Source organism: Staphylococcus sp. FSL W8-0056 (assembly GCF_037963075.1).
In the GTDB taxonomy this organism is placed as follows: domain Bacteria; phylum Bacillota; class Bacilli; order Staphylococcales; family Staphylococcaceae; genus Staphylococcus; species Staphylococcus aureus.
Map to the genome: position 1 here is coordinate 576,713 of NZ_CP150142.1, position 57,671 is coordinate 634,383.

At 34.0% G+C, this 57,671-nt stretch carries 61 protein-coding genes and 1 pseudogene (1 of these 62 cut by a window edge); 48 read left to right on the top strand and 14 right to left on the bottom strand.

The genetic code is table 11. The features are described 5' to 3' along the window. The 19 genes and pseudogenes from NSS86_RS03040 to NSS86_RS03130 form a co-directional block, all read left to right on the top strand. Positions 1-69, top strand: partial view of an HK97-gp10 family putative phage morphogenesis protein gene (locus NSS86_RS03040; RefSeq protein WP_001604159.1) — the end only. The gene continues 345 nt to the left of window position 1, outside the view; the window shows 69 of its 414 coding nt (coding positions 346-414); its start codon lies beyond the left edge, outside the window; its stop codon occupies positions 67-69. A gap of 12 nt (positions 70-81) precedes the next feature. After that, positions 82-507 carry a DUF3168 domain-containing protein gene (locus NSS86_RS03045; protein WP_001604158.1) on the top strand — a complete coding sequence of 142 codons (426 nt, stop codon included), beginning with the start codon at positions 82-84 and terminating at the stop codon, positions 505-507. Then, complete coding sequence (locus NSS86_RS03050) at positions 508-1,065, top strand: hypothetical protein (protein WP_001604157.1); 558 nt, start codon at positions 508-510, stop codon at positions 1,063-1,065. A gap of 66 nt (positions 1,066-1,131) precedes the next feature. Further along, a complete protein-coding gene (locus NSS86_RS03055) occupies positions 1,132-1,638 on the top strand; it encodes a tail assembly chaperone (RefSeq protein ID WP_000134337.1) in 507 nt (168 codons plus the stop codon). A gap of 44 nt (positions 1,639-1,682) precedes the next feature. Next, a complete protein-coding gene (locus tag NSS86_RS03060; RefSeq protein ID WP_000880587.1) occupies positions 1,683-1,967 on the top strand; it encodes a hypothetical protein in 285 nt (94 codons plus the stop codon). A 3-nt stretch (positions 1,968-1,970) separates the two neighbouring features. Continuing rightward, positions 1,971-4,856 (top strand): hypothetical protein, encoded by a 2,886-nt coding sequence (locus NSS86_RS03065; protein WP_001604156.1) that lies wholly within the window; start codon positions 1,971-1,973, stop codon positions 4,854-4,856. Positions 4,857-4,870: 14 nt separating this feature from the next. After that, the gene (locus tag NSS86_RS03070; RefSeq protein WP_001604155.1) at positions 4,871-5,812 is read left to right on the top strand and encodes a phage tail domain-containing protein; all 942 of its coding nucleotides are present in this window, start codon (positions 4,871-4,873) and stop codon (positions 5,810-5,812) included. Between the two features lie 10 nt (positions 5,813-5,822). Then, complete coding sequence (locus NSS86_RS03075; protein ID WP_001604154.1) at positions 5,823-7,709, top strand: SGNH/GDSL hydrolase family protein; 1,887 nt, start codon at positions 5,823-5,825, stop codon at positions 7,707-7,709. A gap of 12 nt (positions 7,710-7,721) precedes the next feature. Continuing rightward, a complete protein-coding gene (locus NSS86_RS03080) occupies positions 7,722-9,620 on the top strand; it encodes a hypothetical protein (RefSeq protein ID WP_033858296.1) in 1,899 nt (632 codons plus the stop codon). Next, the gene (locus NSS86_RS03085) at positions 9,620-11,443 is read left to right on the top strand and encodes a BppU family phage baseplate upper protein (protein ID WP_001604152.1); all 1,824 of its coding nucleotides are present in this window, start codon (positions 9,620-9,622) and stop codon (positions 11,441-11,443) included. The genes NSS86_RS03080 and NSS86_RS03085 overlap by 1 nt, the downstream gene beginning before the upstream one ends. Next, entirely contained in the window at positions 11,443-11,820 is a 378-nt protein-coding gene (locus NSS86_RS03090; RefSeq protein ID WP_000705919.1) for a DUF2977 domain-containing protein, read from the top strand. The genes NSS86_RS03085 and NSS86_RS03090 overlap by 1 nt, the downstream gene beginning before the upstream one ends. Before the next feature lie 9 nt (positions 11,821-11,829). After that, the gene (locus NSS86_RS03095; RefSeq protein WP_015990323.1) at positions 11,830-12,003 is read left to right on the top strand and encodes an XkdX family protein; all 174 of its coding nucleotides are present in this window, start codon (positions 11,830-11,832) and stop codon (positions 12,001-12,003) included. Positions 12,004-12,043: 40 nt separating this feature from the next. Continuing rightward, positions 12,044-12,343, top strand: a complete 300-nt coding sequence (locus NSS86_RS03100; protein WP_000466784.1) for a DUF2951 domain-containing protein — start codon at positions 12,044-12,046, stop codon at positions 12,341-12,343. A 136-nt stretch (positions 12,344-12,479) separates the two neighbouring features. Then, positions 12,480-14,354, top strand: coding sequence for a glucosaminidase domain-containing protein (locus NSS86_RS03105; RefSeq protein WP_001604150.1), 1,875 nt, complete (start codon positions 12,480-12,482; stop codon positions 14,352-14,354). Positions 14,355-14,366: 12 nt separating this feature from the next. After that, positions 14,367-15,605, top strand: a complete 1,239-nt coding sequence (locus NSS86_RS03110; protein ID WP_023487053.1) for a BppU family phage baseplate upper protein — start codon at positions 14,367-14,369, stop codon at positions 15,603-15,605. A 4-nt stretch (positions 15,606-15,609) separates the two neighbouring features. Then, positions 15,610-16,005, top strand: coding sequence for a hypothetical protein (locus tag NSS86_RS03115; RefSeq protein WP_001604146.1), 396 nt, complete (start codon positions 15,610-15,612; stop codon positions 16,003-16,005). A 55-nt stretch (positions 16,006-16,060) separates the two neighbouring features. Beyond that, on the top strand, positions 16,061-16,498 hold the full coding sequence (locus tag NSS86_RS03120; RefSeq protein WP_000354132.1) for a phage holin: 438 nt from the start codon (positions 16,061-16,063) through the stop codon (positions 16,496-16,498). After that, the gene (locus tag NSS86_RS03125; RefSeq protein WP_001148112.1) at positions 16,479-17,924 is read left to right on the top strand and encodes an SH3 domain-containing protein; all 1,446 of its coding nucleotides are present in this window, start codon (positions 16,479-16,481) and stop codon (positions 17,922-17,924) included. The genes NSS86_RS03120 and NSS86_RS03125 overlap by 20 nt, the downstream gene beginning before the upstream one ends. A 1,005-nt stretch (positions 17,925-18,929) precedes the next feature. Next, positions 18,930-19,069, top strand: a pseudogene (locus NSS86_RS03130) (hypothetical protein). A gap of 5 nt (positions 19,070-19,074) precedes the next feature. On the opposite strand, the gene NSS86_RS03135 reads toward NSS86_RS03130, so the two are convergent. After that, the gene (locus tag NSS86_RS03135; RefSeq protein WP_000274029.1) at positions 19,075-19,389 is read right to left on the bottom strand and encodes a hypothetical protein; all 315 of its coding nucleotides are present in this window, start codon (positions 19,387-19,389) and stop codon (positions 19,075-19,077) included. Positions 19,390-19,753: 364 nt separating this feature from the next. Between NSS86_RS03135 and NSS86_RS03140 the strand changes: the two genes are divergently transcribed. The 8 genes from NSS86_RS03140 (at position 19,754) to NSS86_RS03175 (ending at position 26,808) form a co-directional block, all read left to right on the top strand. Beyond that, the gene (locus NSS86_RS03140) at positions 19,754-20,794 is read left to right on the top strand and encodes a CNNM domain-containing protein (protein ID WP_000582326.1); all 1,041 of its coding nucleotides are present in this window, start codon (positions 19,754-19,756) and stop codon (positions 20,792-20,794) included. 13 nt (positions 20,795-20,807) lie between these two features. Beyond that, positions 20,808-21,875 (top strand): nitronate monooxygenase family protein, encoded by a 1,068-nt coding sequence (locus NSS86_RS03145; protein WP_000267236.1) that lies wholly within the window; start codon positions 20,808-20,810, stop codon positions 21,873-21,875. A gap of 253 nt (positions 21,876-22,128) precedes the next feature. Beyond that, positions 22,129-22,212: a hypothetical protein gene (locus NSS86_RS03150; protein ID WP_016170465.1), complete on the top strand. Its 84-nt coding sequence runs from the start codon at positions 22,129-22,131 to the stop codon at positions 22,210-22,212. A gap of 47 nt (positions 22,213-22,259) precedes the next feature. Then, positions 22,260-23,108 carry a DUF72 domain-containing protein gene (locus NSS86_RS03155; RefSeq protein ID WP_000608129.1) on the top strand — a complete coding sequence of 283 codons (849 nt, stop codon included), beginning with the start codon at positions 22,260-22,262 and terminating at the stop codon, positions 23,106-23,108. Positions 23,109-23,120: 12 nt separating this feature from the next. Continuing rightward, positions 23,121-23,948 carry a sulfite exporter TauE/SafE family protein gene (locus NSS86_RS03160; protein WP_000924457.1) on the top strand — a complete coding sequence of 276 codons (828 nt, stop codon included), beginning with the start codon at positions 23,121-23,123 and terminating at the stop codon, positions 23,946-23,948. A 26-nt stretch (positions 23,949-23,974) separates the two neighbouring features. Continuing rightward, on the top strand, positions 23,975-25,294 hold the full coding sequence (locus NSS86_RS03165) for a bifunctional UDP-sugar hydrolase/5'-nucleotidase (RefSeq protein WP_001241245.1): 1,320 nt from the start codon (positions 23,975-23,977) through the stop codon (positions 25,292-25,294). A gap of 83 nt (positions 25,295-25,377) precedes the next feature. After that, positions 25,378-26,295 carry a lipoyl synthase gene (gene lipA / locus NSS86_RS03170; RefSeq protein WP_000201875.1) on the top strand — a complete coding sequence of 306 codons (918 nt, stop codon included), beginning with the start codon at positions 25,378-25,380 and terminating at the stop codon, positions 26,293-26,295. A 129-nt stretch (positions 26,296-26,424) separates the two neighbouring features. After that, on the top strand, positions 26,425-26,808 hold the full coding sequence (locus NSS86_RS03175; protein WP_000598444.1) for a YutD family protein: 384 nt from the start codon (positions 26,425-26,427) through the stop codon (positions 26,806-26,808). Positions 26,809-26,886: 78 nt separating this feature from the next. Here NSS86_RS03175 and NSS86_RS03180 read toward each other — a convergent pair whose 3' ends face one another. After that, positions 26,887-27,153 (bottom strand): DUF3055 domain-containing protein, encoded by a 267-nt coding sequence (locus tag NSS86_RS03180; protein ID WP_000566649.1) that lies wholly within the window; start codon positions 27,151-27,153, stop codon positions 26,887-26,889. Positions 27,154-27,250: 97 nt separating this feature from the next. Between NSS86_RS03180 and NSS86_RS03185 the strand changes: the two genes are divergently transcribed. The 9 genes from NSS86_RS03185 (at position 27,251) to dltD (ending at position 34,130) form a co-directional block, all read left to right on the top strand. Continuing rightward, complete coding sequence (locus NSS86_RS03185; RefSeq protein WP_000273982.1) at positions 27,251-27,685, top strand: DUF86 domain-containing protein; 435 nt, start codon at positions 27,251-27,253, stop codon at positions 27,683-27,685. Then, positions 27,685-28,464, top strand: a complete 780-nt coding sequence (locus NSS86_RS03190) for a TIGR01457 family HAD-type hydrolase (RefSeq protein WP_000816184.1) — start codon at positions 27,685-27,687, stop codon at positions 28,462-28,464. Before NSS86_RS03185 ends, NSS86_RS03190 begins: the two co-directional genes overlap by 1 nt. Positions 28,465-28,496: 32 nt before the next feature. Continuing rightward, the gene (locus NSS86_RS03195; RefSeq protein ID WP_000239131.1) at positions 28,497-29,456 is read left to right on the top strand and encodes a D-glycerate dehydrogenase; all 960 of its coding nucleotides are present in this window, start codon (positions 28,497-28,499) and stop codon (positions 29,454-29,456) included. A gap of 253 nt (positions 29,457-29,709) precedes the next feature. Beyond that, entirely contained in the window at positions 29,710-29,820 is a 111-nt protein-coding gene (locus tag NSS86_RS03200) for a hypothetical protein (protein WP_001790652.1), read from the top strand. Positions 29,821-29,867: 47 nt separating this feature from the next. Beyond that, on the top strand, positions 29,868-30,020 hold the full coding sequence (locus NSS86_RS03205) for a teichoic acid D-Ala incorporation-associated protein DltX (protein ID WP_000837752.1): 153 nt from the start codon (positions 29,868-29,870) through the stop codon (positions 30,018-30,020). A 15-nt stretch (positions 30,021-30,035) separates the two neighbouring features. Beyond that, positions 30,036-31,493: a D-alanine--poly(phosphoribitol) ligase subunit DltA gene (gene dltA / locus NSS86_RS03210; RefSeq protein ID WP_000129659.1), complete on the top strand. Its 1,458-nt coding sequence runs from the start codon at positions 30,036-30,038 to the stop codon at positions 31,491-31,493. Continuing rightward, on the top strand, positions 31,490-32,704 hold the full coding sequence (gene dltB / locus NSS86_RS03215; protein ID WP_000613541.1) for a PG:teichoic acid D-alanyltransferase DltB: 1,215 nt from the start codon (positions 31,490-31,492) through the stop codon (positions 32,702-32,704). The genes dltA and dltB overlap by 4 nt, the downstream gene beginning before the upstream one ends. 17 nt (positions 32,705-32,721) lie before the next feature. Next, positions 32,722-32,958, top strand: coding sequence for a D-alanine--poly(phosphoribitol) ligase subunit 2 (dltC, locus tag NSS86_RS03220; protein ID WP_000395692.1), 237 nt, complete (start codon positions 32,722-32,724; stop codon positions 32,956-32,958). Beyond that, a complete protein-coding gene (gene dltD, locus NSS86_RS03225; RefSeq protein ID WP_000769416.1) occupies positions 32,955-34,130 on the top strand; it encodes a D-alanyl-lipoteichoic acid biosynthesis protein DltD in 1,176 nt (391 codons plus the stop codon). The genes dltC and dltD overlap by 4 nt, the downstream gene beginning before the upstream one ends. 262 nt (positions 34,131-34,392) lie before the next feature. Here dltD and NSS86_RS03230 read toward each other — a convergent pair whose 3' ends face one another. Then, complete coding sequence (locus tag NSS86_RS03230; protein WP_001141883.1) at positions 34,393-34,635, bottom strand: NifU family protein; 243 nt, start codon at positions 34,633-34,635, stop codon at positions 34,393-34,395. 100 nt (positions 34,636-34,735) lie between these two features. Between NSS86_RS03230 and NSS86_RS03235 the strand changes: the two genes are divergently transcribed. After that, positions 34,736-35,059: a YuzD family protein gene (locus NSS86_RS03235; protein ID WP_000401414.1), complete on the top strand. Its 324-nt coding sequence runs from the start codon at positions 34,736-34,738 to the stop codon at positions 35,057-35,059. 58 nt (positions 35,060-35,117) lie between these two features. Here the strand turns inward: NSS86_RS03235 and NSS86_RS03240 are convergent, their stop codons facing one another. Continuing rightward, positions 35,118-36,182 carry an NAD(P)/FAD-dependent oxidoreductase gene (locus tag NSS86_RS03240; RefSeq protein WP_000794020.1) on the bottom strand — a complete coding sequence of 355 codons (1,065 nt, stop codon included), beginning with the start codon at positions 36,180-36,182 and terminating at the stop codon, positions 35,118-35,120. Positions 36,183-36,498: 316 nt separating this feature from the next. Here NSS86_RS03240 and NSS86_RS03245 point away from each other — a divergent pair, with 316 nt between their 5' ends. The 6 genes from NSS86_RS03245 (at position 36,499) to NSS86_RS03270 (ending at position 42,495) form a co-directional block, all read left to right on the top strand. Then, positions 36,499-36,735 carry a YuzB family protein gene (locus NSS86_RS03245; RefSeq protein ID WP_001068337.1) on the top strand — a complete coding sequence of 79 codons (237 nt, stop codon included), beginning with the start codon at positions 36,499-36,501 and terminating at the stop codon, positions 36,733-36,735. A gap of 12 nt (positions 36,736-36,747) precedes the next feature. After that, positions 36,748-37,107, top strand: a complete 360-nt coding sequence (locus tag NSS86_RS03250) for an iron-sulfur cluster assembly accessory protein (RefSeq protein ID WP_001143495.1) — start codon at positions 36,748-36,750, stop codon at positions 37,105-37,107. 453 nt (positions 37,108-37,560) lie between these two features. Then, positions 37,561-38,769 (top strand): NAD(P)/FAD-dependent oxidoreductase, encoded by a 1,209-nt coding sequence (locus tag NSS86_RS03255; protein WP_000046076.1) that lies wholly within the window; start codon positions 37,561-37,563, stop codon positions 38,767-38,769. A 130-nt stretch (positions 38,770-38,899) separates the two neighbouring features. Then, on the top strand, positions 38,900-40,375 hold the full coding sequence (locus NSS86_RS03260; RefSeq protein WP_001009692.1) for a M17 family metallopeptidase: 1,476 nt from the start codon (positions 38,900-38,902) through the stop codon (positions 40,373-40,375). 410 nt (positions 40,376-40,785) lie between these two features. Further along, positions 40,786-42,102: a Na+/H+ antiporter family protein gene (locus NSS86_RS03265; protein ID WP_000606324.1), complete on the top strand. Its 1,317-nt coding sequence runs from the start codon at positions 40,786-40,788 to the stop codon at positions 42,100-42,102. Between the two features lie 18 nt (positions 42,103-42,120). Next, complete coding sequence (locus NSS86_RS03270) at positions 42,121-42,495, top strand: PaaI family thioesterase (RefSeq protein ID WP_000149295.1); 375 nt, start codon at positions 42,121-42,123, stop codon at positions 42,493-42,495. Positions 42,496-42,550: 55 nt separating this feature from the next. On the opposite strand, the gene NSS86_RS03275 is transcribed toward NSS86_RS03270, so the two are convergent. The 9 genes from NSS86_RS03275 to NSS86_RS03315 form a co-directional block, all read right to left on the bottom strand. Beyond that, the gene (locus NSS86_RS03275; RefSeq protein WP_000558755.1) at positions 42,551-43,705 is read right to left on the bottom strand and encodes an FAD/NAD(P)-binding protein; all 1,155 of its coding nucleotides are present in this window, start codon (positions 43,703-43,705) and stop codon (positions 42,551-42,553) included. 248 nt (positions 43,706-43,953) lie between these two features. Next, positions 43,954-44,310, bottom strand: a complete 357-nt coding sequence (gene mnhG1 / locus NSS86_RS03280; protein WP_339302332.1) for a Na+/H+ antiporter Mnh1 subunit G — start codon at positions 44,308-44,310, stop codon at positions 43,954-43,956. Further along, positions 44,288-44,581 carry a Na+/H+ antiporter Mnh1 subunit F gene (gene mnhF1, locus NSS86_RS03285; RefSeq protein WP_001016306.1) on the bottom strand — a complete coding sequence of 98 codons (294 nt, stop codon included), beginning with the start codon at positions 44,579-44,581 and terminating at the stop codon, positions 44,288-44,290. Before mnhF1 ends, mnhG1 begins: the two co-directional genes overlap by 23 nt. Then, entirely contained in the window at positions 44,581-45,060 is a 480-nt protein-coding gene (gene mnhE1 / locus NSS86_RS03290; RefSeq protein WP_000290674.1) for a Na+/H+ antiporter Mnh1 subunit E, read from the bottom strand. Before mnhE1 ends, mnhF1 begins: the two co-directional genes overlap by 1 nt. Before the next feature lies 1 nt (position 45,061). Beyond that, positions 45,062-46,558 carry a Na+/H+ antiporter Mnh1 subunit D gene (gene mnhD1, locus NSS86_RS03295; protein WP_000573077.1) on the bottom strand — a complete coding sequence of 499 codons (1,497 nt, stop codon included), beginning with the start codon at positions 46,556-46,558 and terminating at the stop codon, positions 45,062-45,064. After that, positions 46,551-46,892 carry a Na+/H+ antiporter Mnh1 subunit C gene (gene mnhC1 / locus NSS86_RS03300; RefSeq protein ID WP_000402803.1) on the bottom strand — a complete coding sequence of 114 codons (342 nt, stop codon included), beginning with the start codon at positions 46,890-46,892 and terminating at the stop codon, positions 46,551-46,553. The genes mnhD1 and mnhC1 overlap by 8 nt, the downstream gene beginning before the upstream one ends. Then, entirely contained in the window at positions 46,892-47,320 is a 429-nt protein-coding gene (mnhB1, locus tag NSS86_RS03305; RefSeq protein ID WP_001081626.1) for a Na+/H+ antiporter Mnh1 subunit B, read from the bottom strand. Before mnhB1 ends, mnhC1 begins: the two co-directional genes overlap by 1 nt. After that, entirely contained in the window at positions 47,313-49,718 is a 2,406-nt protein-coding gene (gene mnhA1 / locus NSS86_RS03310; protein WP_000054612.1) for a Na+/H+ antiporter Mnh1 subunit A, read from the bottom strand. Before mnhA1 ends, mnhB1 begins: the two co-directional genes overlap by 8 nt. 130 nt (positions 49,719-49,848) lie before the next feature. Continuing rightward, positions 49,849-50,232 (bottom strand): kinase-associated lipoprotein B, encoded by a 384-nt coding sequence (locus NSS86_RS03315; RefSeq protein WP_000781162.1) that lies wholly within the window; start codon positions 50,230-50,232, stop codon positions 49,849-49,851. A 63-nt stretch (positions 50,233-50,295) separates the two neighbouring features. On the opposite strand from NSS86_RS03315, the gene NSS86_RS03320 reads away from it, so the two are divergent. The 5 genes from NSS86_RS03320 to NSS86_RS03340 all read left to right on the top strand — a co-directional run bounded on the left by NSS86_RS03320 (position 50,296) and on the right by NSS86_RS03340 (position 56,021). Next, positions 50,296-50,889: a peptidylprolyl isomerase gene (locus NSS86_RS03320; protein WP_000035058.1), complete on the top strand. Its 594-nt coding sequence runs from the start codon at positions 50,296-50,298 to the stop codon at positions 50,887-50,889. Positions 50,890-51,303: 414 nt separating this feature from the next. Further along, the gene (gene ygs / locus NSS86_RS03325; protein WP_001067294.1) at positions 51,304-51,681 is read left to right on the top strand and encodes a S1 domain-containing post-transcriptional regulator Ygs; all 378 of its coding nucleotides are present in this window, start codon (positions 51,304-51,306) and stop codon (positions 51,679-51,681) included. Between the two features lie 361 nt (positions 51,682-52,042). Next, positions 52,043-53,170 carry an NADH-dependent flavin oxidoreductase gene (locus tag NSS86_RS03330; RefSeq protein WP_000838029.1) on the top strand — a complete coding sequence of 376 codons (1,128 nt, stop codon included), beginning with the start codon at positions 52,043-52,045 and terminating at the stop codon, positions 53,168-53,170. A gap of 307 nt (positions 53,171-53,477) precedes the next feature. Beyond that, a complete protein-coding gene (locus NSS86_RS03335; RefSeq protein ID WP_000167314.1) occupies positions 53,478-54,668 on the top strand; it encodes an ornithine--oxo-acid transaminase in 1,191 nt (396 codons plus the stop codon). A gap of 108 nt (positions 54,669-54,776) precedes the next feature. Beyond that, positions 54,777-56,021, top strand: coding sequence for a Glu/Leu/Phe/Val dehydrogenase (locus NSS86_RS03340; RefSeq protein WP_000138487.1), 1,245 nt, complete (start codon positions 54,777-54,779; stop codon positions 56,019-56,021). A gap of 526 nt (positions 56,022-56,547) precedes the next feature. Here the strand turns inward: NSS86_RS03340 and NSS86_RS03345 are convergent. Next, positions 56,548-57,477, bottom strand: a complete 930-nt coding sequence (locus tag NSS86_RS03345) for a glycerophosphodiester phosphodiesterase (RefSeq protein ID WP_000185330.1) — start codon at positions 57,475-57,477, stop codon at positions 56,548-56,550. Positions 57,478-57,671 lie beyond the last annotated feature (194 nt).

Here is a 57,671-nt window from a genome sequence, read left to right on the forward strand (position 1 = left end):
CCAGCGCAACCTTTTTGGAACCCAGCTATCGATGAAGGCAGAGCATTCTTCAATAAGTATTTTTCATAGAGGTGGTTAAATATGTGGGTATCAGTTGAACCTGAACTTACAAATCAAATATATAAAAGATTAATCTCAGACCCTAACATTAACAAACTAGTTGATGATAGGGTCTTTGACGTTGTTCAAGATGACGCTGTTTACCCATATATTGTTGTGGGTGAATCTAACGTCACTAACAACGAATCTAGTGCAACAATGAGAGAAACGGTCGGTATTGTCATACATGTGTATTCACAGTTCGCTACACAATACGAGGCTAAGCTCATTTTAAATGCGATAGGCTATGTGCTTAACAGGCCTATAGAGATAGAAAATTATGAATTTCAATTTAGTCGTATCGATAGTCAAGCGGTATTCCCTGATATAGACAGGTTTACTAAGCATGGCACGATACGGCTTTTATTTAAGTACAGACATAAAAAGAAAAACGAAGGAGTGTATTAAATGGCGCAAAAAAACTATTTAGCGGTTGTACGTCCAGCTGAAACTGATTTAGATTTAGTTGATGCTTTATTATTAGCTGACTTACAAGAAGGTGGACATACGATTGAAAATGATTTAGCTGAAATAGTACGAGGCGGTAAAACGGACTATTCTTCCAATGCAATGTCAGAATCATTTAAATTAACGATTGGTAATGTGCCTGGAGACAAAGGAATTGAAGCAGTGAAACACGCTGTACAAACAGGTGGACAGTTGCGTATATGGCTTTATGAGCGTAATAAACGTGCAGACGGTAAACATCACGGAATGTTTGGTTATGTTGTTCCAGAATCATTTGAAATGTCGTTTGATGATGAAAGTGACAAAATCGAACTGTCATTAAAAGTTAAATGGAATACAGCGGAAGGCGCTGAAGATAACTTGCCAAAAGAATGGTTCGAAGCTGCAGGTGCTCCTACAGTTGAATACGAAAAGTTCGGCGAAAAAGTAGGTACGTTCGAGAATCAAAAGAAAGCTAGTGTTGTATCTGATTCACACACGGAAGACCATTCTATGTAAACTAATAGATCAAGGGGGCGTAAGCTCCCTATTTTTTTATAAAAAAATTGAAAAGAGGTATATATTTTGACTGAATTTAATCCAATTACAACATTAAAAATTAATGACGGAGAAAAAGATTACGAAGTAGAAGCAAAAGTAACATTTGCATTTGACCGAAAAGCTGAAAAATTCTCAGAAGATAGCGAAGATGGGAGAAAAGGAGCAATGCCAGGATTCAATGTTATCTTTAACGGTTTGCTAGAATCTAGAAACAAAGCGATTTTACAATTTTGGGAATGTGCTACTGCTTATTTAAAAAACCCACCAACTCGAGAACAATTAGAAAAAGCGATTGATGATTTCATCACTGAAAACGAGGATACTTTGCCGTTATTACAAGGGGCTTTGGACAAACTTAACAATAGTGGTTTTTTCAAGAGGGAGAGTCGCTCGTACTGGATGACATTGAACAAAGCACCGAATATGGCCAAAAGCGAGGACAAAGAAATGACGAAAGCAGGCATAGAAATGATGAAAGAGAATTACAAGGAAATCATGGGCGCAGAACCTTACACGATTACTCAAAAATAAGGCAACTGACAGCTAGATATTTAGGATATATCCCTGAACATGAATTGTTAGCACTAACACCTGCTGAATGGCGTGATTGGCTTATTGGTGGTCAGGATAGGTACCTAGATCAAAGACAATTATTAATTGAACAAGCGCAAGCTAACGGCTTAGTACAAGCTTCTAAGAGGCTAACTAGTATGATTCGTGACATTGAGAAACAACGTTACGAAATAAGAGAACCTGGTAGCTATGCTCGTGTACAAAAAGCTAGATTAGAAGAAGAAAAAAGAAGACGTGAACTCTTCAAAGAAGGCACAAGAAAATTCCTTGAATCGAAAGGAGGTTAGCCTTTGGATACTCATTTTATGGCAAAGATTATGGCCAATATTAGAGATTTCCAAAGCAACGTAAGGAAAGCTCAACGATTAGCAAAGACGTCTGTACCAAACGAAATTGAAACAGATGTAAAAGCAGATATTTCAAGATTCCAAAGAGCTTTACAACGCGCTAAAGCTATGGCGCAAAAATGGCGTGAACATAACGTTAAAATAGATGGTAATAATTCACCGTTAAAACGTGCAATTGCTAGTGCAAAAACGATGTTGGCCACGTTACACAACAAAACAATAAAAGTTAATTTCGATACGAGAGGTATGACAAAAACCCAAATTTTAACTAAGGCACTGAATCAGTCCTTAACTGATTATAGTGAGAAAATGGACGCGCTAGCTACTAAAATTCGTACATTTGGTACAATTTTTGCACAACAAGTTAAAGGCTTAATGATTGCTAGTATACAAGCATTGATACCAGTGATTGCCGGATTAGTACCTGCAATAATGGCAGTACTTAATGCGGTTGGTGTATTAGGTGGTGGCGTTTTAGGTTTAGTTGGCGCATTCTCTGTCGCAGGTCTTGGAGTTGTTGGCTTTGGTGCAATGGCTATTAGCGCTCTTAAAATGGTTGAAGATGGAACATTGGCAGTAACAAAAGAAGTTCAAAACTTTAGAGATGCGAGCGATCAGTTAAAAACTACATGGCGTGATATTGTTAAAGAGAATCAAGCAAGTATCTTTAATGCGATGTCAGCAGGTATCAGAGGTGTTACAAGTGCGATGTCTCAATTAAAACCATTCTTATCTGAAGTATCTATGCTGGTTGAAGCAAACGCACGCAAGTTTGAGGATTGGGTTAAACATTCTGAAACAACTAAGAAAGCATTTGAAGCATTGAATAGCATAGGTGGCGCAATCTTCGGAGATTTATTGAACGCTGCAGGAAGATTTGGCGACGGATTAATTAACATTTTCACTCAATTAATGCCGTTGTTCAAATTTGTGTCTCAAGGACTACAGAACATGTCCATAGCTTTCCAAAATTGGGCTAATAGTGTGGCTGGTCAGAATGCTATTAAAGCGTTTATTGACTACACTACCACTAACTTACCTAAGATTGGTCAGATATTTGGCAATGTGTTCGCTGGTATTGGTAATTTAATGATTGCTTTTGCTCAAAACAGTTCTAACATTTTTGACTGGTTAGTTAAATTAACTTCTCAATTTAGAGCATGGTCAGAACAAGTAGGACAATCACAAGGATTTAAAGACTTTATCAGTTACGTTCAAGAGAATGGTCCTACTATTATGCAGTTAATCGGTAATATCGTAAAAGCGTTAGTGGCATTTGGTACTGCAATGGCTCCTATAGCTAGTAAATTACTAGATTTCATTACTAATTTAGCTGGATTTATCGCCAAACTATTCGAAGCACACCCAGCAGTCGCTCAAATTATCGGTGTTATCGGTATTTTAGGTGGCGTATTTTGGGCTTTAATGGCTCCGATCGCAGCTGTTAGCAGTGTGTTAAGTAATGTGTTTAGTATGACTTTATTGAATGTTGTCAAAAGAATACTGGATTTAACTAGAATAACTGGGGTGGTAAGTAAAGCGTTCGGTTTATTGACTGGTGCTTTCACAAGTATTTCTTGGCCAATATTAGCAGTAGTTGCAGTCATTGGTGTATTCATTGGTATTCTTGTTTATTTATGGAAAACAAACGAGAAATTCAGAAAAACAATAACAGAAGCTTGGAACGGTATTAAAACAGCAGTTTCCGGTGCGATTCAAGGTGTAGTAGATTGGTTAACTCAATTGTGGGGCAAAATTCAATCAACATTACAGCCGATCATGCCTATTTTGCAAATGTTAGGTCAAATATTCATGCAAGTTTTAGGTGTTTTAGTCATAGGTATCATCACAAACGTTATGAATATCATACAAGGATTGTGGACCTTAATTACAATCGCGTTCCAAGCCATAGGAACAGTAATATCCGTAGCAGTCCAAATCATAGTAGGTTTGTTCACTGCTTTAATTCAGTTGCTTACTGGAGACTTCTCAGGTGCTTGGGAGACTATTAAAACTACGGTTACCAATGTACTTGATACGATTTGGCAATACATGCAATCAGTTTGGGAGTCAATTATCGGCTTTTTAACTGGCGTAATGAATCGAACGCTTTCTATGTTTGGTACAAGTTGGTCACAGATATGGAGTACAATCACTAATTTTGTTAGCAGTATTTGGAACACTGTTACAAGTTGGTTCAGTCGTGTTGCTTCGAGTGTAGCCGAAAAAATGGGACAAGCACTAAACTTTATTATCATAAAAGGTTCTGAATGGGTTTCTAACATTTGGAATACAGTTACAAGTTTCGCGAGTAAAGTAGCTGATGGGTTTAAAAGAGTTGTCTCAAATGTAGGAGACGGTATGAGTGATGCACTTGGTAAGATTAAAAGTTTCTTCGGTGATTTCTTAAATGCCGGAGCGGAATTAATCGGCAAAGTAGCTGAGGGTGTAGCCAATGCTGCGCACAAAGTTGTTAGTGCAGTAGGCGATGCAATTTCATCTGCATGGGACTCTGTAACTTCATTCGTAAGTGGACACGGCGGAGGTAGTGGCTTAGGCAAAGGTTTAGCGGTATCACAAGCTAAAGTAATGGCTACAGACTTTGGCAGTGCCTTTAATAAAGAGCTATCCTCTACTTTGACAGATAGTATAGTAGATCCTGTAAGTACTTCTATAGACAGACACATGACTAGCGATGTTCAACATAGCTTAAAAGAAAATAATAGACCTATTGTGAATGTAACGATTAGAAATGAGGGCGACCTTGATTTAATTAAATCACGCATCGATGACATGAACGCTATAGACGGAAGTTTCAACTTATTATAAGGGAGGTTTGTTAGTTGATAGCGCACGATATAGAAGTAATAAGGAATGGTTCGCAGTATCGCGTCAGTGACAATCCTTTCACTTATAATCACTTGGAAGTAGTTGAATATAACGTTACAGGCGCAGGATATCATCGTAACTATTCTGATATAGAGGGTATTGATGGTAGATTTCATAATTACGCTAAAGAAGAACTTAAAAAAGTAGAGCTTAAGCTAAGGTATAAAGTACCTAAAATTGCTTATGCTTCACATTTAAAGTCAGACGTCCAAGCACTATTTGCTGGACGTTTTTATTTAAGGGAATTAGCTACACCAGACAATTCAATTAAGTATGAGCATATATTAGATATACCAAAAGACAAACAAGCATTTGAGCTTGATTATGTTGATGGACGACAACTTTTTGTAGGACTAGTAAGTGAAGTTTCTTTTAACACAACTCAAATATCAGGGGAATTTTCTTTGTCGTTTGAAACAACCGAACTACCATACTTTGAAAGTGTCGGTTTTAGTACTGATCTTGAAAGTGATAACGACCCTGAAAAATGGTCGGTACCTGATAGATTGCCTACAAACGAAGGTGATAAGAGGCGTCAAATGACATTTTACAACACTAACTCAGGAGAAGTTTATTATAACGGTGATGTTCCTTTAACACAGTTTAATCAGTTTAATGTTGTTGAAATAGAGTTAGCCGAAGATGTTAAAGCTAATGATAAGGATGGATTCACTTTCTATACAGATAAAGGAAATATCTCAGTTATTAAGGAAGTTGATTTAAAAGCCGGAGATAAAATAATCTTCGACGGTAAACATACCTATAGAGGTTATTTAAATATAGATTCTTTTAATAAAACTTTAGAACAACCGGTTTTATATCCAGGCTGGAATCGATTCAAGTCTAATAAAGTAATGAAACAAATTACATTTAGACACAAATTATATTTTAGATAAGGAGTAGCCTATGCCAATTTTATTAAAAAGTCTACAGGGTGTAGGGCACGCTATTAATGTTAGTACAAAAGTAAGTAAAAAGTTAAATGAAGATAGTTCTTTGGATCTAACTATTATCGAGAACGCGAGTACGTTTGACGCAATAGGTGCTATAACTAAAATGTGGACGATCACTCATGTTGAAGGTGAAGATGATTTCAACGAATATGTAATTGTCATACTTGATAAGTCTACTATTGGTGAAAAAATAAGGCTTGATATCAAAGCTAGACAAAAAGAACTTGATGACCTTAACAATTCTAGGATTTACCAAGAGTATAACGAAAGTTTTACAGGCGTTGAGTTCTTCAATACTGTCTTTAAAGGAACGGGTTATAAGTATGTATTACATCCAAAAGTAGATGCATCTAAATTCGAGGGATTAGGCAAAGGAGATACACGATTAGAAATCTTTAAAAAAGGACTTGAGCGTTATCATCTCGAATATGAATACGATGCAAAGACTAAAACGTTTCATTTGTATGATGAATTATCTAAGTTTGCCAATTATTACATTAAAGCTGGTGTGAATGCTGATAACGTCAAAATACAAGAAGACGCATCTAAATGTTATACCTTTATTAAAGGTTATGGTGATTTTGATGGACAACAGACTTTTGCAGAAGCGGGACTACAAATTGAATTCACTCATCCATTAGCACAATTGATAGGTAAAAGAGAAGCGCCACCACTTGTTGATGGACGTATTAAAAAAGAAGATAGTTTAAAAAAAGCAATGGAGCTAGTGATAAAGAAAAGTGTCACTGCTTCTATTTCCTTAGATTTTGTAGCGTTACGTGAACACTTCCCAGAAGCTAACCCTAAAATAGGTGATGTTGTTAGAGTGGTGGATTCTGCCATAGGATATAACGACTTAGTGAGAATAGTCGAAATCACTACACATAGAGATGCGTACAATAATATCACTAAGCAAGATGTAGTATTAGGAGACTTTACAAGGCGTAATCGATACAACAAAGCAGTTCATGATGCTGCAAATTATGTTAAAAGCGTAAAATCTACAAAATCCGACCCATCTAAAGAACTAAAAGCATTAAACGCAAAAGTTAACGCAAGTTTATCCATAAATAATGAATTGGTTAAGCAGAATGAAAAAATAAACGCTAAAGTCGATAAGATGAATACTAAAACAGTTACAACTGCTAATGGTACGATCATGTACGACTTTACTAGTCAATCAAGTATAAGAAACATCAAATCAATTGGAACGATTGGCGACTCTGTAGCTAGAGGGTCGCACGCAAAAACTAATTTCACAGAAATGTTAGGCAAGAAATTGAAAGCCAAAACGACCAACCTTGCAAGAGGTGGCGCAACAATGGCAACAGTTCCAATAGGTAAAGAAGCGGTAGAAAACAGCATTTATAGACAAGCAGAGCAAATAAGAGGAGACCTAATCATATTACAAGGTACAGATGATGACTGGTTACACGGTTATTGGTCAGGTGTACCGATAGGCACTGATAAAACGGATACAAAAACGTTTTACGGTGCCTTTTGTTCTGCAATTGAAGTTATTAGAAAGAATAATCCGGATTCAAAAATACTAGTGATGACAGCTACAAGACAATGCCCTATGAGTGGTACAACAATACGCCGTAAAGACACGGACAAAAACAAACTAGGGTTAACACTTGAGGACTATGTAAACGCTCAAATATTAGCTTGTAGTGAGTTAGATGTACCAGTGTTTGACGCATATCACACAGATTACTTTAAGCCATACAATCCAGCTTTTAGAAAAGCGAGCATGGAGGACGGCTTACACCCTAACGAAAAAGGTCACGAGGTTATTATGTACGAGTTAATCAAAGATTATTACAGTTTTTATGACTAAAGGAGGCAACCAATGGCTTACGGATTAATTACAAGTTTACATTCAATGACAGGTCGGAAAATAGTTGCTCAACATGAGTATAACTATCGCTTGTTAGATGAAGGCATGAGCAAACTTGAGAAAATGTTTATATACCATCAAAAAGAAGAAATATACGCACACTCAGCGAAACAAATTAAATACTTGAATGACAGTGTTGAAGATTATTTAACGTATTTAAATGGCCGTTTTAGCAATATGGTACTAGGTCATAACGGCGACGGTATCAACGAGGTAAAAGACGCGCGTGTTGATAATACTGGTTATGGTCATAAGACATTGCAAGATCGTTTGTATCATGATTATTCAACACTAGATACTTTCACTAAAAAGGTTGAGAAAGCTGTAGATGAACACTATAAAGAATATCGAGCGACAGAATACCGATTCGAACCAAAAGAGCAAGAACCGGAATTCATCACAGATTTATCGCCATATACTAACGCAGTAATGCAATCATTTTGGGTAGACCCTAGAACGAAAATTATTTATATGACACAAGCTCGTCCAGGCAATCATTACATGTTATCTAGATTAAAACCTAACGGGCAATTTATTGATAGATTACTTGTTAAGAATGGTGGTCATGGTACGCACAATGCGTATAGATACATTGATGGAGAATTATGGATTTATTCAGCGGTTTTGGACGGTAACAAAAACAACAAGTTTGTACGCTTTAAATATAGAACTGGAGAGATAACATACGGTAATGAAATGCAAGATATCATGCCGAATGTATTTAACGATAGATATACGTCGGCAATTTATAATCCAGTAGAAAATTTAATGATTTTCAGACGTGAATATAAAGCTTCCGAAAGACAACTTAAGAATTCGTTGAACTTTGTTGAGGTTAGAAGTGCTGATGATATTGATAAAGGTATAGACAAAGTATTGTATCAAATGGATATACCTATGGAATACACTTCAGATACACAACCTATGCAAGGTATCACTTATGATGCAGGTATCTTATATTGGTATACAGGTGATTCGAATACAGCCAACCCTAACTACTTACAAGGTTTCGATATAAAAACAAAAGAATTGTTATTTAAACGTCGTATCGATATAGGCGGTGTGAATAACAACTTTAAAGGAGACTTCCAAGAGGCTGAGGGTCTAGATATGTATTACGATCTAGAAACAGGACGTAAAGCACTTTTAATTGGGGTAACTATTGGACCAGGTAACAACAGACATCACTCAATTTATTCTATCGGTCAAAGAGGTGTAAACCAATTCTTAAAAAACATTGCACCTCAAGTATCAATGACTGATTCAGGCGGACGTGTTAAACCGTTACCGATACAGAACCCAGCATATCTAAGTGATATTACGGAAGTTGGTCATTACTATATCTATACGCAAGACACACAAAATGCGTTAGATTTCCCGTTACCGAAAGCGTTTAGAGATGCAGGTTGGTTCTTTGATGTACTGCCTGGTCATTATAATGGTGCGTTAAGACAAGTACTAACTAGAAACAGCACAGGTAGAAATATGCTCAAATTTGAACGTGTTATCGACATCTTTAACAAGAAAAACAACGGTTCATGGAATTTTAACCCACAAAGTGCTGGTTATTGGGAACATATCCCTAAGAGCATCACGAAATTGTCTGATTTAAAAATTGTTGGTTTAGACTTCTATATCACCACTGAAGAATCAAAACGTTTTTCTGACTTCCCTAAAGATTACAAAGGTATTGCAGGCTGGGTGTTAGAAGTAAAATCAAATACACCGGGTAACACAACACAAGTGCTAAGACGTAATAACTTTGCTTCTGCTCACCAGTTTTTCGTTAGAAACTTTGGTACTGGTGGTAATAGTGGTTGGAGCATAATAGAAGGTAAGGAGGTTGAATAATGTTAGTAGATAATTTTTCAAAAGATGATAACTTAATCGAGTTAAAAACAACATCACAATATAATCCAGTTATTGACACAAACATCAGTTTCTATGAATCAGATAGAGGAACTGGTGTTTTAAATTTTGCAGTAACTAAGAATAACAGACCGTTATCTATAAGTTCTGAACATGTTAAAACTTCCATAGTGTTAAAAACCGATGATTATAACGTAGATAGAGGCGCTTATATTTCAGACGAATTAACGGTAGTAGACGCAATTAATGGGCGCTTGCAATATGTGATTCCAAATGAATTTTTAAAACATTCAGGTAAGGTACATGCTCAGGCATTCTTCACGCAACATGGGAGTAACAACGTAGTTGTTGAACGTCAATTTAGTTTCGATATTGAAAATGATTTAGTCAGTGGGTTTGATGGCATAACAAAGCTTGTTTATATCAAATCTATTCAAGATACTATCGAAGCTGTCGGTAAAGACTTTAACCAATTAAAGCAAAATATGGCTAATACACAAACGTTAATAGCAAAAGTGAATGATAGTGCGACAAAAGGCATTCAACAAATCGAAATCAAGCAAAACGAAGCTATACAAGCTATTACTGCGACTCAAACTAGTGCAACACAAGCTGTTACAGCTGAATTCAATAAAATAGTTGAAAAGGAGCAAACGATATTTGCGCGTGTCAATGAAGTTGAGCAACAAATCAATGGTGCTGACCTTGTCAAAGGCAACTCGACAGTCAATTGGCAAAAGTCTAAGATTACTGATGATTATGGCAAAGCGATTGAATCGTCTGAGCAGTCCATAGATAGCGTTTTAAGCACAGTTAACACATCTAGGATTATTCATATTACTAACGCAACAGATGCGCCAGAAAAGACGGATATAGGCACGTTAGAGAAGCCTGGACAAGATGGTGTTGATGACGGTTCTTCGTTCGATGAATCAACTTATACATCAAGCAAATCTGGTGTGTTAGTTGTTTATGTTGTTGATAATAATACTGCTCGTGCAACATGGTACCCAGATGATTCAAACGATGAGTACACAAAATACAAAATCTACGGCACGTGGTACCCGTTTTATAAAAAGAATGATGGAAACTTAACTAAGCAATTTGTTGAAGAAATATCTAACAACGCTTTAAATCAAGCTAAACAGTATGTAGATGGTAAGTTTCAAAGTACAAGTTGGCAACAACATAAATTAACAGAACATAACGGTCAATCAATCCAAAAGAACTTATATAACGCCAAAGGTAATTTAGAAGCATTGGGCGCTGGGAATTATTACGTAACAAGTGTACCTGATTTACCAGGTATTGTTGAAAGTTACGAAGGCTACTTATCAGTATTTGTTAAAGATGATGCAAATAAGTTATTCAACTTCACACCTTCAAACTCTAAAAAAGTTTATACACGATCAATCACAAATGGTCGATTAGACTCACAATGGGCTACACCTAACGAACATAAAACAGCCGTGTTATTCGATGGTGCTGCAAACGGTGTAGGAACAAGGATTAATTTAACCGAAGCTTATACAAATTATGCAATTCTATTCATAAGCGGTACTTATCCAGGTGGTGTTATTGAAGCATTCAGTTTAACCTCTATACCAAATGCGATTCAATTAAGTAAAACAAATGTAGTTGACTCAGACGGTAACGGTGGTGGTAGTTATGAATGCTTAATAACTAAAGAAAGTGGTACGACGTTAAAAATCGATAACGATGTGTACCTTGATTTAGGCAGTAAAACAGGTTCTGGTGCTAATGCAAACAGAGTTACGATAAATAAAATTGTGGGGTGGAAATAATGAAAATCACAGTAAACGATAAAAACGAAGTTATCGGATACGTTAATACTGGCGGTTTACGCAATAGTTTAGATGTAGATGATAACAATGTGCCTATCAAATTCAAAGAAGAGTTTGAACCTAGAAAGTTTGTTTTCACTAACGGCGAAATTAAATATAACAGCAATTTTGAAAAAGAAGACGTACCGAATGCATCAAGCCAACAAAGTGAATCAGATTTGAGTGATGAAGAACTTCGCGGAATGGTTGCAAGTATGCAAATGCAGGTGACGCAAGTAAACATTTTGGCGATGGAATTAAAGCAACAAAACGCTATGTTAACACAACAGTTGACTGAACTAAAAGCTGGTAAAACAAATACAGAGGGGGACGTTTAAATGGAGAAAATTAAGATGATTTATCCAACTTTCAAGGACATTAAAACTTTTTATGTGTGGGGTTGCTATAAAAATGACCAAATTAAGTGGTACGTAGACATGGGTGTAATCGACAAAGAAGAATATGCATTGATCACTGGAGAAAAATATCCAGAAACAAAAGATGAAAAGTCACAGGTGTAATGCTTGTGGCTTTTTAATTTAACGCAAAGTAGGTGGCGTAATGTTTGGCTTTACCAAACGACACGAACAAGATTGGCGTTTAACGCGATTAGAAGAAAATGATAAGACTATGTTTGAAAAATTCGACAGAATAGAAGACAGTCTGAGAACGCAAGAAAAAATTTATGACAAGTTAGATAGAAATTTCGAAGAACTAAGGCGTGACAAAGAAGAAGATGAAAAAAATAAGGAAAAAAATGCTAAAAATATTAGAGACATCAAGATGTGGATTCTAGGATTAATAGGGACGATTCTAAGTACATTTGTTATAGCCTTGTTAAAAACTATTTTTGGCATTTAAAGGAGGTGATTACCATGCTTAAAGGGATTTTAGGATATAGCTTCTGGGCGTGCTTCTGGTTTGGTAAATGTAAATAACAGTTAAGAGTCAGTGCTTCGGCACTGGCTTTTTATTTTGATTGAAATGAGGTGCATACATGGGATTACCTAATCCAAAGACTAGAAAGCCTACAGCTAGTGAAGTGGTGGAGTGGGCAAAGTCGAATATTGGTAAGAGGATTAATATAGATAATTATCGGGGCAGTCAATGTTGGGATACACCTAACTTTATTTTTAAAAGATATTGGGGTTTTGTAACATGGGGCAATGCTAAGGATATGGCTAATTACAGATATCCTAAGGGTTTCCGATTCTATCGTTATTCATCTGGATTTGTACCGGAACCTGGAGACATCGCAGTTTGGCACCCTGGCAACGGAATAGGTTCGGACGGACACACCGCAATAGTAGTAGGACCATCTAATAAAAGTTATTTTTATAGCGTTGACCAAAACTGGGTTAATTCTAATAGTTGGACAGGTTCTCCGGGAAGTTTAGTAAGACACCCTTATGTAAGTGTTACAGGCTTTGTGAGACCTCCATATTCAAAAGATACTAGCAAACCTAGTAGTACTGATACAAGTTCAGCATCAAAAGCCAATGACTCAACAATTACTGGCGAAGCGAAGAAACCGCAATTTAAAGAAGTTAAAACAGTAAAATACACTGCTTACAGCAATGTTTTAGATAAAGAAGAGCATTTCATTGATCATATAGTTGTAATGGGTGATGAACGCTTAGATATTCAAGGATTATATATAAAAGAATCAATGCATATGCGTTCTGTAGACGAACTGTATACGCAAAGAAATAAGTTTATAAGCGATTATGAAATACCGCATTTATATGTCGATAGAGAGGCTACATGGCTTGCTAGACCAACCAATTTTGATGACCCGCGTCACCCTAATTGGCTAGTTATTGAAGTATGTGGTGGTCGAACAGATAGTAAGCGTCAATTCTTAATGAACCAAATACAAGCTTTAATACGGGGTGTATGGTTGTTGTCAGGAACAGATAAAGAATTATCTGAAACAACGTTAAAGGTAGACCCTAATATTTGGCGTAGTATGAAAGATTTAATTAATTACGACTTGATTAAGCAAGGTATACCGGATGACGCAAAGTATGAGCAAGTCAAAAAGAAAATGCTTGAGACGTACATCAAACGAGATATATTAAAACGAGAAAATATTAAAGAAGTAACTACAAAAACAACAATAAGAATTAGTGATAAAACATCGGTTGACAGTGCGTCAACAAGAGGACCCACTGCATCAGACGAAAAACCAAGCATCGTTACTGAAAAAAGTCCGTTCACGTTCCAGCAAGCACTGGATAGACAAATGTCTAGGGGTAACCCGAAAAAATCTCATACATGGGGCTGGGCTAATGCAACACGAGCACAAACGAGCTCAGCAATGAATGTTAAGCGAATATGGGAAAGTAACACACAATGCTATCAAATGCTTAATTTAGGCAAGTATCAAGGCGTTTCAGTTAGTGCGCTTAATAAGATACTCAAAGGGAAAGGAACGCTAGACGGACAAGGCAAAGCATTTGCAGAAGCCTGTAAGAAAAACAACATTAACGAAATCTATTTGATCGCGCACGCTTTCTTAGAAAGTGGATACGGAACAAGTAACTTCGCTAACGGAAAAGATGGAGTATACAACTACTTCGGCATTGGCGCTTACGACAACAATCCTAACTACGCAATGACGTTTGCAAGGAATAAAGGTTGGACATCTCCAGCAAAAGCAATCATGGGCGGTGCTAGCTTCGTAAGAAAGGATTACATCAACAAAGGGCAGAATACACTGTACAGAATCAGATGGAATCCTAAGAATCCAGCTACGCACCAATACGCTACTGCTATAGAGTGGTGCCAACATCAAGCTAGTACAATCGCTAAGCTATATAAACAAATCGGCTTAAAAGGTATCTACTTTATAAGAGATAAATATAAATAAAGAGGTGTGTAAATGTACAAAATAAAAGATGTTGAAACGAGAATAAAAAATGATGGTGTTGACTTAGGTGACATTGGCTGTCGATTTTACACTGAAGATGAAAATACAGCATCTATAAGAATAGGTATCAATGACAAACAAGGTCGTATCGATCTAAAAGCACATGGCTTAACACCTAGATTACATTTATTTATGGAAGATGGCTCTATATTCAAAAATGAGCCCCTTATTATCGACGATGTTGTAAAAGGGTTCCTTACCTACAAGATACCTAAAAAGGTTATCAAACACGCTGGTTATGTTCGTTGTAAGCTGTTTTTAGAGAAAGAAGAAGAAAAAATACATGTCGCGAACTTTTCTTTCAATATCGTTGATAGTGGCATTGAATCTGCTGTAGCAAAAGAAATCGATGTTAAATTGGTAGATGATGCTATTACGAGAATCTTAAAAGATAACGCGACAGATTTATTGAGCAAAGACTTTAAAGAGAAAATAGATAAAGATGTTATTTCTTACATCGAAAAGAATGAAAGTAGATTTAAAGGTGCGAAAGGTGATAAAGGCGAACCGGGACAACCTGGTGCAAAAGGTGAAGCAGGTAAAAAAGGAGAACAAGGCGCACCCGGTAAAAACGGTACTGTAGTATCAATCAATCCTGACACTAAAATGTGGCAAATTGATGGTAAAGATACAGATATCAAAGCAGAACCTGAGTTATTGGACAAAATCAATATCGCAAATGTTGAAGGGTTAGAAGATAAATTGCAAGAAGTTGAAAAAATCAAAGATACAACTCTCAACGACTCTAAAACGTATACGGATTCAAAAATTGCTGAACTAGTTGATAGCGCGCCTGAATCTATGAATACATTAAGAGAATTAGCAGAAGCAATACAAAACAACTCTATTTCAGAAAGTGTATTGCAACAGATTGGCTCAAAAGTTAGTACAGAAGATTTTGAGAGATTCAAGCAATCATTAAACAGTTTGTATGCAGATAAAAATCATAGTCATACAATCAAACAGATTGAAGGATTAGAAAATGCTTTATCAAAAAAATCAGACATAAATCACAGTCATGATGAACGTTATCTTTTATCATCAAATGCTTTTACAAAAGAGGAAGCAGATAAACTTTATCAACCTATCGGTTCTTCGCAGCCGTCACTGAATATTTGGACAGGCAGTGAAACAGAATATAATTATTTGTATCAAAAAGACCCTAATACACTTTACTTAATTAAGGGGTGATTTTATGGAAGGTAATTTTAAAAATGTAAAGAAGCTTATTTACGAAGGCGAAGAATATACAAAAGTATATGCTGGAAATATCCAAGTATGGAAAAAGCCTTCATCTTTTGTAATAAAACCCTTACCTAAAAATAAATATCCGGATAGCATAGAAGAATCAACAGCAAAATGGACAATAAATGGAGTTGAACCTAATAAAAGTTATCAGGTGACAATAGAAAATGTACGTAGCGGTATAATGAGGATTTCGCAAACTAATTTAGGGTCAAGTGAATTAGGAATATCAGGAGTCAATAGCGGAGTTGCAAGTAAAAATATCAACTTTAGTAATCCTTCAGGGATGTTGTATGTCACTATAAGTGATGTTTATTCAGGATCTCCGACATTGACCATTGAATAATTTTAAACGACTAATTTTTAGTCGTTTTTTTATTTTGGATAAAAGGAGCAAACAAATGGATATTAACTGGAAATTGAGATTCAAAAACAAAGCAGTACTAACTGGTTTAGTTGGAGCATTGTTGCTATTTATCAAGCAAGTCACGGATTTATTCGGATTAGATTTATCTACTCAATTAAATCAAGCTAGCGCAATTATAGGCGCTATCCTCACGTTACTTACAGGTATTGGCGTTATTACTGACCCAACGTCAAAAGGCGTCTCAGATTCATCTATAGCACAGACATATCAAGCGCCTAGAGATAGCAATAAAGAAGAACAACAAGTTACGTGGAAATCATCACAAGACAGCAGTTTAACGCCGGAATTAAGCACGAAAGCACCAAAAGAATATGATACATCACAACCTTTCACAGACGCCTCTAACGATGTTGGCTTTGATGTGAATGAGTATCATCATGGAGGTGGCGACAATGCAAGCAAAATTAACTAAAAAAGATTTTATAGAGTGGTTGAAAACTTCTGAGGGAAAACAATTCAATGTGGACTTATGGTATGGATTTCAATGCTTTGATTATGCCAATGCTGGTTGGAAAGTTTTGTTTGGATTACTTCTGAAAGGTTTAGGTGCAAAAGATATACCATTTGCAAACAATTTCGATGGACTAGCTACTGTATACCAAAATACACCGGACTTTTTGGCACAACCCGGCGACATGGTTGTATTCGGTAGCAATTACGGTGCAGGATACGGACACGTAGCATGGGTAATTGAAGCAACTTTAGATTATATCATTGTATATGAGCAGAATTGGCTAGGCGGTGGCTGGACTGACGGAATCGAACAACCCGGCTGGGGTTGGGAAAAAGTTACAAGACGACAACATGCTTACGATTTCCCTATGTGGTTTATCCGCCCGAACTTCAAAAGCGAAATAACACCACGATCAGTTCAATCTCCTACACAAGCACCTAAAAAAGAAACAGCAATTCCACAACCTAAAGCGGTAGAACTTAAAATTATCAAGGATGTGGTTAAAGGTTATGACCTTCCTAAACGTGGTGGTAATCCTAAAGGTATTGTCATTCATAATGACGCAGGAAGCAAAGGGGCGACAGCGGAAGCTTATCGCAACGGATTAGTTAACGCACCTTTATCGAGATTAGAGGCAGGTATTGCACATAGTTATGTATCAGGTAACACAGTGTGGCAAGCTTTAGATGAATCACAAGTAGGTTGGCATACTGCTAACCAATTAGGCAATAAATATTATTACGGTATTGAAGTGTGTCAATCAATGGGTGCAGATAACGCGACATTCTTAAAAAATGAACAGGCAACTTTCCAAGAATGCGCTAGATTGTTAAAAAAATGGGGTTTACCAGCAAACAGGAACACAATCAGATTACACAACGAATTCACTTCAACATCATGTCCACACAGAAGCTCAGTATTACACACTGGTTTTGACCCAGTAACTCGCGGTCTATTGCCAGAAGACAAGCGGTTGCAACTTAAAGACTACTTTATCAAGCAGATTAGGGCGTACATGGATGGTAAAATACCGGTTGCCACTGTCTCTAATGAGTCAAGCGCTTCAAGTAATACAGTTAAACCAGTTGCAAGTGCATGGAAACGTAATAAATATGGTACTTACTACATGGAAGAAAGTGCTAGATTCACAAACGGCAATCAACCAATCACAGTAAGAAAAGTGGGGCCATTCTTATCTTGTCCAGTGGGTTATCAGTTCCAACCTGGTGGGTATTGTGATTATACAGAAGTGATGTTACAAGATGGTCATGTTTGGGTAGGATATACATGGGAGGGGCAACGTTATTACTTGCCTATTAGAACATGGAATGGTTCTGCCCCACCTAATCAGATATTAGGTGACTTATGGGGAGAAATCAGTTAGAATGACATAGTCATGTCTATTTAAGCAGGTGCGTTACATACCTGCTTTCTATTTACATTTAAAGATAAAATGTGCTATTATTTTACTAGAACTTTTTAACATTTCTCTCAAGATTTAAATGTAGATAACAGGCAGGTACTACGGTACTTGCCTATTTTTTATGATATAATGTAATTACATTACCAGTAACCAATCTGGCTTAAAACCACATTTCCGGTAGCCAATCCGGCTATGCAGAGGACTTACTTGCGTAAAGTAGTAAGAAGCTGACTGCATATTTAAACCACCCATACTAGTTGCTGGGTGGTTTTTATGTTATAATATAAATGTGAAATGGTCATTCTTGAAATGACTCGGTCGCTACTGGCACAGACTGTTTAAAGTGTCACCACAACATGAACTGAGAATTCATATGACGTTGCTGACGAGCGACAAAGCTCTGTGTTCCTGAATGGGAGTAAGTTTATGTGGTGGTACATAACAAGTCGCTGAAATATTTGCGACATAATAAAACATATTATCGGTTTTATTATGTGCTGCAGGCACACCTTAACCATCCATACTAGTTACTGGGTGGTTGTTTTTTATGTTATATTATAAATGATCAAACCACACCACCTATTAATTTAGGAGTGTGGTTATTTTAATATATGAAGCTAAAATAACTACAAATGATACCATTTTTGATACCAAAAAATAATAACCTCAAAATTTCGAGAGAAATAACTTCATTTTAAATCGCATTAAATCAACGTTTCTATAAAAATAAGTCCTTAAAAATTAGTTTTTTCAATCGAAATGGAAGGTAGTATTGGATAGCTTTAAACCGCGTTGTTAAGCCATTCTTGACTTCCGGAAATGGGTATTGATACCATTTTGATACTGAATATAACAAAAAGCCACATTACTGTGGCTTTTTTTGTTTTATAACTAAATCGGATTGATAGATAAGCTTTGTACTTATTTATATCAGTCCGATTTTTTGATTGGTGTAAAAAATAATCATTGATGGTGGATAAAGCGACAACACAAATACAATATGATTGTGGCATTAGAGTGCTGGTCTTTATTAAATTAATTGAAAACTACATCAAATATTCTTTAAAGATAATTCGATATTAGTTCGATTAAGATTCGTTGTATAAGTGAGTTAAAATAAGAAAACTATTAATAATATTAAGTTCACTACAGATGTTGCTAATGGACCATAAGTTTTAAAGACATCTTCACTTTTATAACCAACAATCGCATCTAAAAATTGAACTAAAATCATTGCAATGGATATAGTTATCAAAAATATAGCACTATGAATGACTAAAGAAAAAATAGCTAATAAAAATAAAGGTAAGCTTCGACTAAGTGCATAATATGCATTTATATTATGACTAGATGCACATGCTTGAATTGAATAACCTAAACTTACACTGGCACTAATGATTGTAAATATTGCTAAAACAAAATACATGTTAATCCTTCTTTCTATATTTGAATATAAACAAGTACTTGTCTAAAGATATTTAAAAGATAATTAGAATAAATTTATGAGAAACTGGTTGTTATCATTATAATGGTTTCAAATGATTATAACTATGTCATAAACTGAATTTGTTGAAATTTTTCATTATGTAAATTTATTAATAACAAACAGCTCGAACTATAGCATCATTTTACTAATGAATGCATTAAAGTAACTATGATTAAAAATGCATATTAATTATCATTATTAAGTCTATTATATATAATGAATTTTAACTGGTTTATTAAACGAGAACGTCGGGAATTAAGTAACTACAATAAAAATAAGATATGACAATAAGGAGACTACACGCGTGATCATTGCCATAATTATATTGATATTTATTTCGTTTTTCTTTTCAGGAAGCGAGACGGCATTAACGGCTGCCAATAAAACAAAATTTAAAACTGAAGCTGACAAAGGTGATAAAAAAGCAAAAGGCATTGTAAAGTTACTTGAAAAACCAAGTGAGTTTATTACAACGATTCTAATTGGGAATAATGTCGCGAATATTTTATTACCAACACTTGTTACAATTATGGCTTTACGTTGGGGGATTAGCGTTGGTATTGCATCAGCTGTTTTAACAGTTGTTATCATTTTGATTTCCGAAGTGATTCCCAAGTCTGTCGCTGCAACATTTCCAGATAAAATAACAAGGCTTGTATATCCAATTATTAATATTTGTGTCATTGTGTTTCGCCCTATCACATTACTTTTAAATAAGTTGACGGACAGTATTAATCGAAGTTTATCTAAGGGTCAACCTCAAGAACATCAATTTTCAAAAGAAGAATTTAAAACAATGTTAGCAATTGCTGGACATGAAGGTGCTTTAAATGAAATTGAGACGAGTAGGTTGGAAGGTGTCATTAATTTTGAAAATTTAAAAGTAAAAGATGTAGATACAACACCTAGAATTAATGTGACGGCATTTGCTTCAAATGCGACATACGAAGAAGTTTATGAAACGGTTATGAATAAGCCATACACTAGATATCCAGTGTACGAGGGAGATATTGATAACATTATTGGGGTGTTTCATTCTAAATATCTGTTGGCTTGGAGTAATAAAAAAGAAGATCAAATTACAAACTATTCAGCTAAGCCATTATTTGTGAATGAACACAATAAAGCTGAATGGGTATTACGTAAGATGACTATTTCTAGAAAACATTTAGCAATTGTGTTGGACGAATTTGGTGGTACCGAAGCGATAGTGTCACATGAAGACTTAATTGAAGAATTATTAGGTATGGAAATTGAAGATGAGATGGATAAAAAAGAAAAAGAAAAACTTTCTCAACAGCAAATTCAATTTCAACAACGGAAAAATCGCAACGTATCTATATAAGGAGCGAACAGCTATGTGGAATAAGAATCGACTTACTCAAATGTTAAGTATTGAATATCCAATTATACAAGCAGGTATGGCAGGAAGTACGACACCGAAATTAGTTGCATCAGTAAGTAACAGTGGTGGGTTAGGCACAATAGGCGCAGGTTACTTTAATACGCAGCAATTGGAAGATGAAATAGATTATGTACGCCAATTAACGTCAAATTCTTTTGGCGTAAATGTCTTTGTACCAAGTCAACAATCATATACCAGTAGTCAAATTGAAAATATGAATGCATGGTTAAAACCTTATCGACGCGCATTACATTTAGAAGAGCCGGTTGTAAAAATTATCGAAGAACAACAATTTAAGTGTCATATTGATACGATAATTAAAAAGCAAGTGCCTGTATGTTGTTTTACTTTTGGAATTCCAAATGAATCTATTATAGAAAGATTGAAAGAAGCAAACATTAAGCTAATAGGTACAGCAACAAGTGTTGATGAAGCTATTGCGAATGAAAAAGCGGGTATGGATGCTATCGTTGCTCAAGGTAGTGAAGCAGGTGGACATCGTGGTTCATTTTTAAAACCTAAAAATCAATTACCTATGGTTGGAACAATATCTTTAGTGCCACAAATTGTAGATGTCGTTTCAATTCCGGTCATTGCCGCTGGTGGAATTATGGACGGTAGAGGAGTTTTGGCAAGTATTGTCTTAGGTGCAGAAGGGGTACAAATGGGCACTGCATTTTTAACATCACAAGATAGTAATGCATCAGAACTACTACGAGACGCAATTATAAATAGTAAAGAAACAGATACAGTCGTTACAAAAGCGTTTAGTGGAAAGCTTGCACGCGGTATCAACAATAGGTTTATCGAAGAAATGTCCCAATACGAAGGCGATATCCCAGATTATCCAATACAAAATGAGCTAACAAGTAGCATAAGAAAAGCCGCAGCAAACATCGGCGACAAAGAGTTAACACATATGTGGAGTGGACAAAGCCCGCGACTAGCAACAACGCATCCCGCCAACACCATCATGTCCAATATAATCAATCAAATTAATCAAATCATGCAATATAAATAATCGACCGCAATCCACAAAAGCACAAGCACTCCCAAACATTATTTTAGTGCTTGCCATTTTTGTGGATTGCGTTTCTATTTTACCAATCTAGTCAAACGAAATTATCAAACTAAAGTTCGCTGAAATGATTATAGTCAAACGAAAACATCAAACTAAAGCTCGCTGAAATGATTATGATCAAACGAAATTATCGAGCTGAAGGTCACCGAAATGATTATAATTAAACGAAATTATCGAGCTAAAGTTCACTGAAATGATTATAATCAAACGAAAACATCAAGCTGAAGATCGCCGAAAGATTTTAATCAAGCGAAAACATCAAATTAAAGTTCGCTGAAATGATTATGATAAAAGTTATATGGTATGATGACATTGGTGATATATATGATAAACATCGGATTAACAGGTTGGGGTGATCACTATTCATTATATGAAGATTTAGAACGCCAAACCGATAAACTTAAAACATATGCTGGACATTTTCCGGTTGTCGAATTAGATGCGACATACTATGCGATACAACCGGAAAGAAATATATTGAAATGGATAAAAGAAACGCCTGATACATTTGAATTTGTGGTCAAAATTCATCAAGCACTCACATTGCATGCAGACTACAAAACATTTGCAGATACAAGGCAAGAACTATTTGATCAATTTAAGAATATGTTAGAGCCCTTACATACACAGAAAAAATTAGCAATGGTATTGGTTCAATTTCCGCCATGGTTTGACTGCAATGCACAAAATATCAAATATATTTTGTATGTAAGACAGCAATTACAAGCATTTCCAATGTGTGTAGAATTTAGGCATCAATCATGGTTTAGTGATGCATTTAAAGAACAAACATTGGCATTTTTAACAGAACATCAAATCATTCATGCAGTAGTTGATGAACCACAAGTGAAAGATGGCAGTGTACCTTTAGTCAATCGAATCACAAATGAAATTGCGTTTGTACGTTATCATGGACGTAATCATTACGGTTGGACTAAGAAAGATATGTCAGATCAAGAATGGCGAGATGTACGCTATTTATATGATTATAATGAGCAAGAATTAATAGACTTGGCACAAAAGGCACAAATATTAGCACAAAAAGCTAAGAAAGTTTACGTCATATTTAACAATAATTCTGGTGGTCATGCAGCAAATAATGCCAAAACATATCAGCGATTATTGAATATAGAATATGAAGGGTTAGCACCACAACAATTAAAATTATTTTAAGAGGCGACGACTATGTTATTAATAATTACATTATTAGTTTTAATCGGAGGTTTGTCAGCGATTATAGGGTCTATCGTAGGCATTGGAGGCGGTATTATTATCGTTCCAACAATGGTTTACCTCGGTGTTGAACATGGATTACTACATAATATTACAACACAAGTAGCGATAGGGACGTCTTCAGTCATTCTAATTGTGACAGGACTTTCTTCATCACTTGGATATTTAAAAACAAAACAAGTTGATATTAAAAATGGTTCCATCTTTTTATTTGGACTATTACCAGGTTCATTGCTTGGGTCCTTCATTAGTAGATATTTAACATTTGAGTCATTTAATTTATATTTTGGTATCTTTTTAATTTTCGTAGCCATTTTATTAATGGTAAGAAATAAGATTAAACCGTTTAAAATTTTCGATAAACCCAAGTATGAAAAGACTTATGTAGACGCTAAAGGTAAAACATATCATTATAGTGTGCCACCATTGTTTGCTTTTATTACAACGTTTTTAATTGGTATATTGACAGGTTTATTTGGTATTGGAGGTGGCGCACTAATGACGCCACTAATGCTTATTGTATTTAGATTTCCACCTCATGTAGCTGTTGGAACAAGTATGATGATGATTTTCTTTTCAAGTGTCATGAGTTCTATAGGGCACATTGCTCAAGGTCACGTAGCTTGGGGTTATGCAATCATTTTAATTATTTCTAGTTATTTTGGTGCGAAAATCGGTGTCAAAGTGAATCAATCAATTAAGTCAGATACGGTAGTAACATTATTGAGAACAGTAATGTTGTTAATGGGTATATATTTAATTATTCGAGCGTTGATTTAATACAACTTTAAAAGGAGGACGTCAATTTGAGGCTTACAATTTATCATACGAACGATATTCATAGTCATTTACATGAATACGAACGCATTAAAGTATATATGGCAGAACAACGGCCACGACTTAATCATCCTTCTTTATATGTTGATCTAGGTGATCATGTAGATTTATCCGCACCTATAACTGAAGCAACTTTAGGTAAAAAGAATGTGGCATTACTAAATGAAGCAAAATGTGATGTTGCAACAATCGGTAATAATGAAGGGATGACCATTTCACACGAAGCTTTAAATCACCTTTACGACGAAGCAAAATTTATAGTGACATGTAGCAATGTTATAGATGAATCAGGTCATTTACCAAATAATATCGTTTCTTCTTATATTAAGGATATGGACGGTGTGAAAATACTATTCGTTGCAGCGACAGCACCTTTTACCCCATTTTATCGTGCACTAGATTGGATTGTTACCGATCCACTTGAATCTATAAAAGAAGAAATTAAACATCAACGAGGTAAATTTGATGTAATAATCGTGCTAAGTCATTGTGGCATTTTCTTCGATGAAACATTATGCCAAGAATTGCCTGAAATTGATGTCATTTTTGGTAGTCATACGCATCATTATTTTGAACATGGTGAGATCAATAATGGTGTACTGATGGCGGCAGCTGGAAAGTATGGTAATTATCTTGGAGAGGTTAATTTAACTTTTGAGGCACATAAAGTAGTACATAAAACTGCAAAGATTATTCCTTTAGAAACATTACCTGAAGTTGAAACTTCATTTGAAGAAGAAGGAAAAACGTTAATGTCCAATTCAGTAATTCAACATCCAGTAGTGCTTAAGCGTAGTATGAATCACATAGCTGAAGCTGCATACTTATTAGCTCAAAGTGTTTGTGAGTATACACATGCACAATGTGCCATCATCAATGCTGGCTTACTCGTTAAAGATATTGTAAAAGATGAAGTGACAGAATATGACATTCATCAAATGTTACCGCATCCGATTAATATGGTAAGGGTTAGACTTTCTGGTGTGAAATTAAAAGAGATTATAACTAAAAGTAATAAACAAGAATATATGTATGAACATGCACAAGGTTTGGGTTTCAGAGGGAATATATTTGGAGGATATATTCTTTATAATTTAGGGTACATTCATTCTACAGGGCGTTACTATCTGAATGGAGAAGAAATCGAAGACGACAAAGAATATGTATTAGGTACGATAGACATGTATACGTTCGGTCGTTATTTCCCAACACTGAAAGAATTACCAAAAGAGTATTTAATGCCAGAGTTTTTAAGAGATATATTTAAAGAAAAATTATTGGAATATTAAAAAGTAAGATTATTGGATTTTCATTTGTCATGAATTTCGATATAATGTTTAAAGATACACTTAACAGGAGGGTATGTGTTGTTATGGCGACAAAAAACGAGGAAATATTACGTAAACCGGATTGGTTGAAAATAAAATTAAATACCAACGAAAACTATACAGGACTTAAGAAGATGATGAGGGAAAAAAATCTTAATACTGTATGTGAAGAAGCTAAATGTCCTAATATACATGAATGTTGGGGTGCACGTCGTACAGCGACATTTATGATTTTAGGTGCCGTATGTACAAGAGCTTGTCGTTTTTGTGCGGTTAAGACAGGTTTACCTAATGAACTTGATTTAAATGAGCCTGAACGTGTAGCTGAATCAGTTGAATTAATGAATTTGAAACACGTTGTTATCACTGCTGTTGCGCGTGATGATTTAAGAGATGCTGGTTCAAATGTTTATGCTGAGACAGTACGTAAAGTTAGAGAAAGAAATCCATTTACAACGATTGAAATTTTACCATCAGATATGGGCGGGGACTATGATGCGTTAGAAACATTAATGGCGTCAAGACCTGACATTTTAAACCATAATATTGAAACTGTTCGTCGCTTAACACCGAGAGTTCGTGCGCGTGCGACTTACGACAGAACATTAGAGTTTTTACGTCGTTCAAAAGAATTACAACCAGATATCCCAACTAAATCAAGTATTATGGTTGGATTAGGTGAAACTATAGAAGAAATTTATGAAACGATGGATGATTTACGTGCGAATGATGTAGATATTTTAACGATTGGTCAATATTTACAACCTTCACGTAAACATTTAAAGGTTCAAAAATATTACACGCCTTTAGAGTTTGGTAAATTAAGAAAAGTGGCAATGGATAAAGGGTTTAAACATTGCCAAGCTGGACCTTTAGTACGTAGTTCTTATCATGCGGATGAGCAAGTAAATGAAGCTGCTAAAGAAAAGCAACGCCAAGGTGAGGCACAGTTAAATAGTTAATATTTAACAATTAATAAGGCATAAAGGCTTAGTTTGTACAAAACGAACGTGTCATAGAAGTAATCATTATTTTTATGAAACACTAAAAGTATAAACTGAGCCTTTCATTGTCATAGATAGGTGAAGAATTTGATAAAAGTAGATCAACATTACTTTGAATTAATAGAAAATTATCGCGAATGTTTTAATGAAGAACAATTTATTGCTAGGTATTCAGATATTTTAGACAAATATGATTACATTGTTGGTGACTATGGTTACGATCAATTACGATTAAAAGGCTTTTACAAAGATTCTAATAAAAAAGCAGAGATGAGTAAACGTTTTTCAAATATTCAAGATTACATATTTGAATATTGTAACTTTGGTTGTCCTTACTTTGTATTAAGACATTTGTCTAAACAAGAGGTTAAAAAGTTAATCGAAGAAGTTCATCCGTCTGATGTGATAGATGACGACAATAAACTTCAAGATGTGAAGATTAAGCCAACCATTCAAGATACTGAACATTAATAAAACCCTTAGCTAGATTGAAAATGGGAATCATGCAATTCAAGCATGGACCTGTAATCTAGTTAGGGGTTTTTATCTTTAATGAATGACTTCATTTAAATACTCAGTAATTTCATCGCCTTCTTCAGCATTTACACCTAAAATATGAGCGATATAGCCTTCTTCTTTTAAATCATCAGTACCGATAATACCGAATTTATTTGTTTGCATATTAAGTACGAGTGTCTTACCATAATGTCTATTTGTATGGACTAACATCAAATCATATCGACTATGCTCGCCAACAAAACCAACAAACTGAACTTGACTCTCTTCGTTGTCATCATATAAATACATATCAATCATTTTGTAGCGACTCCTTTTAAAAGTAGTAAAGTTAGTATAACGACAAATGAAGTATACTGCAAAATTATGATAATATATAAGCGAGAGGTGACAAGGAATGTATTTTGTAGACAAAGATAAACTAACTCAGAAATTAGCCTATTTACAAGCATTAACTGATGATTATCATGAGAGCAAGCACAATCATTATGCATTTGAACGCATTGCTCAAATGTTGATAGAATCATCGGTAGATATAGGGAATATGATTATCGATGCATTTATTTTAAGGGATCCTGGTAATTATAAAGATGTGATTGATATATTAGAACTAGAAAATGTTATTACTAAAGAAACACAGCAGGAGATTAATAAAACTGTCGATATTCGTAAACAATTTACATATGATTACACAGCCTTAGATATTAAGGTTATCATGCCAATGTTTGATGACGCATTACCTTATTACAAACAATTTATTACAGAAGTAACGATATTTTTACATCAAGAAAATGTACCAGTAACAGCTTTTGGTAAAGGAGAAAATCAATAATGAAACAGTATAAAGCGTATTTAATCGATTTAGATGGCACAATGTATATGGGAACAGATGAGATTGATGGAGCAAAACAATTCATCGATTATTTAAATGTAAAAGGCATTCCTCATTTATACGTAACTAATAATTCAACAAAAACACCTGAGCAAGTAACTGAAAAATTACGTGAAATGCACATTGATGCTAAACCAGAAGAGGTTGTAACGTCAGCGTTAGCCACTGCTGATTATATTTCAGAACAATCACCAGGAGCATCAGTATATATGTTAGGTGGGAGTGGTTTAAATACTGCGTTAACCGAAGCGGGACTTGTCATTAAAAATGACGAGCATGTTGATTATGTAGTTATTGGACTTGACGAACAAGTTACATATGAAAAGCTTGCGATTGCAACGTTAGGTGTAAGAAATGGTGCAACATTTATTTCTACAAATCCTGATGTATCAATTCCTAAAGAGCGTGGTTTATTACCTGGTAATGGTGCTATTACAAGTGTTGTAAGTGTATCGACAGGTGTATCGCCACAATTTATTGGTAAACCAGAACCGATTATTATGGTTAAAGCATTAGAAATTTTAGGATTAGATAAATCCGAAGTTGCTATGGTAGGCGATTTGTACGATACCGATATTATGTCTGGTATTAACGTAGGTATGGATACGATTCATGTACAAACAGGTGTATCTACGTTAGAAGATGTGCAAAATAAAAATGTGCCACCAACGTATTCTTTTAAAGATTTAAATGAAGCAATAGCTGAATTAGAAAAATAGATATAGTCATTTTATAAAGTAGGTGAATTGATTTGGTAAAAATAGTTGTTTCGAGGAAAATTCCAGATAAATTTTATCAACAATTAAGTAAACTTGGTGACGTTGTTATGTGGCAAAAATCATTAGTGCCTATGCCTAAAGATCAATTTGTGACAGCACTTCGTGACGCAGATGCTTGTTTTATTACATTAAGTGAACAGATCGATGCAGAAATTTTAGCACAATCACCAAATTTAAAAGTAATTGCGAATATGGCTGTAGGATATGACAACATCGATGTTGAAAGTGCAACAGCGAATAACGTGGTTGTCACGAATACACCAAATGTACTTACTGAAACAACTGCAGAATTAGGATTTACATTAATGCTTGCTATAGCACGCCGTATTGTAGAAGCTGAAAAATATGTAGAAGCAGATGCATGGCAAAGCTGGGGTCCTTATTTATTGTCAGGTAAAGATGTCTTCAATTCAACTATTGGAATATATGGTATGGGAGATATTGGTAAAGCTTTTGCAAGAAGGTTGCAAGGGTTTAATACTAATATTCTTTATCATAATCGATCAAGACATAAAGATGCAGAGGCGGACTTTAATGCAACATATGTTTCTTTTGAAACGTTGTTAGCAGAAAGTGATTTTATCATCTGTACAGCGCCACTTACAAAAGAAACACATCATAAATTTAATGCTGAAGCATTTGAACAAATGAAAAATGATGCAATTTTTATTAATATCGGTAGAGGGCAAATTGTAGATGAAACAGCATTAATCGATGCACTAGACAATAAAGAAATTTTAGCATGTGGTTTAGATGTATTAGCAAATGAACCGATTGATCATACACATCCATTAATGGGACGTGATAATGTTCTGATTACACCACACATTGGTAGCGCATCAGTAACAACACGGGACAATATGATTCAATTATGTATTAATAATATAGAAGCGGTTATGACAAATCAGGTACCACATACTCCAGTAAATTGAAAATAAGTATGGTTTTTAATCATTGGTAAAACAAGCAAAGCAATTGTTAAATATGTTATGCTTGACTTGCGAATGTATATATTTGCGCTGATGATAATTCAATAACATTATAAACTCGTCATATTAATGTGATGAGTTTATTTGATTTTGACGTATATAACAAAATTGTTATATAGACTGTAATTGTTTATTGTTTAAATAACCTTTAAAATGAATGATGTTCTCAACAAAGTGTATCATTTACAATAATTGAGTGATGACAACCAATTACTATGTTGAATCTATAAAATTAAAATTGAATTTCATTATGAATATCGATATAATGAATTGTAAAAAACAAATTTTAAAACGTATTTTATATTGAACGGTCTTTATAAAGGCGTTTTTACTAAGAACTTTAAGAGGTGCAATATGAAATCTAAAAGTAAACAGCCACCTAATAAATATGTTGAAGCATTCAAACCATATTTATTAACACTATTGTATTTGGCAATATTTATTACTTTATATTTAATTTATGGCAGTGGCGACACACACAATAACTTCATTTATAATGAGTTCTAATGAGGGAGACTTAATATGACAGATATTATTAACAAGCTGCAAGCGTTTGCGGATGCAAATCCACAAAGCATTGCTGTTAGACACACAACTGATGAATTAACTTATCAACAGTTAATGGATGAGTCTAGTAAATTAGCACATCGATTACAAGGTAGTAAGAAACCGATGATTTTATTCGGTCACATGTCACCATATATGATTGTTGGGATGATTGGTGCCATTAAAGCAGGATGTGGATATGTACCTGTAGACACTTCAATTCCTGAAGACCGTATTAAAATGATTATTAACAAGGTTCAACCAGAGTTTGTATTTAATACGACTGATGAATCATTTGAAAGTTTAGAAGGCGAAGTATTTACAATTGAAGATATTAAAACATCTCAAGACCCAGTAATTTTTGATAGTCAGATTAAAGATAACGACACAGTATACACAATCTTTACATCTGGTTCTACTGGGGAACCTAAAGGTGTTCAAATTGAATATGCAAGTTTAGTTCAATTTACTGAGTGGATGTTAGAACTTAATAAATCAGGAAATAAACAACAATGGCTTAACCAAGCGCCATTTTCATTTGATTTATCTGTAATGGCTATTTATCCATGTTTAGCATCAGGCGGTACATTAAATCTTGTAGATAAAAACATGATTAATAAACCTAAATTATTAAATGAAATGCTAACAGCAACACCGATTAACATTTGGGTATCAACACCATCATTTATGGAAATGTGTTTATTATTACCAACGCTTAATGAAGAACAATATGGTAGTCTTAACGAATTCTTCTTCTGTGGTGAAATTCTACCTCACAGAGCAGCAAAAGCGTTAGTGAGCCGTTTCCCAAGTGCGACGATTTACAACACATATGGTCCAACTGAAGCTACGGTAGCAGTTACAAGTATTCAAATTACACAAGAAATCTTAGATCAATATCCGACATTACCTGTTGGCGTTGAAAGACTAGGCGCAAGATTATCTACTACAGATGACGGTGAACTTGTTATTGAAGGTCAAAGTGTAAGTTTAGGATACTTAAAAAATGACCAAAAAACAGCTGAAGTATTTAATTTCGATGACGGTATTCGTACATATCACACTGGTGATAAAGCGAAGTTTGAAAATGGTCAATGGTTCATTCAAGGTCGTATTGATTTCCAAATCAAATTGAATGGCTACAGAATGGAATTAGAAGAAATTGAAACACAATTACGCCAGTCTGAGTTCGTAAAAGAAGCGATTGTTGTACCTGTATATAAAAATGATAAAGTTATTCATTTAATTGGTGCAATTGTGCCAACGACTGAAGTTACGGACAATGCAGAAATGACTAAAAATATTAAAAATGACTTGAAATCACGCTTACCAGAGTATATGATTCCTAGAAAGTTTGAATGGATGGAACAATTGCCATTGACTTCAAATGGTAAAATTGACAGAAAGAAAATTGCAGAGGTAATTAACGGATGATTCCATATGGTGATTTTACATTCTTCTTAATTGCTTTAATTGCATTATTACCAGTCATTATACTTGGATTTTTAGGTAAGCGAAGTTACATTTATAATGGCGTAGTTACAGCATTTATGATTGTGTTAATCTTTTCTTCTGATAAACATAATCTGTTTGACCAAAAGTATTTAAGTGTTCAATTAATTAGTTTTATTATTTACGTCGTATGGCAAGTTTTATTGATAATGTTTTATTATCATTCAAAACCAAAAAATAATTCATTTTCAAAATTTGTAACTGTAATGGTTTTATCAATATTGCCATTAGCACTTGTGAAAGTGTTACAAAGTACATGGTTAGGTGGACATCAGATTCACTTCCATGAAAGTAAATTAATTGAATTTGTTGGTTTCTTAGGAATTTCTTATGTTACATTCAAAAGTGTGCAGTTAATTATGGAAATTCGTGATGGTTCTATCAAAGAAATTAAAGTATGGAAATTAATTCAATTTATTTCATTCTTCCCAACGATTTCATCTGGACCAATCGATCGTTACAAACGTTTCGTTAAAGACGATAAAAAAGTACCAACAGGCAATGAATATCGTGAATTAGTATTAAAAGCAATTCACATGATTATGCTTGGTTTCTTGTATAAATATATTGTTGCTTACTTTATTAACACATATGCAATCATGCCGTTACAATTAGACTTACATGGCTTTGTCAATTTGTGGTTATATATGTACGCATACAGCTTATATTTATTCTTTGACTTTGCAGGTTATAGTTTATTTGCGATAGCATTTAGTTATTTATTCGGTATTAAAACACCACCAAACTTCGATAAACCTTTCAAAGCGAAAAATATTAAAGATTTCTGGAATAGATGGCATATGACATTATCATTCTGGTTCAGAGATTGTATTTACATGAGATCTTTATTCTACATGTCTCGTAAAAAATTATTGAAGAGTCAATTTGCAATGTCTAACGTGGCATTCTTAATCAACTTCTTCATAATGGGAATTTGGCATGGTATCGAAGTGTATTACATTGTTTATGGTTTATACCATGCAGCATTGTTTATAGGTTATGGCTATTATGAACGTTGGCGTAAGAAACATCCGCCACGTTGGCAAAATGGTTTCACAACAGCACTTAGCATTGTGATTACATTCCACTTTGTAACATTTGGCTTTTTAATCTTCTCAGGTAAACTTATATAATAAAGGAGAATTTAATTATGGAATTTAGAGAACAAGTATTAAATTTATTAGCAGAAGTAGCAGAAAATGATATTGTAAAAGAAAATCCAGACGTAGAAATTTTTGAAGAAGGTATTATTGATTCTTTCCAAACAGTTGGATTATTATTAGAGATTCAAAATAAACTTGATATCGAAGTATCTATTATGGACTTTGATAGAGATGAGTGGGCAACACCAAATAAAATCGTTGAAGCATTAGAAGAGTTACGATGAAATTAAAACCTTTTTTACCCATTTTAATTAGTGGAGCGGTATTCATTGTCTTTCTATTATTACCTGCTAGTTGGTTTACAGGATTAGTAAATGAAAAGACTGTAGAAGATAATAGAACTTCATTGACAGATCAAGTACTAAAAGGCACACTCATTCAAGATAAGTTATACGAATCAAACAAGTATTATCCTATATACGGCTCTAGTGAATTAGGTAAAGATGACCCATTTAATCCTGCAATTGCATTAAATAAGCATAACGCCAACAAAAAAGCATTCTTATTAGGTGCTGGTGGTTCTACAGACTTAATTAACGCAGTTGAACTTGCATCACAGTATGATAAATTAAAAGGTAAGAAATTAACATTTATTATTTCACCACAATGGTTTACAAACCATGGTTTAACGAATCAAAACTTTGATGCTCGTATGTCTCAAACTCAAATTAATCAAATGTTCCAGCAGAAAAACATGTCTACTGAATTAAAACGTCGTTATGCACAACGTTTATTACAGTTTCCACATGTACACAATAAAGAATACTTGAAATCTTATGCTAAAAACCCTAAAGAAACTAAAGATAGTTATATTTCTGGTTTTAAAGAGAATCAATTGATTAAAATAGAAGCGATTAAATCATTGTTTGCAATGGATAAATCTCCATTAGAACATGTTAAACCTGCTACAAAACCAGACGCTTCTTGGGATGAGATGAAACAAAAAGCAGTTGAAATTGGTAAAGCTGATACTACATCGAATAAATTTGGTATTAGAGATCAATACTGGAAATTAATTCAAGAAAGTAAGCGTAAAGTTAGACGTGACTACGAATTCAATGTTAATTCTCCAGAATTCCAAGATTTAGAATTACTTGTAAAAACAATGCGTGCTGCTGGTGCAGATGTTCAATATGTAAGTATTCCATCAAACGGTGTATGGTATGACCACATTGGTATCGATAAAGAACGTCGTCAAGCAGTTTATAAAAAAATCCATTCTACTGTTGTAGATAATGGTGGTAAAATTTACGATATGACTGATAAAGATTATGAAAAATATGTTATCAGTGATGCCGTACACATCGGTTGGAAAGGTTGGGTTTATATGGATGAGCAAATTGCGAAACATATGAAAGGTGAACCACAACCTGAAGTAGATAAACCTAAAAATTAAAATACAAATAGCACATAACTCAACGATTTTGATTGAGCGTATGTGCTATTTTTATATTTTAAATTTCATAGAATAGAATAGTAATATGTGCTTGGATATGTGGCAATAATAAAATAATTAATCAGATAAATAGTATAAAATAACTTTCCCATCAGTCCAATTTGACAGCGAAAAAAGACAGGTAATAACTGATTATAAATAATTCAGTATTCCTGTCTTTGTTGTTATTCATAATATGTTCTGTTAACTTAATATCTTTATATTAGAATACTTGTTCTACTTCTATTACACCAGGCACTTCTTCGTGTAATGCACGCTCAATACCAGCTTTAAGAGTGATTGTAGAACTTGGGCATGTACCACATGCACCATGTAATTGTAATTTAACAATACCGTCTTCAACGTCAATCAATGAGCAGTCGCCACCATCACGTAATAAAAATGGACGAAGACGTTCAATAACTTCTGCTACTTGATCAAACATCGTTGTATCTTCAGTAGGCATCAGGCAAGTCTCCTTTCGAGAGATGAATTTGATAATCTTTATTAGTATATTATAATAGATAGTGTAATAAAAATCTATCAAACCAATGGGGGATAAATATATGGAGCACGTGAGTGTGGTAGTATATGGGGCAGATGTTATATGTGCAAGTTGCGTTAATGCGCCAACATCGAAAGATATTTATGACTGGCTACAGCCGCTATTAAAAAGAAAATACCCAAATATATCATTTAAATATACGTATATAGATATTACAAAAGATAATGACAACTTAACAGATCATGATTTACAATTTATTGAAAGAATAGAACAAGATGAACTATTTTATCCATTAATTACAATGAACGATGAATATGTAGCAGATGGTTATATACAAACAAAGCAAATCACTCGATTTATAGACCAAAAGCTTGTGAATGAATAATATACACATAACAAAAAGCAATGTCAGTAATAGTGTGAACTGACATTGCTTTTTAATTTTAACCATTATGATATTTATATAACCAAAGTACGCCGGATTTTAAAATAGAAGCGAGTCGTCCTGTTACAGTGCGGTCCATGATATATGCAAAACCTTGTTTATCTCCTAATGACCCAACGATACCTTGTACCTTTAGTTCCGGCATTTTGTCAGGTAATGGTTCATTTAGCCATTGCTTTTTAAGCACATCGGCAATTTGATCACCTTGAACTTCGGCTAACTGAGCACTTGGCGCATGTGGTAAATCAGCACAATCACCAACTACATAGACGTTACGATATGTTGGTACTTGATGATACTGGTTAACTATCACGCGTCCATTACTATTTATATCAATCGGCAAGTTACGAACAACTTCAACAGGTTGAATTCCTGCTGTCCATACAACTAAATCAATATCTTTAGGTTCATCACAGTTATATATTTTACCAGGTTCAACTTTATTAATATTTGAATTTGGAACAACGGTAACATTATTTTTGGCGAACCATTTCGCAACATACTTACTTAATTTTTCTGGAAAATTTCTTAAAATTCGCGGCCCACGGTCATAAAGATATATTTCCAAGTCTGATCTACTTTCTCTTAATTCGCTGGCAAGTTCTATGCCACTTAATCCAGCACCAACGATACCAACTTTAGCACCTTCTGGTAGTTCACTAATACTATGGAAAGTATCCCGAGCCTTTGAGAGTGTTTGAATACTATGTGTATATTCTTCGGCTCCTGGAACGTTATGATACTTATCTTCACATCCTAAACCAATGATTAGCTCATCATAATCAATTTTAGAATTACCGACTGAGACAATTTGAGCATCTAAATCTATGTCGTTAATTTCACCATAAACTGTATTCACTTGTGGATGATTAGGGAATTTCATGCGAACATCTTTATCTGATTTCGTGCCCGCAGCTAAAGCATAGAATTCTGGTTTCAATCCATGAAATGGCATACGATCAACTAATGTGACTGTATAATCTTGTGGTAAAGAAGTAGTTAAAATGCGTGACATGATACGCATATTACCATATCCGCCGCCTAACAAAACTAAGTTTTTCATAATGAAGTACCCCTTTTATATGTTAATATTTACTTTAATTTTGAAAAGATCAAAGTGCATAGATATATTTGTTAATGAACAGTTATAAAATGCAAGTGTCTTTGATTCATCAATAACCCCTAAAAAAGTAAATATGTATTTATATGCTTATTATATATTTTTTTGAAAATGACTACAAATAAATATTTGTACTAACTAAGGCACTATTACATAACTGGGATAAGAAACATCAGTTGTTGGTAATTGAGCACATCATGTTAAAATACCAGTTTTAAAATGCTATAATATTGTAACAAATGAAATAAGAAGGTGAAGTATGAATCCGATCGTAGAATTTTGTCTCTCTAACATGGCAAAAGGTGGAGATTATGTTTTTAATCAACTGGAAAATGACCCAGATGTCGATGTGTTAGAGTATGGTTGCCTGACACATTGTGGTATATGTTCAGCCGGGTTGTATGCTTTAGTAAATGGTGATATTGTTGAAGGTGATTCGCCGGAAGAATTATTACAAAATATATATGCACATATAAAAGAAACATGGATTTTTTAAGGAGGAGTTATCATGCCAACAGTTATATTAACAGAAGCAGCTGCCTACGAAGTAAAAGATATGCTTAAAGCAAATGAAATGCCAGATGGCTATTTAAAAATTAAAGTGAATGGTGGCGGGTGCACTGGTTTAACATACGGTATGGGTGCAGAAGAAGCGCCTGGTGAAAATGATGAAGTCTTAGAATACTTTGGATTAAAAGTATTAGTAGACAAAGAAGATGCACCCGTATTAAATGGTACGACTATTGATTTTAAGCAATCATTAATGGGTGGCGGTTTCCAAATCGACAATCCTAATGCAATTGCTTCATGTGGCTGTGGTAGTTCATTTAGAACTGCAAAAGTTGCAGGTAATCCTGAAAATTGCTAATAAAATAACTTTTTAATGGTTAACCCAATTTTTGGGATACAAATTGATATCAATTATGATTAGGGACATATTTGATTATGTCCTATTTTTACGTAAAGATATTTTGTTTTATTAAAAAGCTTATTGAAAATTAAGAATCTGACTATAAATAGTAATTTAAATGATCGTGATAACGGATACATTTTTAATCGAAATCAGGCTACGAAAAAATTAATTAATTTTTTCACAATCTGACTGAATCTTGCTTGAAAATATAACATAAAAGCTATAGAATTAGTATTGGATTAAAAATGTCTTTTTTGTGAACATCACAGGTTTTTACATAATTTAAAAGACTTAAATAACAAAATGATGATAAACTAGTATACATTGTGGTAAAAGTAGTAATGACCAGTTGTTACTAGTAATTATCAGCATTTGGTTAAAAAAATATGAAAGCTTAGGTGAAATTAAATGGCTCAAGATCGTAAAAAAGTACTTGTACTTGGTGCTGGTTATGCAGGTTTACAAACTGTAACTAAATTGCAAAAAGCGATATCAACAGAAGAAGCAGAAATTACGCTTATTAATAAAAATGAATATCACTATGAAGCAACATGGTTACATGAAGCATCAGCAGGTACACTAAACTATGAAGATGTATTATATCCTGTGGAAAGTGTCTTGAAGAAAGACAAAGTGAACTTTGTTCAAGCAGAAGTAACAAAAATTGACCGTGATGCTAAAAAGGTAGAAACAAATCAAGGTATTTATGACTTTGATATTTTAGTAGTAGCATTAGGTTTCGTTAGTGAAACATTCGGCATCGAAGGTATGAAAGATCATGCTTTCCAAATTGAAAATGTTATCACAGCACGTGAATTATCACGTCATATCGAAGACAAATTTGCTAACTATGCAGCATCAAAAGAAAAAGATGATAACGATTTATCTATCTTAGTTGGTGGTGCTGGATTCACTGGTGTTGAATTCTTAGGTGAATTAACAGACAGAATTCCTGAATTATGTAGCAAATATGGTGTGGATCAAAATAAAGTTAAAATCACTTGTGTTGAAGCAGCACCTAAAATGTTACCAATGTTCTCAGAAGAATTAGTTAACCACGCAGTTAGCTACTTAGAAGACCGCGGTGTTGAATTTAAAATTGCTACACCAATCGTTGCTTGTAACGAAAAAGGTTTTGTAGTTGAAGTAGATGGTGAAAAACAACAATTAAATGCAGGTACTTCAGTATGGGCAGCTGGTGTACGTGGTAGTAAATTAATGGAAGAATCATTTGAAGGCGTTAAACGTGGACGTATCGTTACAAAGCAAGATTTAACAATCAATGGTTACGACAACATTTTTGTTATTGGTGACTGTTCAGCGTTTATCCCAGCTGGAGAAGAACGTCCATTACCAACTACAGCACAAATTGCAATGCAACAAGGTGAAAGTGTTGCTAAAAACATTAAACGCATCTTAAACGGTGAATCAACTGAAGAATTCGAATATGTTGATCGTGGAACTGTTTGTTCTTTAGGTTCACATGACGGTGTAGGTATGGTATTTGGTAAACCTATCGCTGGTAAAAAAGCAGCATTCATGAAAAAAGTGATTGATACACGTGCGGTATTCAAAATCGGTGGTATCGGTTTAGCATTCAAAAAAGGTAAATTCTAGGCTTTAAATAAAGTTTCAGCTAAACACATAAAATTAAATTATTCATTTATAAAGTCCTTCAGTGTCACTGAAGGGCTTTATTGTTGTACAATTTGAAGTGAGTAACATATCAAATCTAAGGAGGTACATTATGAATTTTAAATTAAATAACACACTAAGCAACGAAATAAATACATTGATTATTGGTATACCAGAACATTTAAATCAGTTAGAGCGCATTAGTTTTAATCATATCGATATTACAGAATCACTTGAAAGACTAAAACATCAACATATTATTGGTAGTAAAGTTGGGAAGATTTATACAACTGCATTTGATGTACAAGATCAAACATATCGTTTAATTACAGTTGGTTTAGGAAACTTAAAAGCACGTAGTTATCAAGATATGTTGAAAATATGGGGACATCTTTTCCAATACATAAAGTCAGAACATATTGAAGATACTTATTTACTTATGGATTCATTTATTTCAAAATATGATCAGTTATCAGATGTATTAATGGCATGCGGTATTCAAAGTGAGCGTGCAACATATGAATTCGATCATTATAAATCAAGTAAGAAGGCACCGTTTAAGACGAATTTAAACCTTATTAGTGAATCATTAATTGAATTAGATTTCATTCATGAGGGTATCAGTATTGGCCAATCCATTAATTTGGCAAGAGACTTTAGTAATATGCCACCGAATGTATTAACACCACAAACATTTGCAGAAGATATTGTTAATCATTTTAAAAATACAAAGGTCAAAGTAGATGTTAAAGATTATGACACTTTAGTTTCTGAAGGATTCGGACTTTTACAAGCAGTAGGTAAAGGTAGTAAGCATAAACCGAGATTAGTAACCATCACATATAATGGCAAAGACAAAGATGTAGCACCAATTGCCTTAGTTGGTAAAGGTATAACGTATGATTCTGGTGGTTATAGTATTAAAACGAAGAATGGCATGGCTACAATGAAGTTTGACATGTGTGGCGCTGCGAATGTCGTTGGTATCATTGAAGCGGCTAGTCGTTTACAACTGCCTGTAAATATTGTCGGAGTGCTTGCTTGTGCTGAAAATATGATAAATGAAGCATCAATGAAGCCAGATGATGTATTTACAGCATTAAGTGGTGAAACTGTAGAAGTAATGAATACAGACGCTGAAGGTAGATTAGTCCTTGCAGATGCTGTGTATTATGCAAATCAATATCAGCCTAGTGTGATTATGGACTTTGCTACATTAACGGGTGCAGCCATCGTTGCACTAGGCGATGATAAAGCTGCTGCATTTGAATCGAATAGTAAAGTGATATTAAACGATATATTACAAATAAGTTCTAAAGTCGATGAAATGGTATTTGAATTACCGATTACTGCAACCGAACGTGCAAGTATTAATCACAGTGATATCGCTGATTTAGTTAACCATACGAATGGACAAGGTAAAGCGCTATTTGCGGCAAGTTTTGTAACACATTTTAGTGGTCAAACACCTCACATTCATTTCGATATTGCAGGTCCAGCAACGACTAATAAAGCTTCATATAATGGTCCAAAAGGGCCAACAGGATTTATGATTCCGACGATAGTACAATGGTTAAAACAACAATAATTTAATTATTTGCCTGATACAACTTGTGTCTTGTTATACATTTCTAATTTAACTCTTGAAAGTATAAAGGATCGCATTGTATCAGGCATTTTCATTGTTGTAAGAAAATATAAATCGCATATCCTTGTGAGCATAAATCAACTTGATTAGCATTGCAAAAACTTATTATAATCATATGCTCATTCAGTCAACGACTACTAATATAACATTATAGAACTTAGGATTTTGATTGGTGTTCCAGGCTTGTAAAATTGTTTAATTTAATGAAAGTGAAAATTATTTTAAGAAAGACAATTAACTAAAAAATAAAGATTATGGGTATAGTTTGCTATTGACAGGTGTTAAAGCTACTGATACTATGTAGTCTATAAACGCTTTAGTTCGATAGAGCGATAAAGGATGGTTATCATATGATAAATGCAGTAGTAATAGCAGTAATATTAATGATTGTGCTATGTTTATGTCGATTAAACGTAGTTATAAGCTTATTTATCAGTGCGCTAGTTGGTGGCTTAATTTCAGGCATGAGCATTGAAAAAGTTATAAATGTATTTGGGAAAAATATAGTCGATGGTGCTGAGGTAGCATTAAGCTATGCATTATTAGGTGGATTTGCAGCATTAATTTCATACAGTGGTATCACAGACTATTTAGTAGGAAAAATTATAAATGCAATTCACGCTGAAAATAGTCGATGGTCAAGAGTTAAAGTAAAAGTGACAATAATCATTGCATTATTAGCTATGAGTATCATGAGTCAAAACTTAATTCCTGTACATATTGCATTCATTCCAATTGTCATCCCACCATTGTTAAGTCTGTTTAATGACTTAAAAATAGATAGACGTTTAATCGGTTTGATTATCGGTTTTGGTTTATGTTTCCCGTATGTGTTATTACCATATGGATTCGGTCAAATTTTCCAGCAAATTATTCAAAGTGGCTTTGCAAAGGCGAATCACCCAATTGAGTTTAATATGATTTGGAAAGCAATGCTTATTCCTTCAATGGGGTATATTGTTGGCTTACTTATCGGTTTATATGTATATCGTAAACCACGTGAATATGAAACACGTAAAATTTCAGATAGTGACAATGTTACAGAGTTAAAACCATATATCTTAATAGTAACAATTGTGGCAATACTAGCTACATTTTTAGTACAAACATTTACAGATTCAATGATTTTTGGTGCACTGGCAGGGGTACTCGTATTCTTTATTTCACGTGCATATAATTGGTATGAATTAGATGCTAAGTTTGTTGAAGGTATTAAAATTATGGCTTATATTGGTGTAGTTATTTTAACAGCAAATGGGTTTGCTGGTGTAATGAATGCTACTGGTGATATAGATGAATTAGTTAAAACTTTAACAAGTATTACTGGTGATAATAAATTATTTAGCATTATCATGATGTATGTGATAGGTTTAATTGTCACTTTAGGTATTGGATCATCATTTGCAACAATTCCTATTATCGCATCATTATTCATTCCTTTTGGAGCGTCAATTGGACTAGATACAATGGCATTAATCGCATTGATTGGAACAGCGAGTGCATTAGGTGACTCAGGTTCACCTGCAAGTGATTCAACATTAGGACCAACTGCGGGATTAAATGTTGATGGCCAACATGATCATATACGCGATACATGTGTACCAAACTTCTTGTTTTATAATATTCCTTTAATGATTTTCGGTACTATTGCTGCTATGGTACTATAAGCATAAAGAGGTGAAAATATGACTCATTTATTAGAGACATTTGAGATGTCAATAGATCACCAGGAAGATGGTTTAGTTGTTATTTCTATGCCTGTCACTGATAAAGTAAAACAACCATTTGGATATTTACATGGTGGGGCTTCGATTGCTTTAGGTGAAACAGCATGTTCATTAGGATCTGCTAATTTAATTGATACAACCAAATTTATTCCATTAGGTTTAGAGATGAATGCTAACCATATTCATTCTGCTAAAGATGGTCGTGTTACTGCGACAGCTGAAATTATTCATCGAGGTAAGTCGACACATGTATGGGATATAAAAATTAAGAATGACAAAGAACAATTAATTACAGTTATGCGTGGTACAGTTGCTATTAAACCTTTAAAATAAAAGAACTGCTAGCTGAAATGTTATGAGATATTCATAACTACGGCTAGCAGTTTTTTTATGCGCTATATTGTTGTAATTTTAGAAATGCTTGTTCAATGCGTTCGGCAGCTTTACGGCCACCCATAACATTTCTACCAAATGGTCCTAATTCTAAGTCTGCAAAGCATCCTGCGACAAATAGATTTGGTATCCATTCTAATTTTTCGGAAATAACAGGGTAATTACATTCGTTGATAGGTGCATCATAATTTTGTATTAATTGCTTAATAAGTGGTTGTGACATAAAATCTTGTTCAAAACCAGTTGCAACCATAATCTGTTGATATGGAACAGAATCATTTTCAGTGTTAATTACACCACCACTAATTTGAGTGATAGGTGTTTTATGCACATTTATACGACCATTTTTAATATGTTTTTTAAGGCGTAAGTACAGTTCGTGAGGCATTGATCCTTTATGACGTTCACGTTGTACAATGGCATTTCTTTCAGGCATGCTTTTAGTACTTAAAAATGAAGACATATTTTTCGGACCTAACCAACCAGGATCAGCATCAAAGTCATGTATTTCAATATCTTTATTTAGCCATAAATGAATCTTTTTATCGTTATCATGATTTAACAATTTAAGTGCAAGATGTGCAGCAGTAATGCCACTACCAACGATATGATCGGTCTTATCGTATACTACTTGATCATGTTCTTTCTCGAAGATATGATTTACATTCTGTTTGTCTTTTAAAATGTCAGGCATAAACGGAATATTTGTACTACCTATTGCAATAACGACGCAATCTGTAGTGATAATTTGTCCATCTTCTAACTTGATATGCCATTTGTCTTCTTGTTTATCTAAAGTTTGAACTAAACCTTGAACCAAGCAATCCTCTAATTGATATTGTTTAGAAGCATGTGCAATATGATTCATAAACATTGTCAATTCAGGTCGTTGATAAGGACCATAAAAAGCATTTGTATATTGGTGCTGTTTAGCGAATTGTTTTAGATGGAACGGTTGTGGATGTACGTGATGTACAATCGGTGATCTTAAATAAGGCATTTCTATTCGATTTGTATATGAGTTAAACCTTTGGCAAAAAGTTTCGTGTGGGTCAATGATTGTTAATAGGTCTGTTGTTAATCCGCTTGATAATAGTTTTTGTGCGATTGCAGTTCCCTGTATGCCACCGCCGATAATTGTCCAATGCATAATAAAACCTCTCTTTTTTTAAAGCGTAATCGTTACGATTTATGATTATTATTATCATAATACATAACGACATGAAAGGCAATTAAATTAAAGAGATATACGTAGATAGGGCGAAGATGTAGTCAAAGAAAAAATCATTGAAAAAGAGGTAACAATGTCAAAAGAAAACAGCAGTAAAATCATTCCTAATTTGGAATCATCTTACTGCTGTTTGTTGTTGATTTATATTCATGATTTTGTTATATAATCTACAATTTTGTGTCTTTTAAGTCTTCCGAAATTTCATCGACTTTAGTCTTTTTAGTATAAGGCGTTTTAATATTATATGCTGCTTTCATAATCATATGACTTGAAAGAGGACCTGTAATTAATACAAAGATAATCGCAACGATTAATTGCATATTTACAAAACCTTGAGTAGCAATAAAATATAAAAAAGTACCAAATAGTAATGACACTGCACCTAATGTTGATGCTTTTCCGGCAGCATGTGCACGTGAATATACATCTTCAAGTCTCAATAATCCTATAGCTGCTAGGGCGCTAATTAAAGCACCGATGATAACAAAGATAAGTGCAAGACTAATCAGTATGATTTTGATCATGTTCAATCACCTTACCTTTGTCCATAAATTTAGAGAATACTGCAGTACCTAAAAAGGCTAATATACCAATCATCATAATAACGACAATCATGTATTTAATATTTAATAAAATACTGAATAATGCTATAACTGCCATTAATTGAAGACCAATCGCATCTAATGCGACAACACGATCGGCAAGTGATGGGCCTAGCACAACGCGAATGAGCATAGCTAACATAGAAATGACAACTATGATTAATGCAATAACGATAATAACATTATGATTCATTATATTTCGCCCACCTCTCTTACAATTTTCTCTAATGATGTTTTAATACTTTCTACTTCTTGCTCTTTAGTTGAAAAATCTATGGCATGAATATAAATTTTTGTACGATCATCACTTACACCAAGCACTACAGTACCAGGTGTTAATGTAATTAAATTAGACAGCAAGACAATTTGCCAATCTTTTTTTAAATCTGTGTGATAAACAAAGAATCCTGGTTCATTTTTAATCGAAGGTTTAATAATAATTTTCAAAACATCAAAATTAGCTTTAATCAGTTCGATTAAGAAAATAATAACTAATTTAATAATACGATATAGCGTGATGACATAAAATCTACCTGGTAACACTCTGTGTAAGAGGTAAACAAGAACTAGGCCAAAGATGAAACCTAACACAAAGTTATTTGTTGTGTAACTATTTGTTACAAACAACCAAAACACTGCGATAATAAAGTTTAATACTAATTGTACAGCCATGTTATTTACCTCCTAATACAGCTTTAACGTAGGTTGATGGATTGTAGAATGTTTCTGCACCAGCTTTTACCATTGGATATAAGTAATCTGCTGACAATCCATATAAAACAGTTATCACAACTGCAACGATTGCAATCGTAGTTAAATATTTGACGTCGACTTTGTTATTAAGATCATATCCTTTTGGTTGACCGAAAAAGCCTTGTAGGAATATGCGAATGACAGAATATAATACGACTAAACTTGATAATAAGACGATGACACCACTTAAATAAAATCCTCTTTCAAATGTTGATTGGACAATGAAAAATTTTCCATAAAAGCCACTGAGTGGGGGAATGCCAGCTAAACTTAATGCTGCGATAAAGAATGACCAACCAAGTACAGGATATCGTTTAATTAAGCCACCAAATTGTCTTAAATCAGCAGTGCCTGTAATTTTAATCATAATTCCGATAAGCAAGAATAATGCAAGTTTTACTAACATGTCGTGCAATGTATAGTAAATAGCCCCAATCATACCTGACTCTGTCATCATTGCAACGCCGACTAAGATCACACCTACAGCAATCATGACATTGTATAGGATGATTTTTTTAATGTTGGCATATGCAACAGCACCGACACAACCAAAGATGATCGTTAATAGTGCTAAGAATAAAATGACATAATGTGAAAAGCTTACATTATCACTAAAGAATAGGCTTAATGTTCTAGCGATTGCATAAACACCAACTTTTGTTAACAAAGCACCAAAGAATGCAATGATTGGAATTGGTGGTGCATAGTATGCACTAGGTAACCAAACAAACATTGGGAATACGCCAGCTTTTGTAGCAAAAACAAAGATAAATAGTATGAAAACGATATTGACTAAGCCACTGTCATGCGCTGAAAGGTTAGCTAATTTATTGCTTATATCTGCTAGATTCAATGTTCCTACTACTGAATATAAAATCGCTACACCCATTACGAAGAAGGATGACGATACAACGTTAACAAGAACATATTTGATTGTTTCTTGTAGTTGAATTTTTGTAGAACCAATTACTAATAAGAAATAAGATGACATTAAAAATACTTCGAAAAATACGAATAGGTTGAAAATGTCACCAGTTGTGAATGCACCAATGATACCTATTAACATAAATAGTACTGAAAAATAATAATAATATCTTTCACGTTCAATACCAATTGTTTGGTATGAATATAAAATCACAATAGCTGTAATAATAATACTAGTAATTATTAGTAGGGCACTGAATATGTCTAATACAAAGACAATACTGTATGGTGCTTTCCATGAACCTAGCTCTACGCGTATTGGTCCATGTTTAACAACATTTGCTAAATTGATAATTGCCGCGACCAAGGTTAATAATGTACCGCCTAGTGCGACATAACGCTTTATAATAGGACGCTTTCCAATAAAGACAAGTAATATGGCTGTAATTACTGGAATAACTAGCGTTAACACAAGCATATTACTTTCAATCATCTTCTGGAACTCCTTTCATACTCTCAACGTTATCTGTGCCTAATTCTTTATATGTTCTAAATGCTAATACTAAGAAAAAGGCTGTTGTCGCAAAGGCGATAACGATTGCTGTTAAAATAAGTGCTTGCGGGATAGGATCAACATAGCTTTTTACGTTCGCTTCATAAATTGGAACAGTACCATGTTTAAGTCCGCCCATAGTTATTAAAAATAAGTTTGCTGCATGTGTTAATAGTGTAGTTCCCATAACAATTCGTATCAGACTTTTAGACAAAACGAGATAGACACTAATTGCTGTGAGAATACCACTAACAAAAATCATAATAATTTCCACTATTCGTTCTCTCCAATCGAAATAATAATTGTCATGACAGTACCAACTACTGCACATAAAACACCGAAATCAAAGAATACTGCTGTTGTCATATGAACAGGTTCTAATATAAATAACGGTATATCAAATGTGACATGCGTAAAGAAATTTTTGCCTAAAAACCAACTTGCGATAGGCGTCGCAATACAAAAAACTAATCCGATACCTATCAAGATTTTAAAATCTAATGGGAAAATTTTACGCATTGTTTCTATATCAAATGCAATCGTAATGATAACAAGTGAACTTGCGAATAATAATCCGCCGACGAAACCGCCACCAGGTGTATAATGTCCTGCTAAGAAAAGTGAAAAACCAAAGACCATTACCATGAAAAAGATAATAACTGCAGCAAATTGCAAAATTAGATCATTTTGTTGTCTATTCATGATTTTTCACCTCGTTACCTTGCGTTTGACGCTTTTTACGTAATTTAATCATTGTATATACAGCTAATCCTGCGATACCAAGCACAGATGACTCGAATAAAGTATCCATACCACGGAAATCAACAAGTATGACGTTTACCATGTTTTTACCGTGAGCTAAATCATAAACGTGCTCTTGATAAAACTTAGATATCGATTCAAAATGTCTATTTCCGTATGCAATTAAACCGATAATAATGACGGACAAACCAACACCACCAGCAATTAAAGCATTAGTAAGCTGGAATGAGCGCTTTTCATTATAACGATTTAAATTTGGTAAGTGGTAGAAGCATAATAAGAACAATGCTGTTGAAATAGATTCAACGACAAACTGTGTCAATGCTAAGTCGGGTGCTTTAAAGAATATAAACAATACAGACACAGCATATCCAACTGCACTTAACATAATAATGCTAAATAATCTTGATTTAGCGAAAAGAATTAAAAAGGCAGCACTTAATAATAAAATTACGATACAAACTTCGAAAATTCTAATCGGACTAACGTCTTTAAAATTAATGTTGAAAGGCACTGAGAATATAGTGACAAATGTTAATAAAATTAATGCACCAAAAATGATAACTAAATTATTACGTGAATAATCGGTAACATAGCTATTCGTCATCTTTTCAGAGTAGTTTGGAATAACATTTGCACTTCTGTTGTACCAATAATTGAATGTTAGTTTACCAGGTTGTCGTTGCAACAATTTCACCCAATAACTAAATGTCACAATTAGTAAGATACCTAAAATATAAATCACTAATGTTGATAAAAAGGCAGGCGTTAATCCATGGAACATATGGAATTCAACATCATCAATTACCGTATGATTAATCGAAGATGTAGCTGGTTCAATAATCGAATTAGTTAAAATGCCAGGGAATAAACCCAATACAATTACTAATGTAGCTAAAATAGCTGGTGATAAAAGCATTAATATTGATACTTCGTGTGCTTTTTTAGGTAATTGTTCAGGTTTATATTGTCCGAAAAATATATGCATTATAAATTTAATTGAATATACAAATGTGAAGACACTGCCCACTATACCAATGATTGGGAATAGGTAGCCTAATGTATCAACACTGAATAAATTTGCTTGGCTTGCTGTAAATGTTGTTTCTAAAAATGATTCTTTTGATAAGAAACCATTGAACGGTGGTACACCAGCCATACTTAATGCTGTAATAACAGTGATTGTAAATGAAATAGGCATAATTGTTAGTAAGCCACCTAATTTCTTAACATCACGTGTACCAGTAGAATGATCCACTGCACCTGTAATCATAAATAGGGCACCTTTAAATGTTGCATGGTTGATTAAATGGAATATTGCAGCCGTAAATGCAGCAGCATATATTTTGCTATCATCGCCTTGATAGTGATAACTAATGGCACCGATTCCAAGCATCGCCATAATCATACCTAATTGGGATACTGTTGAAAATGCCAGTATACCTTTCAAGTCTTGTTGTTTTGTTGCGTTTAGCGAAGCCCAGAATAACGTAATTAAACCAACGAGTGTGACAGTCCATACCCAACCTTGCGATGCTGCGAAGATTGGTGTCATTCGAGCGATTAAATATAACCCTGCTTTAACCATTGTTGCTGAATGAAGATAAGCACTGACTGGTGTAGGTGCTTCCATTGCATCTGGTAGCCAAATATAAAATGGAAACTGAGCAGATTTTGTAAAAGCACCAATCATGATTAAAATCATCGCAAAAATGAAGAATGGGCTATTTTGAATTTCAGAAGCATGTTGAATCATGTACTGAATGCTAAATGATTGTGTTGGTATAGCGAGTAAGATGATACCACCTAATAATGATAGACCACCAAATACTGTGATTATGAGCGATTTTTGAGCACCATATATAGATGCTTGTCGTTCGCGCCAGAATGAAATAAGTAAAAAACTAGAAAATGACGTTAGCTCCCAGAATAAATATAGAATAATAACATTATCTGAAAGTACGACACCTAACATTGCACCCATAAATAGTAATAAATAACAATAAAAATTCCCTAGTTGTTCTGACTTACTTAAGTAGCCGATTGAATATAATACTACTAAACTGCCGATTCCTGAAATAAGCAAACTAAAGAGTAAACCTAAGCCATCAAGATATAAATCAAAGTTCATACCAAAATGAGGCATCCAATTTAAGGTTTTCATTACAGTATTACCTGACATCGTCGTTTTAATTAATGTAAGCATATAAATAAATATGACGATAGGGACAGGTAATACGAACCATCCTAAATGTATACGTTTAAAAAATCTATACAGGATAGGAATAATGAGTGCGAATATTAACGGTAATATCACCGCAATATGTAACAAACTCACTATGTTGTCCTCCTTTAAAAAATATTTATGTTATTCATTATACATGAATGATATAGTTCTGAAAAACGTACACACTCCTTGTTGTGCTTTATTTTCAGAAGTATTTAAATAAGAAGAAACACGTCATTTTTTATTTAAAATTTTCTTTGTATTGAAGTGAATAATCTTCTTTTAAGCGTGCTAAACTAGCTAAAGACATTTCAGCATGTTTTGTTTGCTGAGCTTTAAGTTTAGTTTCTAAATCTGTAATTGCTTGTTGAAGTGAATCTTCATAGCGCAATACATCAACATTGAAGTCGCGTAATTGTGAACGTTTCGTATAGCGTTTTTCAAAATGGCTTAATGCTTTGCGTTCATGGAAAAATACACCTTCAGTTTCAGTAGGGTTATGTAAATCACCTTGTTTCGGGTGTTTGATAACTTGTTCAACTTTAACAAGGACATCGTCTCCATTTTCTTCAACAATCGTGACACCATAGCTACCTGTTTTGTGTGAAAATCGATATAGCTTCATGCTATTTTCCTCCCTTAAAAGTATGTTAATATATATGTATCATAACATGAATGGAGAATATAAATGGCTAACTATCCACAGTTAAACAAAGAAGTACAACAAGGTGAAATTAAAGTGGTTATGCACACAAATAAAGGTGACATGACATTCAAATTATTTCCAAATATTGCACCAAAAACAGTTGAAAATTTTGTGACACATGCAAAAAATGGTTATTATGATGGAATAACATTCCACCGTGTCATTAATGACTTCATGATTCAAGGTGGCGATCCAACAGCTACTGGTATGGGTGGCGAAAGTATTTATGGCGGTGCTTTTGAAGATGAATTTTCATTAAATGCATTTAACTTATATGGCGCATTATCAATGGCTAACTCAGGACCTAATACTAATGGTTCACAATTTTTCATTGTTCAAATGAAAGAAGTACCTCAAAATATGTTAAGTCAACTTGCAGATGGTGGCTGGCCTCAACCAATCGTTGATGCATATGGCGAAAAGGGTGGTACACCATGGTTAGATCAAAAACATACAGTATTCGGTCAAATCATTGATGGTGAAACTACTTTAGAAGATATTGCAAATACAAAAGTGGGACCACAAGACAAACCACTTCATGATGTTGTAATTGAATCTATTGATGTTGAAGAATAATAGCTAAACATAATTAACTACCAACATTTTAAACTCGGATAAAGCTAATTTATGAATGGATTAGTATATATTCCAACGAAACAAATAAACTAACATGATGAGCAATCTCAATATATTTATCAAGAAAGCACAGTTTTTAAATAGATGTGTATTCTAAAGATAATAGTTGAGGTTGCTTTTTATGTTTTTAAAGAGAATTGCTATTCAAATAGTTAATAAATTGAAAACAAAGTAGCTGGATATCATATTGATTTAGATAGGAGTTTGTTGCTAATTTTATTTGTAAATCCAAGTTTGTAGAATTCTTATTCATTTATAAAATAATATTCGTATGATTTGATGTTTTAATTAGTCCACCATTTCGATTTGTGCTATGATAATAGTGTTAAGTAAACGAAATAAGGGGTTATTAAGTTGAATAACTACAAAATTGGCCAACATATCAAGGTGCGTGTAACTGGTATTCAACCATACGGTGCGTTTGTTGAGACCCCTAATCATACTGAAGGACTGATTCATATATCAGAAATTATGGATGACTACGTTCATAATTTGAAGAAATTTCTATCAGAAGGCCAAATTGTTAAAGCTAAAATTTTGTCTATAGATGATGAAGGAAAGCTTAATCTATCATTAAAGGATAATGATTACTTCAAAAATTATGAGCGTAAGAAGGAAAAACAATCAGTATTAGATGAAATCAGAGAAACAGAAAAATATGGGTTTCAAACACTTAAAGAACGCTTACCAATCTGGATAAAACAGTCAAAGCGAGCAATTCGAAACGACTAAAGGAACAGATAAATCGTACCGAAAATCATACAAAGGGTCTGAAATGAAAGTTTCTTAGACTATAAAAGAGATTAGTATCTATTAAATTTTATTAGATACTAATCTCTTTTTGTCTACGATAACGTAATATGATTGATTCTATTTACACGTACAAATGGTTTAAGGTGACATATCCATTATCTTTGTTAGATAGAATCGTTGATTTGCAATATTGTATGTGGATTTGTTTTTTTTATTTATTTTAGAAATGAGAACTACAACTTAAAGTATTAAACGAATTGCAACTATATAAACAGATAATTGGAGAATGAAAAAATTACATGTTATAGTCAACTCAATAATTTTAAGGAGGAATTAAGTAATGAAAAGTAAATACGAACCATTGTTTGATAAAGTAGAATTACCAAATGGAGTAGAGTTGAGAAATCGATTTGTGTTAGCCCCTTTAACACATATTTCTTCAAATGATGATGGTACTATTTCAGATGTAGAACTTCCTTATATTGAAAAGCGTTCACAAGATGTTGGTATTACAATTAATGCTGCGAGTAATGTGAGTGATGTCGGAAAAGCATTTCCAGGACAGCCGTCAATCGCGCATGACAGTGATATTGAAGGACTAAAACGATTAGCTACAGCAATGAAGAAAAACGGTGCCAAAGCACTCGTACAAATACATCATGGTGGTGCACAAGCATTGCCTGAATTAATACCTGATGGAGACGTCGTAGCACCAAGTCCAATTTCTTTAAAAAGTTTCGGTCAGAAACAAGAACATAGTGCTAGAGAAATGACGAATGAAGAGATTGAACAAGCAATCAAGGATTTTGGTGAAGCAACACGACGTGCAATTGAAGCAGGGTTTGATGGTGTTGAAATACATGGCGCGAATCATTACTTAATTCATCAATTTGTATCACCATACTATAATAGAAGAAATGATGTATGGGCAAATCAATATAAATTCCCGGTCGCTGTGATTGAAGAAGTGCTTAAAGCGAAAGAAGCGTATGGCAATAAAGACTTTATAGTTGGATACAGATTATCTCCAGAGGAAGCGGAGTCTCCAGGAATCACAATGGAAATTACAGAGGAACTCGTTAATAAAATTAGCCATATGCCAATCGACTATATTCATGTTTCAATGATGGATACGCATGCAACGACACGTGAAGGTAAATACGCTGGACAAGAAAGACTACCTTTAATTCACAAATGGATAAATGGTCGTATGCCACTTATCGGTATTGGTTCAATTTTCACAGCTGACGAAGCTTTAGATGCAGTTGAAAATGTTGGTGTTGACTTAGTAGCCATTGGTAGAGAGCTACTACTGGATTATCAATTTGTTGAAAAAATTAAAGATGGACGGGAAGATGAAATTATTAATTACTTTGATCCAGAGAGAGAAGATAATCATCACTTAACTCCTAATTTATGGCATCAATTTAATGAAGGATTCTATCCATTACCACGTAAAGATAAATAAGTGTTTAACTGTTACCACTAATGATATTGTGTATGCAATTTGTTAGTGGTTTTCAATATTTATAAATAAAAATATTCTTAGTAAAATACACTTTTGATTAAGTGTAAAATTATCAATTCTTTTGCTTGTAATCATTTAAGTAATTATGTCATTATAAATGTAAGGGTTTTCAAAATAGACAAATTTAATGAAACTTAGTGATTATTTCATCTTTTTTGGTGGAAAAGTATCTGCTTTGAAAACTAATGTAATTATTTGGATAATGTTTCATGTATAATAGTTATAAATGATGAAAAGGGGAGATATGATGACTAAATCTGAAAAAATTATTGAGTTAACAAATCATTACGGAGCACATAATTATTTACCATTGCCAATTGTCATTTCAGAAGCTGAAGGGGTATGGGTTAAAGATCCTGAAGGCAATAAATATATGGATATGTTATCTGCATATTCCGCTGTTAACCAAGGTCATAGACATCCGAAAATTATTCAAGCATTAAAAGATCAAGCTGATAAAGTGACTCTAGTTTCACGTGCTTTTCATAGTGATAACTTAGGTGAATGGTACGAAAAAATTTGTAAACTGGCAGGTAAAGATAAAGCTTTACCAATGAATACAGGTGCTGAAGCAGTAGAAACAGCTTTGAAAGCAGCACGACGCTGGGCATACGATGTTAAAGGAATTGAGCCAAATAAAGCAGAAATCATTGCATTTAATGGTAACTTCCATGGTCGAACAATGGCGCCAGTTTCATTATCTTCAGAAGCAGAATACCAACGTGGTTATGGTCCGTTATTAGATGGATTTAGAAAAGTTGATTTTGGAGATGTAGATGCATTGAAAGCTGCAATTAATGAAAATACTGCAGCAGTTTTAGTAGAACCAATTCAAGGTGAAGCGGGTATAAATATACCGCCAGAAGGATATTTGAAAGCAATTAGAGAATTATGTGATGAACATAATGTCTTATTTATTGCTGACGAAATCCAAGCAGGATTAGGTCGTTCGGGTAAATTATTTGCTACGGATTGGGATAATGTAAAACCTGATGTCTATATTTTAGGTAAAGCACTAGGTGGTGGTGTCTTCCCAATTTCTGTTGTATTAGCAGATAAAGAAGTATTAGATGTCTTTACACCTGGCTCACATGGTTCAACATTTGGTGGTAATCCACTTGCTTGTGCTGCATCAATTGCTGCATTAGATGTTATCGTTGATGAGGATTTACCAGGGCGCTCTTTAGAATTAGGAGATTATTTTAAAGAACAATTAAAGCAAATTGATCATCCATCAATTAAAGAAGTCCGTGGACGTGGTTTGTTTATAGGTGTGGAACTTAATGAAAGTGCTAGACCATATTGTGAAGCTTTGAAAGAAGAAGGCTTATTATGTAAAGAAACGCATGATACTGTCATTCGTTTTGCACCACCATTAATTATTACTAAAGAAGAATTGGACCTTGCACTTGAAAAAATAAGACATGTATTTCAATAATGTCAAAAAGTTGTAACAATCAGTTTGTAAGGGCTTTAAAAAGGAATACGTTATGTTACAATATGTTTGAAAGCGAAATCATTAGGTAAAGAAGAGGCGAAAAGGATCATGACTGAGAACAATAATTTAGTAACTTCTACTCAAGGAATTATTAAAGAAGCATTGCATAAATTGGGATTTGACGAAGGAATGTACGATTTAATTAAAGAACCTTTAAGAATGTTACAAGTGCGTATCCCTGTACGAATGGATGATGGCACAGTTAAAACATTCACAGGTTACCGTGCGCAACATAATGATGCTGTTGGACCAACAAAAGGGGGCGTGCGTTTCCACCCAGATGTTGATGAAGAAGAAGTAAAAGCATTATCAATGTGGATGACTTTGAAATGTGGCATTGTAAACTTACCATACGGTGGTGGTAAGGGTGGTATCGTTTGTGATCCACGTCAAATGAGCATTCATGAAGTTGAACGTTTATCACGCGGATATGTAAGAGCAATTTCACAATTCGTAGGTCCGAACAAAGATATTCCAGCACCAGATGTATTTACAAACTCACAAATTATGGCTTGGATGATGGATGAATATAGTGCATTAGATAAATTTAATTCACCAGGTTTCATCACAGGTAAACCAATTGTATTGGGTGGTTCTCATGGACGCGACAGATCAACTGCACTAGGTGTAGTTATTGCAATTGAACAAGCTGCAAAACGTCGTAATATGCAAATTGAAGGTGCCAAGGTTGTTATTCAAGGTTTCGGTAATGCCGGAAGTTTCTTAGCTAAATTCTTATATGATTTAGGTGCAAAAATTGTAGGTATCTCTGATGCTTACGGTGCATTACACGATCCAAATGGCTTAGATATAGATTATTTATTAGACCGTCGTGATAGTTTTGGTACGGTAACAAATTTATTTGAAGAAACAATCTCAAATAAAGAATTGTTTGAATTAGATTGTGACATTTTAGTACCAGCGGCTATTTCAAACCAAATTACAGAAGACAATGCACATGATATTAAAGCTAGTATCGTTGTTGAAGCTGCTAATGGACCTACAACACCAGAAGCAACACGTATTTTAACTGAACGTGGTATATTATTAGTTCCAGACGTATTAGCAAGTGCTGGTGGTGTAACGGTTTCTTACTTCGAATGGGTACAAAATAATCAAGGTTATTATTGGTCTGAAGAAGAAGTAAATGAAAAGCTACGTGAAAAATTAGAAGCGGCATTTGACACGATTTACGAATTGTCTCAAAATCGAAAAATAGATATGAGACTTGCAGCATATATCATAGGTATTAAACGTACAGCAGAAGCAGCTAGATATCGTGGTTGGGCATAATTAATTATCATATGTGATTTAACGAGCTTGGGACAGAAAACAAAGCCCTAAGCTCGTTAATTTTATTTTAGCAGCAGTTGACTGTAAAACAATGCCCGTGTAACACGCTCTTTTCAAAAATAGTCGGGGCCCCAACACAGAGGCTGGTGGAAAGTCAGCTTACAATAGTGTGCAAGTTGGCTGGCCCCCAACACTGAGAATTTTTAATTAAACCAGGCTGGGACATAAATCAATGTTCTATGCTCTACGAAGTTATATTGGCAGTAGTTGACTGAACGAAAATGCGCTTGTAACAAGCTTTTTTCAATTTTAGTCAGGGGCCCCAACACAGAGAATTTCGAAAAGAAATTCTACAGACAATGCAAGTTGGCGAGGCCCCAACACTGAGAATTTCTAATTAAACGCTCAACTATATATAGTTGATCAAAAAGACAGCAGTAGGATAATTTCAATTTGGAAATATCTTACTGCTGTTTTTTATAGTAATAGCTATATTTTTGTATTTATGTTTTCTAGTTTAACAATACTACTTAATGACTTCTTTATATTTATCAGCGAAATTTGTAAAGACACCATCAACGCCATATTTATTTAATCGTAACATATCAGCTTTTTCATTCACTGTATAAGGATGTACTATAAATCCTAAGTCTTTTAAATGATGGGTATTTTGTTCAGTTAAATCTGTATAATCAGGACCTAATCCAATCGCATAAGAGCGTATCTCTTTTAAGCGTTGGTCGTTAAATTGTTGTAGTTCACCTTTATCAACTAATTTTACTAATGGCACATGCTTATTTTGACGATGAATTTTCTTTAAACTTTCGTCAGAAAATGATTGAATCATTACATGTCCATTTTTTAATTTATTGTTATTTAAAAGGTGATGCTTTTTCAATGAAGCTAATAATTGTTCTTCCATTCCTGGGTATACATCAGGTGACTTTGTTTCAATATAATAGTTTGCATTCGGGCCATAACGTTCTAAAATTTCATCTAAAGTGGGTACTTTAGCATTTTTATAACTTGCTCTTGCGTATTTTGGATATTTTTTATTAAACCAACTTCCTGCATCTAACTGTTTTAATTCATCAAGGGTATAATCCTCAACTTTACGGTGTCCATTTGTTGTACGGTTAACAGTTTCATCATGCATAGCAACTAAATGTCCATCTTTGGTACGTTGTAAATCAATTTCGATATAAGATGCTTTTAACTCATTATGACTCTTATCATATGCTTGAAACGTATGCTCTGGTGCATAGCCACTTGCGCCACGATGTGCGATAGTAGTGAATCGCTCATTCGTTAAATTTGTATGCCATTGAATAGCCTGAGGTTTATTTGCAATTTGATTTGTTTGTTCAGCGCCAGCAGTAGGTACTGATAAAAATCCCATAGTAAAAACAGCAGAAGCAGCCATAAATTTAGTGAAGCTTTTCGAAGAGTTAGTCATAGTCTTTATCCTTTCATCTCTTTATTTGTAGTCTAACAATTTTAAAATACTACAAAAACCTGCTTGTGAAAACGCTTTACACATTTCTTTTACAATTTATAACATTTCTGTAATATAAATTTAAAAGAATTATCAAACATTTTAGGAATCTTAAAAATGTGATGTTCAACAAGACGAAGAGAGCATTAAAATAC

Excerpts from the sequence above, each read along its gene's own strand:
- NSS86_RS03185 (WP_000273982.1), top strand. The coding sequence starts at position 27,251 with ATGTATTTTGTAGACAAAGATAAACTAACTCAGAAATTAGCCTATTTA.
- NSS86_RS03110 (WP_023487053.1), top strand. The coding sequence starts at position 14,367 with ATGTACAAAATAAAAGATGTTGAAACGAGAATAAAAAATGATGGTGTT.
- mnhD1 (WP_000573077.1), bottom strand. The coding sequence starts at position 46,558 with ATGATTGAAAGTAATATGCTTGTGTTAACGCTAGTTATTCCAGTAATT.
- NSS86_RS03080 (WP_033858296.1), top strand. The coding sequence starts at position 7,722 with ATGGCTTACGGATTAATTACAAGTTTACATTCAATGACAGGTCGGAAA.
- mnhE1 (WP_000290674.1), bottom strand. The coding sequence starts at position 45,060 with ATGGCTGTACAATTAGTATTAAACTTTATTATCGCAGTGTTTTGGTTG.
- NSS86_RS03150 (WP_016170465.1), top strand. The coding sequence starts at position 22,129 with ATGATTATAATCAAACGAAAACATCAAGCTGAAGATCGCCGAAAGATT.
- NSS86_RS03340 (WP_000138487.1), top strand. The coding sequence starts at position 54,777 with ATGACTGAGAACAATAATTTAGTAACTTCTACTCAAGGAATTATTAAA.
- dltB (WP_000613541.1), top strand. The coding sequence starts at position 31,490 with ATGATTCCATATGGTGATTTTACATTCTTCTTAATTGCTTTAATTGCA.
- NSS86_RS03105 (WP_001604150.1), top strand. The coding sequence starts at position 12,480 with ATGGGATTACCTAATCCAAAGACTAGAAAGCCTACAGCTAGTGAAGTG.
- NSS86_RS03320 (WP_000035058.1), top strand. The coding sequence starts at position 50,296 with ATGGCTAACTATCCACAGTTAAACAAAGAAGTACAACAAGGTGAAATT.
- dltA (WP_000129659.1), top strand. The coding sequence starts at position 30,036 with ATGACAGATATTATTAACAAGCTGCAAGCGTTTGCGGATGCAAATCCA.
- NSS86_RS03275 (WP_000558755.1), bottom strand. The coding sequence starts at position 43,705 with ATGCATTGGACAATTATCGGCGGTGGCATACAGGGAACTGCAATCGCA.
- NSS86_RS03160 (WP_000924457.1), top strand. The coding sequence starts at position 23,121 with ATGTTATTAATAATTACATTATTAGTTTTAATCGGAGGTTTGTCAGCG.
- NSS86_RS03270 (WP_000149295.1), top strand. The coding sequence starts at position 42,121 with ATGACTCATTTATTAGAGACATTTGAGATGTCAATAGATCACCAGGAA.
- NSS86_RS03265 (WP_000606324.1), top strand. The coding sequence starts at position 40,786 with ATGATAAATGCAGTAGTAATAGCAGTAATATTAATGATTGTGCTATGT.
- NSS86_RS03045 (WP_001604158.1), top strand. The coding sequence starts at position 82 with ATGTGGGTATCAGTTGAACCTGAACTTACAAATCAAATATATAAAAGA.
- dltC (WP_000395692.1), top strand. The coding sequence starts at position 32,722 with ATGGAATTTAGAGAACAAGTATTAAATTTATTAGCAGAAGTAGCAGAA.
- NSS86_RS03090 (WP_000705919.1), top strand. The coding sequence starts at position 11,443 with ATGAAAATCACAGTAAACGATAAAAACGAAGTTATCGGATACGTTAAT.
- dltD (WP_000769416.1), top strand. The coding sequence starts at position 32,955 with ATGAAATTAAAACCTTTTTTACCCATTTTAATTAGTGGAGCGGTATTC.
- NSS86_RS03250 (WP_001143495.1), top strand. The coding sequence starts at position 36,748 with ATGCCAACAGTTATATTAACAGAAGCAGCTGCCTACGAAGTAAAAGAT.
- NSS86_RS03190 (WP_000816184.1), top strand. The coding sequence starts at position 27,685 with ATGAAACAGTATAAAGCGTATTTAATCGATTTAGATGGCACAATGTAT.
- NSS86_RS03245 (WP_001068337.1), top strand. The coding sequence starts at position 36,499 with ATGAATCCGATCGTAGAATTTTGTCTCTCTAACATGGCAAAAGGTGGA.
- NSS86_RS03085 (WP_001604152.1), top strand. The coding sequence starts at position 9,620 with ATGTTAGTAGATAATTTTTCAAAAGATGATAACTTAATCGAGTTAAAA.
- NSS86_RS03260 (WP_001009692.1), top strand. The coding sequence starts at position 38,900 with ATGAATTTTAAATTAAATAACACACTAAGCAACGAAATAAATACATTG.
- NSS86_RS03075 (WP_001604154.1), top strand. The coding sequence starts at position 5,823 with ATGCCAATTTTATTAAAAAGTCTACAGGGTGTAGGGCACGCTATTAAT.
- NSS86_RS03155 (WP_000608129.1), top strand. The coding sequence starts at position 22,260 with ATGATAAACATCGGATTAACAGGTTGGGGTGATCACTATTCATTATAT.
- lipA (WP_000201875.1), top strand. The coding sequence starts at position 25,378 with ATGGCGACAAAAAACGAGGAAATATTACGTAAACCGGATTGGTTGAAA.
- NSS86_RS03125 (WP_001148112.1), top strand. The coding sequence starts at position 16,479 with ATGCAAGCAAAATTAACTAAAAAAGATTTTATAGAGTGGTTGAAAACT.
- NSS86_RS03050 (WP_001604157.1), top strand. The coding sequence starts at position 508 with ATGGCGCAAAAAAACTATTTAGCGGTTGTACGTCCAGCTGAAACTGAT.
- NSS86_RS03235 (WP_000401414.1), top strand. The coding sequence starts at position 34,736 with ATGGAGCACGTGAGTGTGGTAGTATATGGGGCAGATGTTATATGTGCA.
- NSS86_RS03345 (WP_000185330.1), bottom strand. The coding sequence starts at position 57,477 with ATGACTAACTCTTCGAAAAGCTTCACTAAATTTATGGCTGCTTCTGCT.
- mnhB1 (WP_001081626.1), bottom strand. The coding sequence starts at position 47,320 with ATGAATAGACAACAAAATGATCTAATTTTGCAATTTGCTGCAGTTATT.
- NSS86_RS03240 (WP_000794020.1), bottom strand. The coding sequence starts at position 36,182 with ATGAAAAACTTAGTTTTGTTAGGCGGCGGATATGGTAATATGCGTATC.
- NSS86_RS03315 (WP_000781162.1), bottom strand. The coding sequence starts at position 50,232 with ATGAAGCTATATCGATTTTCACACAAAACAGGTAGCTATGGTGTCACG.
- NSS86_RS03330 (WP_000838029.1), top strand. The coding sequence starts at position 52,043 with ATGAAAAGTAAATACGAACCATTGTTTGATAAAGTAGAATTACCAAAT.
- NSS86_RS03145 (WP_000267236.1), top strand. The coding sequence starts at position 20,808 with ATGTGGAATAAGAATCGACTTACTCAAATGTTAAGTATTGAATATCCA.
- NSS86_RS03135 (WP_000274029.1), bottom strand. The coding sequence starts at position 19,389 with ATGTATTTTGTTTTAGCAATATTTACAATCATTAGTGCCAGTGTAAGT.
- NSS86_RS03205 (WP_000837752.1), top strand. The coding sequence starts at position 29,868 with ATGAAATCTAAAAGTAAACAGCCACCTAATAAATATGTTGAAGCATTC.
- NSS86_RS03230 (WP_001141883.1), bottom strand. The coding sequence starts at position 34,635 with ATGCCTACTGAAGATACAACGATGTTTGATCAAGTAGCAGAAGTTATT.
- NSS86_RS03100 (WP_000466784.1), top strand. The coding sequence starts at position 12,044 with ATGTTTGGCTTTACCAAACGACACGAACAAGATTGGCGTTTAACGCGA.
- NSS86_RS03120 (WP_000354132.1), top strand. The coding sequence starts at position 16,061 with ATGGATATTAACTGGAAATTGAGATTCAAAAACAAAGCAGTACTAACT.
- NSS86_RS03335 (WP_000167314.1), top strand. The coding sequence starts at position 53,478 with ATGACTAAATCTGAAAAAATTATTGAGTTAACAAATCATTACGGAGCA.
- NSS86_RS03255 (WP_000046076.1), top strand. The coding sequence starts at position 37,561 with ATGGCTCAAGATCGTAAAAAAGTACTTGTACTTGGTGCTGGTTATGCA.
- NSS86_RS03180 (WP_000566649.1), bottom strand. The coding sequence starts at position 27,153 with ATGATTGATATGTATTTATATGATGACAACGAAGAGAGTCAAGTTCAG.
- mnhF1 (WP_001016306.1), bottom strand. The coding sequence starts at position 44,581 with ATGAATCATAATGTTATTATCGTTATTGCATTAATCATAGTTGTCATT.
- mnhG1 (WP_339302332.1), bottom strand. The coding sequence starts at position 44,310 with ATGATCAAAATCATACTGATTAGTCTTGCACTTATCTTTGTTATCATC.
- NSS86_RS03115 (WP_001604146.1), top strand. The coding sequence starts at position 15,610 with ATGGAAGGTAATTTTAAAAATGTAAAGAAGCTTATTTACGAAGGCGAA.